General features: G+C 72.0%; 44 protein-coding genes and 2 pseudogenes (1 of these 46 running past the window's edge). 25 read left to right on the top strand and 21 right to left on the bottom strand.

All coding sequences use genetic code 11. From position 1 onward, the window contains the following. From AB0M08_RS10970 to AB0M08_RS10960, 3 genes are all read right to left on the bottom strand, one after another. Positions 1-2,463, bottom strand: the 5' portion of a protein-coding gene (locus AB0M08_RS10970) for a DNA topoisomerase IV subunit A (protein ID WP_364491479.1). The gene continues 57 nt to the left of window position 1, outside the view; the window shows 2,463 of its 2,520 coding nt (coding positions 1-2,463); its start codon is at positions 2,461-2,463; its stop codon lies off the left edge, out of view. A gap of 16 nt (positions 2,464-2,479) precedes the next feature. Beyond that, complete coding sequence (locus AB0M08_RS10965; RefSeq protein ID WP_364491477.1) at positions 2,480-4,576, bottom strand: DNA topoisomerase IV subunit B; 2,097 nt, start codon at positions 4,574-4,576, stop codon at positions 2,480-2,482. A 130-nt stretch (positions 4,577-4,706) separates the two neighbouring features. Beyond that, the gene (locus tag AB0M08_RS10960; RefSeq protein ID WP_364491475.1) at positions 4,707-5,315 is read right to left on the bottom strand and encodes an adenylate/guanylate cyclase domain-containing protein; all 609 of its coding nucleotides are present in this window, start codon (positions 5,313-5,315) and stop codon (positions 4,707-4,709) included. Between the two features lie 175 nt (positions 5,316-5,490). Here AB0M08_RS10960 and AB0M08_RS10955 point away from each other — a divergent pair, with 175 nt between their 5' ends. Both AB0M08_RS10955 and AB0M08_RS10950 read left to right on the top strand, forming a co-directional pair. After that, a complete protein-coding gene (locus tag AB0M08_RS10955) occupies positions 5,491-8,322 on the top strand; it encodes an AAA family ATPase (protein ID WP_364491474.1) in 2,832 nt (943 codons plus the stop codon). Positions 8,323-8,496: 174 nt separating this feature from the next. After that, the gene (locus AB0M08_RS10950; RefSeq protein WP_364491472.1) at positions 8,497-9,267 is read left to right on the top strand and encodes a DUF5995 family protein; all 771 of its coding nucleotides are present in this window, start codon (positions 8,497-8,499) and stop codon (positions 9,265-9,267) included. 39 nt (positions 9,268-9,306) lie between these two features. Here the strand turns inward: AB0M08_RS10950 and AB0M08_RS10945 are convergent, their stop codons facing one another. The 3 genes from AB0M08_RS10945 to AB0M08_RS10935 all read right to left on the bottom strand — a co-directional run bounded on the left by AB0M08_RS10945 (position 9,307) and on the right by AB0M08_RS10935 (position 12,872). Beyond that, on the bottom strand, positions 9,307-10,638 hold the full coding sequence (locus tag AB0M08_RS10945) for a HAMP domain-containing sensor histidine kinase (protein ID WP_364491470.1): 1,332 nt from the start codon (positions 10,636-10,638) through the stop codon (positions 9,307-9,309). Next, complete coding sequence (locus AB0M08_RS10940; protein WP_364491468.1) at positions 10,631-11,317, bottom strand: response regulator transcription factor; 687 nt, start codon at positions 11,315-11,317, stop codon at positions 10,631-10,633. The genes AB0M08_RS10945 and AB0M08_RS10940 overlap by 8 nt, the downstream gene beginning before the upstream one ends. Positions 11,318-11,657: 340 nt before the next feature. Further along, entirely contained in the window at positions 11,658-12,872 is a 1,215-nt protein-coding gene (locus tag AB0M08_RS10935; protein WP_364491466.1) for an exonuclease domain-containing protein, read from the bottom strand. Positions 12,873-13,179: 307 nt separating this feature from the next. On the opposite strand from AB0M08_RS10935, the gene AB0M08_RS10930 reads away from it, so the two are divergent. Then, complete coding sequence (locus tag AB0M08_RS10930) at positions 13,180-14,181, top strand: glutathione S-transferase C-terminal domain-containing protein (RefSeq protein WP_364491464.1); 1,002 nt, start codon at positions 13,180-13,182, stop codon at positions 14,179-14,181. Here the strand turns inward: AB0M08_RS10930 and AB0M08_RS10925 are convergent, their stop codons facing one another. Continuing rightward, the gene (locus AB0M08_RS10925; RefSeq protein ID WP_364491462.1) at positions 14,182-14,670 is read right to left on the bottom strand and encodes a MarR family transcriptional regulator; all 489 of its coding nucleotides are present in this window, start codon (positions 14,668-14,670) and stop codon (positions 14,182-14,184) included. 119 nt (positions 14,671-14,789) lie between these two features. Here AB0M08_RS10925 and AB0M08_RS10920 point away from each other — a divergent pair. Then, a pseudogene (locus tag AB0M08_RS10920) lies at positions 14,790-15,593 on the top strand (EamA family transporter); the annotation flags it as partial. A 21-nt stretch (positions 15,594-15,614) separates the two neighbouring features. Here the strand turns inward: AB0M08_RS10920 and AB0M08_RS10915 are convergent. After that, entirely contained in the window at positions 15,615-16,259 is a 645-nt protein-coding gene (locus AB0M08_RS10915) for an NAD-dependent epimerase/dehydratase family protein (protein ID WP_364491460.1), read from the bottom strand. Positions 16,260-16,306: 47 nt separating this feature from the next. Here AB0M08_RS10915 and AB0M08_RS10910 point away from each other — a divergent pair, with 47 nt between their 5' ends. From AB0M08_RS10910 to AB0M08_RS10880, 7 genes and pseudogenes are all read left to right on the top strand, one after another. Then, positions 16,307-19,042, top strand: coding sequence for an SWIM zinc finger family protein (locus AB0M08_RS10910; RefSeq protein ID WP_364491458.1), 2,736 nt, complete (start codon positions 16,307-16,309; stop codon positions 19,040-19,042). An 831-nt stretch (positions 19,043-19,873) separates the two neighbouring features. After that, positions 19,874-20,929, top strand: a complete 1,056-nt coding sequence (locus AB0M08_RS10905) for an AAA family ATPase (protein WP_364491456.1) — start codon at positions 19,874-19,876, stop codon at positions 20,927-20,929. Beyond that, positions 20,922-23,366: a DUF5682 family protein gene (locus AB0M08_RS10900; RefSeq protein ID WP_364491454.1), complete on the top strand. Its 2,445-nt coding sequence runs from the start codon at positions 20,922-20,924 to the stop codon at positions 23,364-23,366. Before AB0M08_RS10905 ends, AB0M08_RS10900 begins: the two co-directional genes overlap by 8 nt. Continuing rightward, positions 23,363-23,554, top strand: a complete 192-nt coding sequence (locus AB0M08_RS10895; protein WP_364491452.1) for a hypothetical protein — start codon at positions 23,363-23,365, stop codon at positions 23,552-23,554. Before AB0M08_RS10900 ends, AB0M08_RS10895 begins: the two co-directional genes overlap by 4 nt. Further along, positions 23,547-24,710, top strand: coding sequence for a VWA domain-containing protein (locus AB0M08_RS10890; RefSeq protein ID WP_364491450.1), 1,164 nt, complete (start codon positions 23,547-23,549; stop codon positions 24,708-24,710). Before AB0M08_RS10895 ends, AB0M08_RS10890 begins: the two co-directional genes overlap by 8 nt. Before the next feature lie 39 nt (positions 24,711-24,749). After that, entirely contained in the window at positions 24,750-25,508 is a 759-nt protein-coding gene (locus tag AB0M08_RS10885) for a class I SAM-dependent methyltransferase (protein WP_364491448.1), read from the top strand. A 67-nt stretch (positions 25,509-25,575) separates the two neighbouring features. After that, positions 25,576-25,905 (top strand): annotated as a pseudogene (locus tag AB0M08_RS10880) (MFS transporter); the annotation flags it as partial. A gap of 237 nt (positions 25,906-26,142) precedes the next feature. Here AB0M08_RS10880 and AB0M08_RS10875 read toward each other — a convergent pair. The 3 genes from AB0M08_RS10875 to AB0M08_RS10865 are packed head-to-tail and all read right to left on the bottom strand — an operon-like array spanning position 26,143 to position 27,608. Beyond that, positions 26,143-26,697, bottom strand: a complete 555-nt coding sequence (locus AB0M08_RS10875) for a DUF4142 domain-containing protein (RefSeq protein ID WP_364491446.1) — start codon at positions 26,695-26,697, stop codon at positions 26,143-26,145. Between the two features lie 57 nt (positions 26,698-26,754). Next, the gene (locus AB0M08_RS10870; protein WP_364491444.1) at positions 26,755-27,321 is read right to left on the bottom strand and encodes a GNAT family N-acetyltransferase; all 567 of its coding nucleotides are present in this window, start codon (positions 27,319-27,321) and stop codon (positions 26,755-26,757) included. Between the two features lie 50 nt (positions 27,322-27,371). Next, positions 27,372-27,608: a hypothetical protein gene (locus tag AB0M08_RS10865; RefSeq protein ID WP_364491442.1), complete on the bottom strand. Its 237-nt coding sequence runs from the start codon at positions 27,606-27,608 to the stop codon at positions 27,372-27,374. Positions 27,609-27,903: 295 nt separating this feature from the next. Here AB0M08_RS10865 and AB0M08_RS10860 point away from each other — a divergent pair, with 295 nt between their 5' ends. Further along, positions 27,904-28,656, top strand: a complete 753-nt coding sequence (locus tag AB0M08_RS10860; protein ID WP_364491440.1) for a hypothetical protein — start codon at positions 27,904-27,906, stop codon at positions 28,654-28,656. A 72-nt stretch (positions 28,657-28,728) separates the two neighbouring features. Here AB0M08_RS10860 and AB0M08_RS10855 read toward each other — a convergent pair whose 3' ends face one another. The 3 genes from AB0M08_RS10855 to AB0M08_RS10845 all read right to left on the bottom strand — a co-directional run bounded on the left by AB0M08_RS10855 (position 28,729) and on the right by AB0M08_RS10845 (position 33,902). Further along, positions 28,729-30,969, bottom strand: coding sequence for an IPT/TIG domain-containing protein (locus AB0M08_RS10855; protein WP_364491438.1), 2,241 nt, complete (start codon positions 30,967-30,969; stop codon positions 28,729-28,731). 136 nt (positions 30,970-31,105) lie between these two features. Next, entirely contained in the window at positions 31,106-32,524 is a 1,419-nt protein-coding gene (locus AB0M08_RS10850; protein WP_364491436.1) for a S8 family serine peptidase, read from the bottom strand. Positions 32,525-32,636: 112 nt separating this feature from the next. Continuing rightward, positions 32,637-33,902 carry an IPT/TIG domain-containing protein gene (locus AB0M08_RS10845; protein ID WP_364491434.1) on the bottom strand — a complete coding sequence of 422 codons (1,266 nt, stop codon included), beginning with the start codon at positions 33,900-33,902 and terminating at the stop codon, positions 32,637-32,639. Between the two features lie 224 nt (positions 33,903-34,126). On the opposite strand from AB0M08_RS10845, the gene AB0M08_RS10840 reads away from it, so the two are divergent. Next, positions 34,127-34,870, top strand: a complete 744-nt coding sequence (locus tag AB0M08_RS10840; protein ID WP_364491432.1) for a hypothetical protein — start codon at positions 34,127-34,129, stop codon at positions 34,868-34,870. An 80-nt stretch (positions 34,871-34,950) separates the two neighbouring features. Here the strand turns inward: AB0M08_RS10840 and AB0M08_RS10835 are convergent, their stop codons facing one another. Further along, positions 34,951-37,380, bottom strand: coding sequence for an IPT/TIG domain-containing protein (locus AB0M08_RS10835; protein ID WP_364491430.1), 2,430 nt, complete (start codon positions 37,378-37,380; stop codon positions 34,951-34,953). Positions 37,381-37,855: 475 nt separating this feature from the next. Here AB0M08_RS10835 and AB0M08_RS10830 point away from each other — a divergent pair, with 475 nt between their 5' ends. From AB0M08_RS10830 to AB0M08_RS10800, 7 genes are all read left to right on the top strand, one after another. Further along, positions 37,856-38,146, top strand: coding sequence for a DUF1540 domain-containing protein (locus AB0M08_RS10830; protein ID WP_364491428.1), 291 nt, complete (start codon positions 37,856-37,858; stop codon positions 38,144-38,146). A 143-nt stretch (positions 38,147-38,289) separates the two neighbouring features. After that, on the top strand, positions 38,290-39,042 hold the full coding sequence (locus AB0M08_RS10825) for an NUDIX domain-containing protein (RefSeq protein ID WP_364491426.1): 753 nt from the start codon (positions 38,290-38,292) through the stop codon (positions 39,040-39,042). Beyond that, a complete protein-coding gene (locus AB0M08_RS10820; protein ID WP_364491424.1) occupies positions 39,039-40,001 on the top strand; it encodes a molecular chaperone DnaJ in 963 nt (320 codons plus the stop codon). The genes AB0M08_RS10825 and AB0M08_RS10820 overlap by 4 nt, the downstream gene beginning before the upstream one ends. Positions 40,002-40,014: 13 nt before the next feature. Beyond that, positions 40,015-40,881 (top strand): hypothetical protein, encoded by an 867-nt coding sequence (locus AB0M08_RS10815; protein WP_364491422.1) that lies wholly within the window; start codon positions 40,015-40,017, stop codon positions 40,879-40,881. Continuing rightward, positions 40,881-42,110 (top strand): adenylosuccinate synthetase, encoded by a 1,230-nt coding sequence (locus tag AB0M08_RS10810; protein ID WP_364491420.1) that lies wholly within the window; start codon positions 40,881-40,883, stop codon positions 42,108-42,110. Before AB0M08_RS10815 ends, AB0M08_RS10810 begins: the two co-directional genes overlap by 1 nt. 56 nt (positions 42,111-42,166) lie before the next feature. Further along, the gene (locus AB0M08_RS10805) at positions 42,167-42,595 is read left to right on the top strand and encodes a hypothetical protein (RefSeq protein ID WP_364491418.1); all 429 of its coding nucleotides are present in this window, start codon (positions 42,167-42,169) and stop codon (positions 42,593-42,595) included. Beyond that, positions 42,595-43,968 (top strand): multicopper oxidase family protein, encoded by a 1,374-nt coding sequence (locus AB0M08_RS10800; protein WP_364491416.1) that lies wholly within the window; start codon positions 42,595-42,597, stop codon positions 43,966-43,968. Before AB0M08_RS10805 ends, AB0M08_RS10800 begins: the two co-directional genes overlap by 1 nt. Here AB0M08_RS10800 and AB0M08_RS10795 read toward each other — a convergent pair whose 3' ends face one another. Beyond that, entirely contained in the window at positions 43,969-45,114 is a 1,146-nt protein-coding gene (locus AB0M08_RS10795; protein ID WP_364491414.1) for a DUF5925 domain-containing protein, read from the bottom strand. Positions 45,115-45,359: 245 nt separating this feature from the next. On the opposite strand from AB0M08_RS10795, the gene AB0M08_RS10790 reads away from it, so the two are divergent. The 4 genes from AB0M08_RS10790 (at position 45,360) to AB0M08_RS10775 (ending at position 49,135) form a co-directional block, all read left to right on the top strand. Further along, positions 45,360-47,102 (top strand): S8 family peptidase, encoded by a 1,743-nt coding sequence (locus AB0M08_RS10790; protein ID WP_364491412.1) that lies wholly within the window; start codon positions 45,360-45,362, stop codon positions 47,100-47,102. Positions 47,103-47,148: 46 nt separating this feature from the next. Continuing rightward, complete coding sequence (locus tag AB0M08_RS10785) at positions 47,149-47,748, top strand: sulfite oxidase-like oxidoreductase (protein WP_364491410.1); 600 nt, start codon at positions 47,149-47,151, stop codon at positions 47,746-47,748. Beyond that, positions 47,718-48,464 carry a ferredoxin reductase gene (locus AB0M08_RS10780; RefSeq protein ID WP_364491408.1) on the top strand — a complete coding sequence of 249 codons (747 nt, stop codon included), beginning with the start codon at positions 47,718-47,720 and terminating at the stop codon, positions 48,462-48,464. Before AB0M08_RS10785 ends, AB0M08_RS10780 begins: the two co-directional genes overlap by 31 nt. Before the next feature lie 152 nt (positions 48,465-48,616). Next, positions 48,617-49,135 (top strand): hypothetical protein, encoded by a 519-nt coding sequence (locus AB0M08_RS10775; protein WP_364491406.1) that lies wholly within the window; start codon positions 48,617-48,619, stop codon positions 49,133-49,135. 57 nt (positions 49,136-49,192) lie between these two features. On the opposite strand, the gene AB0M08_RS10770 is transcribed toward AB0M08_RS10775, so the two are convergent. From AB0M08_RS10770 to AB0M08_RS10750, 5 genes are read right to left on the bottom strand one after another with little or no spacing between them, the layout of a single operon-like run. Further along, positions 49,193-51,277 (bottom strand): alpha-galactosidase, encoded by a 2,085-nt coding sequence (locus AB0M08_RS10770; RefSeq protein ID WP_364491404.1) that lies wholly within the window; start codon positions 51,275-51,277, stop codon positions 49,193-49,195. Further along, on the bottom strand, positions 51,274-52,614 hold the full coding sequence (locus AB0M08_RS10765; protein ID WP_364491402.1) for an extracellular solute-binding protein: 1,341 nt from the start codon (positions 52,612-52,614) through the stop codon (positions 51,274-51,276). Before AB0M08_RS10765 ends, AB0M08_RS10770 begins: the two co-directional genes overlap by 4 nt. A 48-nt stretch (positions 52,615-52,662) precedes the next feature. Beyond that, on the bottom strand, positions 52,663-53,502 hold the full coding sequence (locus AB0M08_RS10760; protein ID WP_364491400.1) for a carbohydrate ABC transporter permease: 840 nt from the start codon (positions 53,500-53,502) through the stop codon (positions 52,663-52,665). After that, positions 53,499-54,368, bottom strand: coding sequence for a sugar ABC transporter permease (locus AB0M08_RS10755; protein ID WP_364491398.1), 870 nt, complete (start codon positions 54,366-54,368; stop codon positions 53,499-53,501). The genes AB0M08_RS10760 and AB0M08_RS10755 overlap by 4 nt, the downstream gene beginning before the upstream one ends. Next, positions 54,365-56,365: a beta-galactosidase gene (locus AB0M08_RS10750; protein WP_364491396.1), complete on the bottom strand. Its 2,001-nt coding sequence runs from the start codon at positions 56,363-56,365 to the stop codon at positions 54,365-54,367. The genes AB0M08_RS10755 and AB0M08_RS10750 overlap by 4 nt, the downstream gene beginning before the upstream one ends. Before the next feature lie 136 nt (positions 56,366-56,501). On the opposite strand from AB0M08_RS10750, the gene AB0M08_RS10745 reads away from it, so the two are divergent. Then, positions 56,502-57,521 (top strand): LacI family DNA-binding transcriptional regulator, encoded by a 1,020-nt coding sequence (locus AB0M08_RS10745; protein WP_364491394.1) that lies wholly within the window; start codon positions 56,502-56,504, stop codon positions 57,519-57,521. The last annotated feature ends 150 nt before the right edge of the window (positions 57,522-57,671 follow it).

Genomic DNA, 57,671 nt, shown 5'->3' with positions numbered 1-57,671 from the left:
GGAGCCGTCGCGGCGGGCGTCCTGCTCCGGGAGCTCGACCGGGTCGCCGGTGTCGGTGGCACCCGCCGGGCGCGGGCCGACCCACGCCACCACCAGGGACGACTCGCCCTTGAGGAAACGCTGCACCCGGACGCCGCCGGTCGCCCGGCCCTTGGCGGGGTAGGACGCGAACGGCGACACCTTCACCTGGGTGCCGGTCGAGGTCACCACCATCGGCTCGCCGTGGGTGGTGTCGGCGGTGTTCACCACGTTGAAGGAGATCACCGCGGCCTCGGGCGCCAGGTTGATGCCGGCCATGCCGCCGCCCTTGAGGCCCTGCGGCCGGACCAGCTTGGCCGGGAAGCGCAGCAGGTTGGCGTCGGACGTGACGAAGACCAGGGACTCCGCGCCGTCGGCGAGCCAGGTGGCCTGGAGGACCTCGTCGCCCTCCTTGAGGGTGATCACCTCGAACTCGTCGGAGCGGACCGGCCACTCCGGGGCGCAGACCTTGATCACGCCGTGCCTGGTGCCCATCGCGAGGCCGGGCGCGTCGCCGGCGGTGAGCGGGGCCAGGCCGACGACCGTCTCGCCCGGTTCGAGCGGGATCAGCTCGGAGGCGGACATGCCGCCGCGCAGCGAGACCGTGCCGGACTGCTCGGGCAGGACCGGGAGCGGCAGCACGTCGGTCTTGAACGCCCGGCCCCGGTTGGTGATCAGCAGGATCCGGCCGCGCGCGGTGGCGTGGATGATCGCCCGGACCGCGTCGTGCTTGACCCTGCCGCTGCTGCTGCGGGCCTCGGTGGACTCCTCGCTCTCGGCCGCGGTGCGGGCGATCAGCCCGGTGGCCGAGAGGATCACCTGGCACGGGTCGTCGGCGACCTCGAGCGGACCGGCCGGTACCGAGGCCGCCAGCACCTCCTTGAGGTCACCGTCGATCAGCGTGGTGTGCCGCGGGCGGCCGAAGTCCTTGGCGACCTTGGCCAGCTCGTCGGAGACCACCTTCTTGAGCACGTTCTCGTCGTCGAGGATCCGGCTCAGCTCGGCGATCTCGGCGCGCAGCCGCTCCTGCTCGGTCTCCAGCTCGATCCGGTCGAACCGGGTGAGCCGCCGCAGCGGGGTGTCCAGGATGTACGTCGCCTGGATGTCGGAGAGCCCGAACTCGCTCATCAGCCCGGACTTGGCCGCGGCCGCGTCGTCGCTGGACCGGATCAGCGCCACCACCCGGTCGATGTCGATCAGGGCGATCAGCAGGCCGTCGACGAGGTGCAGGCGGTCCTCACGCTTGGTCCGCCGGTACGTCGTCCGCCGGGTGACCACCTCGTAGCGGTGCTGCACGAAGACCTCGAGCAGCGCCTTCAGCCCGAGGGTGCGCGGCTGGCCGTCGACCAGGACCAGGTTGTTGATGCCGAACGAGCTCTCCAGCGGGGTGAGCCGGTAGAGGTCGGCGAGCAGGGCCTGCGGGTTGACGCCGACCTTGCACTCGATGACCAGGCGGGTGCCGTGCTCCCGGTCGGTGAGGTCCTTGACGTCGGAGATGCCGGTCAGCCGGGCCGCCTGGCGCTGGCCGCGCCGCGGGCCGGAGGTGATCATCTTGCCCTTCACCTCGTCGGTGATCGCCTCGATGATCTTCTCGGCGCCGACGCCGTAGGGCAGCTCGGTCACGGTGATCGCCTGGCGGCCGCGGCCGCCCTCGATCAGGCCGGTCTGCGCGCGGGCCCGGATCCGGACCACGCCCCGGCCGGTCTCGTACGCCCGGCGCACCTCGTCCAGGCCGAGCAGCTGACCGCCGGTGGGCAGGTCGGGGCCGGGCACGATGCGCATCAGGTCGTCGAGGGTGGCCGCCGGCTTGCGGATCAGGTGCCGGGCGGCCGCCACCACCTCGCCGAGGTTGTGCGGGATCATGTTGGTCGCCATCCCGACCGCGATCCCGGACGTGCCGTTGACCAGCAGGTTGGGGAAGGCGGCGGGGAGGACCTTGGGCTCCTCCTCGGAGCCGTCGTAGGTCGGCTTGAAGTCGACGGTGCCCTCGCCGAGCTCGCCGACGAGCAGCATCGCCTCGGGCGACATCCGGGCCTCGGTGTACCGCGCGGCGGCCGGGCCGTCGTCCGGCGAGCCGAAGTTGCCGTGCCCGTCGATCAGCGGGGTGTTGAGCGAGAAGTCCTGGGCGAGCCGGACCAGGGCGTCGTAGATCGCCACGTCGCCGTGCGGGTGGTACTTACCCATCACGTCGCCGACCACGCGGGCGGACTTCACGTACGGCCGGTCCGGACGCTGGTTCTGCTCGGACATCGACCAGAGGATCCGGCGGTGCACCGGTTTCAGCCCGTCGCGCGCGTCCGGCAGCGCCCGGGAGTGGATCACCGAGTACGCGTACTCCAGGTAGGAGTCCTCGACCTCGGTGGTCAGGGGGTTGTCGATGACGCGGGCCCCGGCCTGATCGAAAGCGGACAGGTCGACGCGGTTCTCGGTCTTGCGGCGTGCCATTGGTGGCGAACCCCTCTCAGGCGTCGATCGTCTCTTGGTCGATCCGGCCCGCGGCCTCGATCAACCAGTTCTTCCGGGGCTCGACCCGCTCACCCATCAGCAGCTCGAGGGTGGCCTCGGCGCGCTCGGCGTCCTCGATGGTGATCCGCCGCACGGTGCGGGCGGCCGGGTTCATCGTGGTCTCCCAGAGCTCGTCGGCGTCCATCTCGCCGAGACCCTTGAACCGGGGCACCGGCTTCTGCACCTGGCGGCCGCCCCGCTCGATGCGCGCGACGGTGCTCTCCATCTCCTGCTGGGTGTACGTGTAGAGGGTCTCCGCACCGCGGCCCTTGGTGACCACCTTGTGCAGCGGCGGCATCGCGGCGTACAGCCGGCCGTGCTCGATCACCGGGCGCATGTACTTCGCGAAGAGCGTGATCAGCAGCGTCCGGATGTGCGAGCCGTCGACGTCCGCGTCCGCCATGATCATGACGCGGCCGTACCGCATCTGGCCGATCTCGAAGGTGCGGCCCGAGCCGGCCCCGAGCACCTGCACGATCGCCGAGCACTCGGCGTTGTCGAGCACCTGCTGCAGGCTGGCCTTCTGCACATTGAGGATCTTGCCGCGGATCGGCAGCAGCGCCTGGTACTCCGAGCTGCGCGCCATCCGGGCGGTGCCGAGCGCCGAGTCGCCCTCCACGATGAAGAGCTCGGACCGGTCGATGCCGATCGCCCGGCAGTCGACCAGCTTGGCCGGCATCGACGCGCCCTCCAGCGCGGTCTTGCGCCGGGCGGCGTCCTTCTGCTGCTTCTGGGTCAGCCGGACGCGTGCCGCGTCCACCACCTTCTGCAGGACCGTGCGGGCCTCGGCCTTGGTGCGCCGGCCGTCCACCCATTCCTTGAGGTACGCCTCCACGAGCGACTGCACCACGCGGGTGACGCCGGCCGTGGAGAGCTCGTCCTTGGTCTGCGAGGTGAACTGCGGCTCGGGCACCCGCACGTGGATGACCGCGGTCATGCCCTCCAGCAGGTCGTCCAGGACCGGCGGCTCCTCCTTGGGCTTGAGCAGGCCGCGGGTGTTCCGGATGGCGTCGGTGAGCGCGCGGACCAGGGCGCGCTCGAAGCCCTTGCGGTGGGTGCCGCCGTGCACGTTGCGGATCGTGTTGGTGAACGACTCGACGGTGCGCTCGTAGCCCGTACCCCAGCGGAAGGAGACCTCGATCTGGGCGTGCCGGACGACGTTCGACTGCATCACGCCGTTGGCGTCGGCGGCGTTCTCCTTGTACGTACCCTCGCCGGTGACCATCAGCGTCCCACAGACCGGCTTGTCGCTGGCCGGCGTGAGGAAGTCGACCATGTCGCCGAGGCCGTTGGGGTAGTGGAACGTCTCGGTGGCCGGCTCCTCCGCGGTCGCGTCGAAGAGCGAATACTGCACACCGGGGACGAGGAACGCGGTGTTGCGCAGCTTGGTGCGGACCGCGTCCACGTCGAGCCGGGCGCCGGTCTCGAAGTAGCGGGCGTCGTACCAGTACCGGATCGACGTGCCGCTGGGCTCGCCGCGCTTCATCCGCCGGCTCACCCGGAGCCCGTGCTCCCGGGTGAACGGCGCGTCCGGGCCGGGCCCGTCGAACGAGCCGGGCACGCCGCGCTGGAACGAGATCTCGTGCACCTTGCCGTCGCGCTTGACGGTCACGTCGAAGCGGTGCGACAGCGCGTTCACCGCCGAGGCGCCGACGCCGTGCAGGCCGCCGGAGGTCTTGTAGCCGGAACCGCCGAACTTGCCGCCCGCGTGCAGGCGGGTCAGCACCAGTTCGACGCCGCTGAGGCCGGACTTGGCGTGCACGTCGGTCGGGATGCCCCGGCCGTCGTCGTCGACCTGCACCGAGCCGTCACTGTGCAGAGTGATCGCGATCCGGGTGGCGTAACCGCCGACGCCCTCGTCGGTGCAGTTGTCGATGATCTCGTTGGCGAGGTGGTTGATGCCCCGGCTATCGGTGGACCCGATGTACATGCCTGGGCGTTTCCGGACAGCGTCCAGCCCCTCCAGGTGCGTGAGGTCGTCCGCACCGTACAAGCTATCCGGTTGTGCGGTCTCTGGTTGCGCGGTCACGAGGCGGCACTCCCGATCGGCCATGGGTGGTCAGGACGGCGCGAGCCTACCCGGAGCCCCCGACACTTCTGTCCCAGGCGAGCCAGGTCCCGGCCACCCGGCCGGAAAAATCCGGACCTGGCCGCAAAAATCGGGAAGAGCGTGCGAAATCCGTTTAGGCAGCGCCCACCAAGGATGCCACCTGCGGTTGCAGGGCTCGCCACAGGTCCAGCGGGTACGGCTTACCCGGGACCTGTACCGGAGGCATCTCCTGGTACGCGATGAGCGTGTCGGTCTCCTCACGGGTCGCCGAGCACACCACCACAGTGTCGTGCGGCGCGTACGCCTGCAACCGGGATGCGGTGCTCACCACACTTCCACTGATCATGCCGTACCCGCCGTCGAAGGTCTCCAGCGGATCGACGATCACCTCGCCGGTGGCCAGACCGACCCGGGTACGCACCCGGAACCTGCCGGCCAGGAGATGCCCCCTCAACGCCTCCTGGACCGACAGGCCCGCCCGGACCGCCGCCGCGGCCGCCGCCGGCCCGGACTCCCCCTCGCCCGCGCCGAACACCGCCATCACCGCGTCGCCCACGTATTTCTCGACCACCCCGCCACACTCCCGGACCACCGCGGAGACCCGGCCGAAGTAGTCACGTTGCAGGGCACGTACCTCCGCGCAGTCCAGCCGGTCCACCAGTGCGGTGAAGCCGACGATGTCGATGAACAGCACGGTCACGGTCTGCCGCCGCTCGGCGACGGCAATGGTGATGGTGGTCATGTCTCACGCTCCCCCAGATCACTGCGTTGACCGGGAGTACGGTGCCAGCCCCCGTCGTAGTCCGGATCCGCAGAACGACGTATCTCTGACAGCATCCACACCCGTCGTTTTTGTGACGCAGAACAGGCCGAAACGACGACAACGTGGTAGGTCGATTCCGATTAGGCTGCCGGGCATGGTCAGCCTGGGGGACGACGGGCCGCTTGTCGGGCGCACCGGCACGCTGGCCGACATACAGTCCAGCCTGCGTGACGTCGGCCCCGGCGGGACAGCCGCGGTGTTCGTGACCGGGGAGAGCGGTGTCGGCAAGAGCCGCCTGCTGCGCGAGACCGCCGACGCGCTGCGCGGGACGGACTTCGCGGTGCTCTTCGGTACGTGTCTCGACATCGGGGACGCGTCGCCGTTGCACCCGGTGCTGCAGGCGCTGCGCCGGCACGCCGCGGGCGACGGCGACAGTGGACCGGCCACCGGGGCCGACGACGCCGGCGCCCTGCTCGACCGGGTCTCCCGGGACCTGCGGGCGATCGCCGGCGACCAGCGGCTGCTGCTCGTCCTGGACGATCTCCAGTGGGCCGACCGGAGCACCCGCCAGCTGCTGCTCTACCTGCTCGCCGGCCTGGGCGAGGTGCGGATCTCGGTGCTCGCCGCGATCCGGGCCGAGGCGCTGCACGGCACCCACCCGCTGCGCCGGGTCCTCGCCGAGTTGCGCCGCCTGCGGTCGGTCCGGGTCGTCGACCTCGCCCCGCTCACCCAGGACCAGACCCTCGAGCTGGTCACCGGCATCGTCGGGCGCGAGGTCGCCCCGGAGGACGCCGACCGGGTCTTCAAGCGCAGCGGCGGCAACCCGTTCGTGGTCGAGGAACTGGCCCGGGACCTGCGGGACAGCCGGCACGAGCTCTCCGACACGCTCCGCGAGATCTTCCTGACCCGCATCGACGAGCTGCCGGCCCACGCCCACGCCGTGGTGCACGCGGTCGCCGCCGGTGTCGAGCCGGTCGAGCACGCCCTGCTGGCCCGGGTGGTCCGGATCGCCGAGGACCAGCTCCTCGACGCGATCAAGGCCGCGGTGGCGTACCGGTTCGTGGCCGGCGACGGCGACGGGTACCGGCTCCGCCACCGGCTGGTCTCCGAGGTGCTGGAGCAGGAGGTGCTGCCCGCCGAGGCCGCCGCCCTGCACCGCCGGTACGCCGAGGCGCTGGAGTCCGGCGAGGGCGACACCGACCACGCCCGGTTGGCCCACCACTGGCAGCGGGCCGGTGTGCCGGCCCGGGCGCTGCCCTCGGTGGTGGCCGCGGCCCGCTCCGCCGAGCGGCTCTACGGCTTCACCGAGGCCCACCGGTACTGGACCATCGCGCTGCGCCTGACCACCGAGGACGCGCCGGAGCGCACCGAGCTGCTCGGTCACGCCGCCGAGTCGGCCCACCAGTGCGGCGAGCACCTCCTCGCCCTGGCCCGGCTGGAGGAGCTGGCCGGCCGGCCGGACGCGCCCGGGCAGTGCGAGCTGCACCTGCGCCGGGCCCGCTACCTCGCCTCGGCCGGGCGTACGGAGACCGCCGAGCAGGAGTACGTCCGTGCCCTGGAGGCGCCGGACTGCACGCCCCGCCAGCGGGCCAGCGCCGCCGCCTTCCTCGCCGAACTGCTGCTGCACCTCGGCCGGTACGCCGACGCCAACCAGCACGCCCGTGACGCCCTGGAGCTCGCCGCGATCAACGGCTCCACCGCCGACCTGGTCCGGGCCAGCGCCGCGCTCGGCTTCAGCGCCGCGTTCCGCGAGGACCCGGACGCCGGCCTCGCGGTCATCCGGCACGCCGTGGAGATCGCCGAGCGCTCCGGTCACCCGGACGACCTGGGCGTGGCGTACCTGCACCTCGCCGAGCTGCTCACCGGGCCGCTGAACAGCATCGAGGAGGGCGTCCTGGTCGCCCGCCGCGGCGCCGAGGCGCTGGCCGAGCGGGGCGTCGGGCGTACGTATCAGCTGCGCCTGCTCGCGATCGCCGGCAACGGCCTGTTCCGGATCGGGCAGTGGGCCGAGGCGGACGCCATGCTGGAGGAGGCGATGCGGCACCGGCCGTCCGGCGCCGACGCGGTCGAGTTGCTGCTGGCCCGGTGCCGTCTCTGGGTCGGCTTCGGCGAGCTGGACAACGCCCGCCGGGACCTGGACGCGGTCGCCACCGTGCTGGCCGGCGGCGGTGGCGGGGCGCGGCACGTGATGCCGCTGCTGACGCTCCGCTCCGGACTGGCGATCTGGCAGGGCGAGTACGCCGAGGGCCGGGCCGCCGTGCAGCGCGGCCTCACCGAGACCCGCTCCGACGACCTGGTCCTGCTCGGCGTGCTGGCCTGGCACGGCCTGCGCGTCGAGGGCGCGGCGCACGCGGCCGGCGCCCCGGTCGACCCGGGCGCGATGCGGCGGCTGAAGACCGTGGTGGAGCGGATGTTCCAGGGTCTGGACAACGCCGGCCCCAAGGCCCGCTCGGTGATCACCGGATACCTGGACCTCTGCACCGCCGAGATCAGCCGGATCGAGGACCGCCTGGACCCGGAGCCGTGGCTGCGGGCGATCGCCATCTGGGACCGGCACGAGCAGCCCTATCCGGCGTCGTACGCGCGGCTGCGGTACGCCGAGGTGGCCCTGCAGCGGCGGACCCGCCGGGCGGCCGCGATCACCGGGCTGCGGCAGGCGTACGCCACGGTCATCGCGATGGGCGCCCGGCCGTTCGCGAACGAGATCAAGAGCGTCGCGCAGCGGTTCAAGGTCTCGCTCAGCGACGACGCGGACACCGTGCCGATGGCCCCGCCGGAGCCGGACGCCGGGGATGAGCTGTCGGTTCTCACCGGACGGGAGCGCGAGGTGCTCGCCGCGGTGGCCGAGGGCTTGACCAACCGGGAGATCGGTGAGTTGCTCTTCATCAGCGAACGCACCGTCGGGGTCCATCTCGGACATATCTTCGACAAGCTCCAGGTACGTACCCGCGTTCAGGCCAGTCGGGTGTATTTGACAGCGGCCTGACCAGGCGATCGTTACCTGGCCGTTATCTACGTACACGGAATACGTCGTTCTACGGATCCCCCGGTGCTCCCCCGGTGGAAAGGTGAGCTGCACGGGGGAGCACCGCCCGGTGGTCACCACCATCGGGCGGTGCTGGGGGCCCTCCGCCAATCTGCACGTTTCGTGGAGGATCCGATGACCCAGCCGATCTGGGGTCCCGTCCAGCAGGAGATTTCCAACATTCTGCAACGGCACCCCGACGACGTGCCCGGTGTGGTGGACCAGCTCACCAAGTTGCAAGAAGCTCTCTGCTGTGTTCCTCCGCTGCTGGCGGGCAACCCACTAGCCGACTTCAACAAGCTCTACCTGACCATCACCGAGAACGTGCTGGAGCGTCTCTACGCCGGCAAGTTCAAGGACCCGGCGTTCCTGTCCCGTCTGGACGTGGAGTTCGCCGCCCGCTACTTCGACGCGCTGCGGTACTGGACCGAGGGCAGCCCGGCCTGCCCCGGCGTCTGGGCGGGTCTGTTCCTGCGCATCCCCGGCCCGGACGCGAAGGCGCTGCCCTCCGCGGTCGCCGGGGTCAACGCGCACATCAACTTCGACCTGCCGTTCGCCCTGGTCACCACGTTCGACCACCTGGGCTCGGACCCGATCGACGGCAGCGACCAGCACCACGACTACCTGCAGGTCAACGACATCTTCGCCGAGGAGATCCCCGGTCTGCGCCGCGGCTACCTGGACAAGTGGCAGCTGCTCATCGACACGATGAACGGCGACCTGGACGACTGGTGGCAGGGCGAGATGGTGGAGTACACCCGCAACGTCGCCTGGCGCAACGCGCAGAAGATCTGGGCGGTCCGCCACGACCTGGCCCAGCTCGACCGCGAGCGGCGCCGGCTCGACAAGACCGCGACCGGACTCGGCAAGCTGCTCCTCTCGCCGTTCGCCGACTTCCTGCAGTGACGAGCGGGCTCACGGCCGCGGGAACAGCCGGGACGCGGGTCAGGCCTGGTAGGGAAGCTCGACGGTGAACATCGCTCCGCCCTCCGGAGCGTGCCCCGCCGCGATCGTCCCTCCCAGCCGCCCGACGAGGCGGGCCGCGAGCGCCAGCCCGAGCCCGCTGCCCACCTTCCGTACGCCGCGGTACCGCCGGTTCAGCTCACCGCGCTGGAAGGCCACCGCCAGATCGTCGTCGGTCAGCCCCGGCCCGCCGTCGCGGACCTCGACGATCCCGCCGCTCTCCCCGGACCGCGCCGCGAGCACCAGCGGCGCCCCCTCCGGCAGCACCCGCAGCGCGTTCTCGCAGAGGCCGTCCAGCACCTGACGGATCCGGCCGGGATCGGTCGTCACGGTCACCGGCCCGTCCGGCACCTCGACGGTCAGCCCCGGGAAGGAGAGCGCCCACGCCCGTCCCGTCTCGCCGACCAGCGCGGCCAGGTCCACACCGGTCACGTCCAGTGGCAGGTCACCGGCCTCCAGACGGGAGAGGACCAGCAGGTCGGAGACGAGCCGCTCCAGCCGTTCCGCCTCGGTCAGCATCACCTGCCCGGTGGCCACGGTGTCCTCCGCCTCGATCACCCCGTCGGTGAGCGCCTCCGCATAGCCGCGGAGCGTGGCCAGGGGCGTACGCAGATCGTGGGAGACGGAGAGCAGGAACTCGCGTTCCCGGGCCTCGCTCACCTGCAGGGCCGCGGCCAGCTGATTGATCGCGTCGGCGAGCCGGGCCGCCTCGGTCGGGCCCCGGGTGGGTATCCGCACCGAGCGATCACCGGCGGCCAGCCGGCCGGCCGCCGCCGCCGCGAACTCGATCGGCCGGGTGAGGAAGCGGGCCAGCAGCGCGCCCGCCAGCACCCCGCCGAGCAGCCCGGCCAGCAGCGCGAGCCAGATGCTGCCGAGCACCCGGACCGCGATCCCGGCACCGGCCGGCTGGACCAGGACCACGCCGCTGCCCGCCTCCGCGAAGGGCCGGCCGGCGATGAACGAGGAGTGCCCGCCGATCAGCCCGCGAGTGTCCACCTCGGTGCCCGCCGCCACCCGGTCGACCACCCGCGGAGGTAGGCCGGATCGGTCAGCGGCGCCCTGCCGGATCAGGTAGATCTCGATCTCGTCCTGGCGTAGCCCGGCGGCGATCCGCTCCCGGACGGCCGGTTCCTCGGTGGCCAGCAGTTCCACCGCCAGGGCGGACTTCTCGACCAGCTCGGCGCGCGCCCGCAGGTTCACCGAGCGAACCGTGACCGGCACCGCGACGAGCGCCGTGACGATCACCGCGATCACCGCCGTCGCGGCCGTGACCAGCACCGCGCGGCCGGTCAGCCCGCGCAGGAACTCACGCATCGGCGGTGTATCCGACGCCGCGCACGGTCCGGATCACCCGGGACGCCTCGCCCAGCTTGGCGCGGACCTGCGCCACGTGCACGTCGACGGTCCGGGTGCCGCCGTGCGAGGTGTACCCCCAGACCGTGGCCAGCAGCTCCTCCCGGGTGAAGACCCGCCCGGGGCGGCTCAGCAGATGGGCGAGCAGATCAAATTCAGTCGCGGTCAGCGTCAGGGGGCGGTCCCACACGGTCACCGCGCGCCGGGCGGGGTCGAGGGTCACCGGGCCCGCCGCGCGTACCCGGGAAGCCTCCTCATGAACGGCGGCGCGCCGCAGCAGCGCCTTGACCCGGGTCACCAGCTCGCGGGGGCTGAACGGCTTGGTGATGTAGTCGTCGCCGCCCAGCTCCAGCCCGAGGATGCGGTCTATCTCGTCGTCCCGCGCGGTCAGGAAGATCACCGGGGTCCAGTCCCCGTCCGCACGCAGCCGCCGGCAGAGCTCGGTACCCTCGAGACCGGGCAGCGCGATGTCCAGCACGCAGGCGACCGGCCGCAGCCGCCGGGCCGCGTCGAGACCGGCGAGCCCGTCCCGCTCGACCTGCACGCCGAAACCCTCCCGACTGAGGTACAGGCGCAGCAGATCGGCGATCGGGCGCTCGTCCTCGACCACCAGGACCAGCCCTTTCGACACATCGCTCACGGCAACATCATGCCTGCGCCGAGCCACCGCGAACGTTCGGGGAACGTAAGGCCGGCCACCCGGCCGATGTGGGCCCCTTGTCCGGTTCGGCGCCGGGAGTCCCGTGTGGGCGCGCTCCCAAAATCCCCTGAACAGGGAGGAAAGCGCTCTCCTTCATGCTATAAAAGGCGGCGGCGCCGCCGCCCTGCCGGCCAGGAGCGACGTCACCGAGGGCGAGGCGTCACCACGGGGGGATGCCTCGCCCTTCTTCGCACGTACGCCCGACCGCGCTCCCGCCGCGCTCAAAAGGCGACCGCCCGTGTGCCCGGTCGCCCGCTCCGTCACCTCTGGCTCGTCTCGCTCACCGGCCGGCCAGCAGCGCCTCGAGCATCGCCCGGTAGGCCGTCGGGTGCACGATCGGGATGTCGTACTCCCGGGCCTTCTTCGCCTTGCCGGACATCGAGTCGGGATCGCTGGAGACCAGCAGGCGGGTGCGCCGGGTGACGTTCGAGCCGACGGTCAGCCCGTGGGTGACCGCGCCGACCTCCCAGATGTCCCGCGGCGGCGTCATCTGCCCGGTGAAGACCACCACGTCCCCCGGCTCGAGCTGCCACCGCGGGCGGGCCGCCACCGGGGTGTCCCGCGCCTCGCCGAGCGCCCGGTCCACGTCCGCCGCCGCCAGCCCGAGCAGCGCCGCCACGCTCTCCAGGTCCCGGCGCTCCCCGTCGGTCAGGATCCGGTCCTCCAGCGCGATCGTCGCCAGGTTGACCAGGTACCGCGCGTGCAGCCGCTCCACGTCCGCCCGGCTCAGCCCGAGCCGGTCCGCGGTCGCCACCAGCTGATCCGCCTCGCTCGCCGAGATGTGCCGGTCCAGCAGCGCCCGGTCCAGCAGGTTCAGGTACGCGTCCACCACCGGATCCCGCTGCCGGGGCATCCGCTCCACCAGCCGGGTGAGGAAGTGCGGCTCCCGCTCCTCCGGGCTGCGGCGCGGTACCGGCACCGGCCCGGCGCTCTCCAGCGGCGGCCAGACCGCGCGCCGCGCCTCGTCCGCCAGCGCGCCCCACGGCGGCGGATCCCCGGCCCGCCGCAGGTAGTACGCCAGCAGCCCGGCCGCCGCCCGCGCGCCGTGCAGCGCGGAGTGCGCCCGGTGCTCCGGCAGCCCGGCCGCGGTCCGGCAGGCCTGCAGACTCCGCCCGGCCCCCGGCAGGAAGTGCTCCGCCAGCCGCATCGTGCAGAGCCCCCGCCCGTCCGCGATCGGCACCCGGAACCCCAGCTTCCCGAACTCCGCGACCAGGAACCCCGCGTCGAACATCAGGTTGTGCGCCACCACGACCCGCCCGGCGAGCCGCTCCACGACATCCCCGGCCACGTCGGCGAAGCGGGGCGCCCGCCGCGCCTCGGCCCCGGTGATCCCGTGCATCTCCCGCGGCCCGAGATCCCGATCCGGATTGACCAGCGTGCACCACTCGCCGACGATCCGCCCACCTTCATCCACCCACACCACCGCGATCTCCACGATCCGGTCATGCCAGCTGGTCTTGGTCCCGGTGGTCTCAAGATCCACAACGGCGTACACGTTCCGGCCCTCCCCGCCGAGCCACGCAGGCTCTTTCCACGCCCCAGCCCACCCGGGACGGCCACGTTAACAGCGCGCGCCGGTTCAGGGCCTCACCGCAGTTGCGACGGGCCCGGGCGAGGCGCGGCGCCTCGTGCCGGTCGAGGTAGCCGGAACGGTCCGCGAAGTGAAGCAGGAACCACGGCTCCGGACAGGGACGGGAGACCCCGAGCTCGGTACCGCGTCTCCCGGCGAGGGCCCGCGCAGCGCCCAGGCCCGGCGTACCGGAAAAGGTTTGGGGTGGGGGTCGGGCAGAAAGAATGAGGGGATGGCGTATGTGGAGAAGAGCGGAGAGTACACCCGGGATCAGCGGTACATCGCCACCCGGATCACGGCGGACGGGCGGGACGGGTACCCCGTGGAGGCCGGGCGGTACCGGCTCGTCGTGAGCCGGGCGTGCCCGTGGGCGAATCGGGCGATCATCGTGCGGCGGCTGCTGGGGCTCGAGGGGGCGCTGTCGATGGGGGTGTGCGGGCCGACGCACGATCAACGGAGCTGGACGTTCGATCTCGATCCCGGGGGACGGGATCCGGTGCTGGGCATCGAGCGGCTGCGGGAGGCGTTCGTCAAGCGGGTGCCGGAGTACGACAAGGGCATCACGGTGCCGGCGATCGTGGACGTACCGAGCGGATGGGTGGTGACCAACGACTTCGCGCGGATCACGCTGGATCTGTCGCTGGAGTGGGGGGCGTTCCACCGGGACGGGGCCCCGGAGCTCTACCCGGAGAAGCTGCGGGCGGAGATCGACGAGGTCGCCGATCTGGTGTTCCGGGACGTGAACAACGGCGTGTACCGGGCCGGGTTCGCGGGGACGCAGGAGGCGTACGAGACGGCGTACCACCGGCTCTTCGACCGGCTGGACTGGCTATCGGACCGGCTGGGGAGCCAGCGCTACCTGGTCGGGGAGACGATCACCGAGGCGGACGTCCGGCTCTTCACCACGCTGGTCCGGTTCGACGCGGTGTACCACGGGCACTTCAAGTGCAACCGGCGGAAGCTGAGCGAGATGCCGGTGCTCTGGGCGTACGCGCGAGATCTCTTCCAGACACCCGGGTTCGGGGACACCGTCGACTTCACGCACATCAAGCGGCACTACTACGAGGTGCACCGGGACATCAACCCGACCGGGATCGTGCCCGCCGGGCCGGACTCCGGCGGGTGGCTGGCCCCGCACGGGCGGGCGGAGCTGGGCGGGCGGCCGTTCGGGGACGGCACTCCCCCGCCGCCGCCCTTGCCGGCCGAGGTGGTCCCGGCCGGGCACGGCGCCTGATCAGCGGCCGTCGAGCACCTCGCGCAGCAGCGCGGCGAGCTCGGCCTGCCGCGCCGGGGAGAGGTGGGCGAGCAGGGCGCGCTGCTCGGTCAGGCCGGCCGCGACCGCCTGGTCGGCGACCTGCAGCCCCCGGTCGGTGAGGCGGACCAGCACGCCACGGCGGTCGTCCGGGTCGGGGGAACGGACCACCAGGCCGGCCTTCTCCAGGCGGTCCAGGCGGGCCGTGGTGCCGCCGCTGCTCAGCATCATCGACGCGGCCAGCGCGCCGGGCGAGAGCCGGTACGGCTTCCCGGCCCGCCGCAGCGTCGCGATCACGTCGAACTCGGGGCGGCCGATGCCGTACGCGGCGTACGCCCGCTCGGTGGCCGCCTCGCCCAGCCGGGCCAGCCGGTGGATACGCCCGAAGACGCCCATGGCGCGGGTCTCCAGGTCGGGGCGCTCCGCCGACCACTGGTCCAGGATCCGGTCGACGCCGTCGTGTGCGGTCATCCCTCCATTCTCTTGATGACGAACTTCTCGACAAGAGTTATCTTGACATAAAGATACTTGCCGCCAAGATATATTGTGTCGAGATACATTGCGTCGAGAGATGTGAGAGGTACGGGGTCATGCGTGCGCTACTGATCACGGCGATCACCCCGGTCGTCTGGGGCACCACCTACGCGGTCACCACCGAGCTCCTGCCGGCGGACCGGCCCCTGCTCAGCGGGGTACTGCGGGCCCTGCCGGCCGGGCTGCTGCTCCTGGCCGTCACCCGGCGGCTGCCCCGCGGCGAGTGGTGGTGGCGGTCGGCGGTGCTCGGGGCGCTGAACATCGGGGCGTTCTTCCCCCTGCTCTTCCTCAGCGCGTACCGGCTGCCGGGCGGGATGGCCGCCGTCCTCGGTGCTCTCCAGCCGCTGGCGGTCGCGGGACTCGGGGTCGTCCTGCTGGGTGAGCGGGTCTCCGGTCGTACCGTGAAAGCGGTCTTGATCGGAGCCGTCGGTGTCGCGCTCGCGGTGCTGACGGCGGCCGTGCGACTCGACCCGATCGGGGTGCTCGCCGGACTGGGCGGCGGGGTGTCGATGGCGCTCGGCCTGGTGCTGACCAAGCGCTGGGGACGTCCGGGCGTGTCGCTGCTGACCGCGACCGGCTGGCAGCTCACCGCCGGCGGGCTGATGCTGGTCCCGGTGATGCTGCTCACCGAGGGGCTGCCCCGCACGCTGACCGGGGGCAACCTCGCCGGGTACGCCTGGCTCTCCCTGGTGGGTACGGCCCTCGCCTACACGCTGTGGTTCCGGGGACTGGACCTGCTGCCCGCCTCCCGGGTCAGCATGCTGAGCCTGCTCTCCCCGCTGACCGCGGCCGTGCTGGGCTGGGCCGTGCTCGGCCAGTCGCTGACGCCGGTGCAGGTGGCCGGGATGATCGTCGCGTTCGGAGCGATCGTCTGGGGACAGTCAGCCCAGATCCGCGTTGGTCACCACGTGGCGCGGGAAGCCCTCGCGAGCCGCGCGCAGCATGCCCCGGCCGATCGCGTCGGTGGTGGTGACGTAGCCGGGCGCGAGCCGGCGCAGGCCCGGGACCAGCGGCGCGGTCAGCGCGTAGACGGTGTTGTACCAGCCGGTCCGGGAACGGGCGCCGCGCGTCGGCTGGATGAAGCCGGGGCGGAACGCGTACCCGTTCGGGAATAGCCGGAGGATGTCGTTCTCGGTCCGCGCCTTGACCCGTGCCCACATCAGACGGCTGTCCGCACCGGTGCCGGAGCCGGAGACGTACACGAAGGTCATCGTCGGGGTGAGCGGGGCGAGCGCGCGGGCGGCGGCCATCGGGAAGTCGTAGGAGACCCGGGTGTACGCCTCCTCGTCCAGGCCGACCGAGGAGACGCCGAGGCAGTAGAAACAGGCGTCGTACCCGTCCAGCCGGTCGGCGATCGGGCCCAGGTCGGCGAAGTCGCCGTGGGTGATCTCGCGGAGCTTCGGATGCCGGACCCGGGTCGGCGTCCGGGTCACCACCAGAACCTCGGTCACGTCCGGCGCGAGCAGGCATTCCCGCAGCACGCCCTGGCCCACCATCCCGGTCGCGCCGAAGACGATCACCCGCACTTGTTGTCCTCCGAAAAAACGTCGTACCCGGGTCCTAGGGTTTCATCGTGCCCGATGAACGCTGGTCCCTCGCCCAGGCCGAAGCCCTCGCGCCCGACGCCGCGGCCTTGAAACGAGCGCGCGACGTCTCGGGTCGGTTCGGGTCCGCCGGACGGCACGACGAGATCATCTGGGGGCACTGCCGAGGCTATCTGGTCGCGGTCGACGTGTCCGCTCCGGCGTTCAAGTGTTCCTGTCCGAGCTTCAAAATCCCCTGTAAGCATGCCGTCGGCCTGGTCCTGCTCTGGGCGGCGTCCGGCCTGCCCGACGGTCCGCTGCCGGACTTCGCGGTCTTCCCCACTCCCCTGCCCCGGTCGGCACCCGGTCCGGCCGCCGCCGCGAAACGCGCCGAGAAGGTCGCCGGCGGGATGACCGAGCTGCGCCGCTGGCTCGACGACCAGGTGACGCAGGGCCTGGCCGGCGCGCGCTCGTTCGAGCCGATGGCCGCCCGGCTGATCGACGCGCAGGCACCGGGCGCCGCCGCGACCGTCCGCCGCCTCACCGGCATCGCCGGGATCGGCCCGCACTGGGCCGACCGCCTGCTCGGCGAACTCGCCATGCTGCGCCTGCTGGTCACCGCGCACTCCCGGCTCGACACGCTCGACCCCGCGCTGGCCGCCTCGGTCCGCTCCCGGATCGGCTTCCCGGTCCCCGCCGAGCAGGTGCTGGCCGGCCCGCGCGTCACCGATCACTGGCAGGTGCTCGGGAGCCACGACGCCGACGAGGGCCCGCTCACCACCCGCCGCACATGGCTGCACGGCGTCGCCACCGGCCGGTTCGCGCTGGTCCTGGAGTTCGCCGGGCCCGGGCAGCCACTCACCGGCGATCTCCTGCCGGGCACCGGATTCCGCGGCGACCTCTGCTTCCATCCGGGCGCGGGTGCGCTGCGGGCACTCGTCGCCGGCCGCGCGAGCGCGTCCGAGCCGTTCGGCTCCCCGGCCGGTGGCGGGTCGATCCGGGCCGGTCTCTCCCGCTGGGCGTCGCTGCTGTCGGTCGATCCTTTCGCGTACGACGGACCGCTGCTGCTGGAGTCGGCCACCCCGACCGGCGACGGGTTCCTGGTCGACGCGGCCGGTGACGCGCTGCCGCTGGCGGCCGGGTGGCGGGAGCCCTGGTGGCTGCTCGCGGCGGCCGGTGGTCGCCCGGCGACGGTCGCGGCGCAGTGGTCACCCGACGGGGTCCGGCCGCTGGGGGCCTGGGTGGACGGACGGTTCGTGGAGCCGGGGACGGCCACGGCCGGCCAGGCTGGGGCGCGCGGTGCGGAGCTGCCCCGGGAACTCCTGGCGGCGGCCCTGGTGGGTACGGCCCGGCGACCCTGGGCGGGCACTGCGGTACGCGTCGGGGAGGTGGGGATCGCGCTCTCCCCCGCGGGTGATCTCCTGGACACGGCCGCGGTGGCGCTGATCGCCCGGCGGGCCGGGTTCGTGGCCGATACCGATCGGGTCCCGGTCGAGGCGGCACCGGAGGAGAACCGGCCGCCGCTACCCGTGGCGGCCGGCGAGCGGCTCGCCCGGATCCTGCGCGGTGGCGTGCCCGGCGGCGCCCACGTGGAGCAGGAACTGCTCGCCCAGTGGCTGGCGGCGGCCGCCGACCGGGGCGGGGTCGTGCCGCCGGTGACGCTGCCCGCACTGCTGGACGCCGGGCGGCGCAACACCACGGTGCGCGCCGAGATCGCCCGGGTCGCCGGACGGCGGGGATCCTGGCTGGCCGGGCGGCGGGCCGACTGGCGCTGGCTGCTCGACGAGGCCGCGCCCGCGCCGGGCACCGACTGGCCGACGGCGTCCGGCGCGGAACGCCTCGGCCACCTCACCGCCCTGCGCCGCACCGACCCCGCCCGGGGCCGCGAGCTGCTGACCGGCACCTGGGCGGAGGAGTCCTCGGAGGACCGGGCCCGCTTCCTCGGCACGTTCGCCGACGGGCTCTCGCTCGCCGACGAGCCGCTGCTGGAGAGTGCCCTGGACGACCGGCGCCGAGAGGTCCGGGAGACCGCTTCCGGGCTGCTCCGGCAGTTGCCCGGCGCGGCACTCGGCCGGCGGATGGCGGAGCGGGCGCACACGGCGGTGACGCTCACGCCCTCGGGCCGGCTGGTGGTGCGCCCACCCGGGGAACTGGACGCCGGACTCCGGCGGGACGGCGTCGGCGCCTCGCCGTCGCAGGGCGCAGGGATCGGGGCGTGGCTCCTCGAGGAGGTCGTGGCGGGCACTCCCCCGGAGTCGTGGGACGCGCTGGAGCCCGCGTCCTATGTGGCGCTGGCGCGCTCGGGCGACTGGTCGGCGCCGCTGCTGCACGGCTGGGCGAAGGCCGCGATCGTCCGGGGCGACGCGCGCTGGGCCACCGCGCTGCTCGACCGGGACGCCGGTTCGCTGCGCGAGGCGGTCCGCTGGGACCTGCACCTGGTCCTGCCACCGGACGCGCTGGCCCGGCAGGCCGAGGAGGCGCTGCGTACCGGGGAGGGCACCGCACAGCGCCTGCTCACCCTGCACCCCGGTCCGTGGCCGGACACGCTGAGCGCCGCGGTGCTGGCGACGATCGAGCAGCGTGCCCGCGGCGACCGGCACACCTGGCAGCTCGGCGAGCTGTGCCGCACGGCGGCGGTGGCGATGCCCCCGGCCTACGACTCCCACACGGCCCGTCTGGCGGCACAGCTCACCGACGAGACGGACCCGATCCGGGTACGCCCGATCGCCGACCTGACCCGCACCCTCACGTTCCGCCGCTCGATGCTCGCCGAACTCGCCGCCTGATCCCGTTCTCCCACCGTCGTGGCCGGCGCTGCGGGACGTCGCGCCGGCCACGACACCGCGCGACCACCCGTTTCCGGATGCCGGCGCCCCCGTCCGAGCAGTCGACACTCGCACCCTACGAACGAATGCGCCGGCCCAGCGCCCAGCACGCCAGCACGCCTGCGCTCCGGGCAGTCCAGTGCTGCGGGCAGTCCAGCGCTCCGGGCAGTCCAGTGCTGCGGGCACTCCGGCGGCAACAGTGATCTTGACGCGGCGCGCGGCGCACACGAACGGCGCCGGCCGGGCGGCAGGTGAGCACGATCAAGCGGTTGCAGGGGCGGCGGGCGCACACCAACGATGATCGTGTGCGTGCACAGCCGCCATAGGGGCGCCGGAAGAACGCGGGCGCCGTTCGTGGATCCCGGCCGCCCTCCACAGAGCATGATCGTGAACTCGAACCGCCCGCGCCCCGCACGACCCCGATCGAAGATCACGAATCGATTTGGATCTTGGTGGAGCGAACCTCCGGAGAGGGGGCCCACCCCATACCGGGGGAGTCCCCCATCCCAACGGGAATCCTGCCGGACATTGGGTGATCTTGGCGGGGCGCCTGTGGATAACTTCGTGTCGGGCGAGGGCGGGAGCGCGGATGGACGCGAGCGCGGTGCGGGAGCTGACCGGAATTGACCAGTGGGTCGGGCATCGGCGCCCGGCGCGGACGCGGTAGGTGCAGTGGGCGGAGATGCGGCATGTGCAGCGGGTGGGATGGGCCGGGTGCGGGCGGCGCGGGAAGTGTCGGACCCGGGGGATAGCGTGCGGGTGAGAGATCGATGATCGGGGGGACTCGTGAGCGTGTTGCGACCGCACGCCGAGGGGCAATACGCCGAGGAGCTGGCGCTGCTGAGCGCGACCGACGAGCGGGTCCGGCCGCCGGGGTGGCGGTTGTCGCCGCAGGCGGTGGTCACCTATCTGCTCGGGGACGGCGCCAAGATCACCCCGAAGTACGTGGGGCCACGGCGGCTGATGGAGGTGGCCGTCGCGACGCTCGCCACCGATCGGGCGCTGCTGCTGCTCGGGGTGCCGGGCACGGCGAAGACCTGGGTCTCCGAGCACCTCGCGGCGGCGATCTCCGGGGACTCCACGCTGCTGGTGCAGGGGACGGCGGGCACGGCCGAGGAGGCGATTCGGTACGGGTGGAACTACGCCCGTCTGCTCTCCGACGGGCCGACCGACGCGGCCCTGGTGCCCAGCCCGGTGATGCGGGCCATGCGGGGCGGGTCGATCGCCCGGCTGGAGGAGCTGACCCGGATGCCGTCCGATGTGCAGGACGCGCTGATCACCATCCTGTCGGAGAAGACGCTGCCGGTGCCGGAGCTGCGCACCGAGGTGCAGGCGGAGCGCGGGTTCAACCTGATCGCCACCGCCAACGACCGGGACCGCGGGGTCAACGAGCTCTCCAGCGCGCTGCGGCGGCGATTCAACACCGTCGTGCTGCCGGTGCCGGCCAGCGCGGAGGACGAGGTGGAGATCGTCGCTCGGCGGGTCGCCCAGCTCGGGCGGTCGCTGGACCTGCCCGAGGTGCCGGCCGCGCTGGAGGAGATCCGGCGGGTGGTGACCGTCTTCCGCGAGCTGCGCTCCGGGATGACCGAGGACGGGCGGACCCGGCTCAAGTCGCCGACCGGCACGCTCTCCACGGCCGAGGCGATCTCGGTGATCACCAACGGGATGGCGCTGGCGGCGCACTTCGGGGACGGCACGCTGCACCCGGGTGACGTGGCGGCCGGGATCTCCGGTGCGGTGATCAAGGATCCGGCGTCGGACACGGTCGTCTGGCGGGAGTATCTGGAGACCGTGGTCCGCGAGCGCCCCGGCTGGCTGGACTTCTACCGCGCCGCCCGCGATGTCTGAGACCGGGCCGCCGGAGACCGGGCCGCCCGGGAGCGGGGACGGGAGCGGGGACGGGAGCGGGGACGGGAACAGGGACGGGAACAGGAACGGCCAGGACAACGAGAACGCGAAGGGCAGCGGGAACGAGAACGGGCTGTCGGCGGAGGCGAGGCGGGAGCGGTTCTACGGGATTCGGCATCACGGGCCCGGGTCGGCGCGGGCGGTGCTGCGGGCGCTCGACGCGGAACCGCCGGAGATCCTGCTGGTGGAGGGGCCGCCCGAGGCCGACGAACTGGTGCGCTGGGTGGCCGACGAAGGGCTGGAGCCGCCGGTCGCGCTGCTCGGGTACGCGACCGACGATCCCCGGCTCGCCGCGTTCTGGCCGTTCGCCGTCTTCTCCCCGGAGTGGCAGGCGATCGGCTGGGCGGTGGCCCGCGGGATCCCGGTCCGCTTCTTCGACCTCCCGTTCGCCTACCGAGCGGGCGCAGAGACGACCCGGGCCGAGGACGCCGGCGTGGGGGAAGCGGGCGGAGAGACCCGGGCTGAGGTCGTACGGGAGACGACAGAGGGCGGCGAACCGCCTGGGGTGACCGGCGATGAGCGGGCCGGAGGACCGCGACGGCCGGTGGACCCGATCGGGGAGCTCGCGGCGGCGGCCGGGTACGACGACCCGGAACGCTGGTGGGAGGACGTCGTCGAGCATCGTGGCGTGCCGGCGTTCCCGGCGATCGCGGAGGCGATGACGGCGATCCGGGAGGACGCGCCGGAGGATCCCGGCGATCTCCTGCGCGAGGCGTACATGCGGACCGTGCTGCGCGAGGCCCGGCGGGAGCACCGGCACATCGCGGTGGTCTGCGGTGCCTGGCACGTGCCGGCGCTGACCCGGAGGGTGACCGCCAAGGACGACGCGGCGCTGCTGCGGGGGCGGCGGAAGGGGAAGGTCGCGTTCACCTGGGTGCCGTGGACGTACGGGCGGCTGGCGTCCTGGTCCGGATACGGCGCGGGCGTGAGCTCGCCGGGGTGGTACCACCACCTCTTCGCCAGCGCGGACGCCGTCGTGCCGCGGTGGCTGGTCTCGGCGGCCGGCGTGCTGCGGGAGGAGGGCGTGCCGACCTCGTCCGCGCACGTCATCGAGGCGACCCGGCTGGCGGAGGCGCTGGCCGCGATGCGCGGGCGGCCGCTGGCGGGACTGGCCGAGGTGACCGAGGCGGCCGAGGCGGTGATGTGCGACGGGGAGCCGCTGCGGAGCGAGCTGATCTCGCGGCGGCTGGTGGTCGGCGAGCGACTCGGCACGGTGCCGGACGCGATGCCCGCGTTGCCGCTGGCCCGGGACCTGGCGGCGCAGCAGCGGGCGCTCCGTCTCAAGCCGGAGGCGGCCGAGCGGGCGCTCGACCTGGACCTGCGCCGGGAGACCGACCTCCGGCGGAGCCGGCTGCTGCACCGGCTGCGCACGCTGGACGTGCCGTGGGGCGAGCCGGTGCGCGGGCATCGGGGCACCGGCACGTTCCGGGAGGAGTGGCGGCTGCGCTGGCAGCCCGAGTTCGCGGTACGCCTGGTCGAGGGCAGCATGTGGGGCACCACCGTGGTCGCGGCGGCCACCGCCCGGGTGGTCCGGCACGCGGCGGACGCGGCGTCGCTCGCCGAGGTCACCGCGCTGGTCGAGACGTGCCTGCTCGCGGATCTCGATGCGGCGTACCCGCGGGTGCTGGCGGCGCTGGACACCCGGGCGGCGCTCGACGCGGACGTGCACCACCTGATGGCGGCGCTGCCGGCGCTCGCCCGGACCCTGCGGTACGGGGACGTCCGGCGTACCGGCGTGGCCGGGCTGGTGACGGTCACCGCCGGCCTGCTGAAGCGGATCTGCGCCGGGCTCCCGTCGGCGGCCGGGTCGCTCGCCGACGACGCGGCGAAACGGCTGCGGGACGGGATGGACGGCGTGCACGCGGCGGTCGCCCTGCTCGCCGGCGACGAGCCGCGCGAGCTCTGGCTGACCACGATCGAGGGGCTGGCGCGCCGGCCGGACCTGCACGGGCTGCCGGCCGGGCGGCTCACCCGGCTGCTGCTGGACGCGGGTCGGCTCGACGCGGCCGAGGTGCGGCGGCGACTGCGGCTGCCGCTGACCGTGGGCACCCCGCCGGCGCACGGGGCGGCCTGGGTGGAGGGGTTCCTGGCCGGCGGCGGGCTGCTGCTGGTGCACGACGAGGCGCTGCTCGATCTGGTCGGCGGCTGGCTGGCGGACATCCCGGCCGAGGCTTTCGACGGTGTGCTGCCGCTGCTGCGGCGGACGTTCGGGAGCTTCGACCCGGGTGAGCGGCGGGCCATCGGGGAGCGGGTGGCCGGACCCCGGTCGGCGGATCCGGCGCATGAGATCCCGGTGGACGGGGAACGAGCGGCGGGCGTGCTGCCGGTGCTGGCGGCACTGCTCGGACGTGACCTACGAGTCGAGGAGGACGAATGAGTGACATCACGGCGATGTTTTCCGAGGTGACGGCGGTGGCGCCGGGGGTGGTGACGGGCGGTGCGCCGCCGGTGGTGGCGTTCTCGCACCCGGGTGCGGGGGCGGACCGGCCGGTTCCGGGCGCGGTGGAGCGCGCGGTCCCCGGGGTGGCGTTCCACCCGGCGGGCCGGGCGGAGAGCGATGGCTGATCCCGGCGAGGAGGAACGGGAGCGGCACCGGCGCTGGCGACTGGTGCTCGGCGCCGCGGCCGAGGACCCGCTCGGCCCCACCGAAGGGCGTGATCAGGCCATGGACGCCGCGATGGCCGCGCTCTACGACACCTCCTCCGGGCGGGCGGAGAGCCGGTCCGCCGGGCTGGGCGGCTCGGCGCCGAGGGTGGCGCGCTGGCTCGGGGACATCCGGCAGTACTTCCCCGGCACCGTCGTGCAGGTGATGCAGGCCGACGCGATCGAACGCCTCGACCTCACCCGGCTGCTGCTGGAACCGGAGATGCTCGCCGCGGTGGAGCCGGACGTGCACCTGGTCGGCACGCTGCTCTCGCTGAACCGGGTGATGCCGGACGCCGCCCGGGACGCCGCCCGCCAGGTGGTCCGTACGGTCGTCGCCGAGCTGGAGCGCCGGATCGAGCAGCGGACCCGGGCCGCGGTGACCGGCGCGCTGAACCGGGCGGCCCGGATCGGCCGGCCCCGGCACGCCGACATCGACTGGGACCGCACCATCCGCGCCAACCTCCGGCACTACCGGAGCGAGCACCGGACGGTGATCCCCGAGCGGCTGATCGGATACGGGCGGCGGAGCAGCGCCGTGCAGCGGGACGTGGTGCTCTGTGTGGACCAGTCCGGCTCGATGGCGGCGTCGGTGGTCTTCGCCGGGGTGTTCGCCTCGGTGCTCGCCTCGATCCGGTCGCTGCGCACGTCGCTGGTCGTCTTCGACACCGCGGTGGTGGACCTGACCGAGCGGCTCGGCGATCCGGTGGACGTGCTCTTCGGGACGCAGCTGGGCGGCGGGACGGACGTCAACCGCGCGCTCGGGTACGCCCGGCAGCTCATCCGACGGCCCCGGGACAGCGTGTTCGTGCTGATCAGCGACCTGTACGAGGGCGGGGACCGGGAGCAGATGCTGCGGCGGGTCGCCGAGATGACCGCCGCCGGGGTGCGGGTGGTGGTGCTGCTGGCGCTCTCCGACGAGGGTGCCCCGGCGTACGACCACGAGAACGCGGCGGCGCTGGCCGCGCTCGGCGTCCCGGCCTTCGCCTGCACCCCGGACGCGTTCCCGGACCTGATGGCCGCCGCGATCCAGGGCCGCGATGTAAGGACCGCAATCGGGATCGGTGATGACATGTAAGGGGTGACGGGAGCCCTCGATGTAACTAGCATCAGCGGCATGACTACTTACCTGAAGAACGCCGCGATCTGGCAGGAGTCCTGGGACGCGCAGCAGGAGGCGTTCATGCCGGACCGCGAGCACCGGTTCGCGGCGATGCTGACCGCCGTCGCCGCGGTCACCGACGGGAGGGCGCCGCGGCTGCTCGACCTGGCCGGCGGCACCGGCACCATCTCGCTGCGCACGCTGGCCCGCTTCCCCGGCGCCGAGGTGACCGTTCTCGACCAGGACCCGGTGCTGCTGACCATCGCCGAGGGCTCGCTGCACGACCGGGCCGTCATCGTCGGCGCCGACCTGGGCGACCCGGGCTGGCGGGCGAAGCTGCCGCACGAGGGCTTCGACGCGGTGCTCACCGCGACCGCGCTGCACTGGCTGCCGGCCGAGCGGACCGCCGCGCTCTACGCCGAGGTCCGCGAGGTCCTCCGGCCGGGCGGCGTCTTCGTCAACGCCGACCACATGGCCGACGAGGGGCTGTCCGAGCTCTCCGGGCTGCTCCAGGACCGGGCGCGGGTGGAGCGCGAGGCCCGGTACGCCTCCGGCGCGGCCACCTCCTGGGCGGACTGGTGGGCGCGGGCCGCCGCGGACGAGCAGTTGGCCGCGAAGGCGGTGGAGCGGCAGCAGATCTACCCGACCGGGCACAGCGAGGACTTCAACCCGCCGGTGGGCTGGCACGTCGAGGCGCTGCGGGCCGCCGGTTTCCGGGAGAGCGGCGTGCTCTGGCGGGGCGGCACCGACGCGGCAGTCATCGGCCTGCGCTGAAGACCTGAACGAAAACGGCCAGCGAATCCCATCGCACCTATAGGCTTTATATAGATAACGTCAGGCGGTGACACGCCGCGACAGGATCACGCTCGCCGCCTGCCTGGCCGCCGCCTTCACCACGCTGCTCGACCAGTCCAGCCTCGACACCGCCGTGCCGGCCCTGCGCACCGCCCTCGGCGCGAGCGCAGCGACCACACAGTGGATCACCGCGGGGTACTCGCTCGCCTTCGGGCTTGCCCTGGTGCCCGCGGGCCGCCGGGGTGACGCGTACGGGCGGAAACGGCTCTTCGCCGGTGGCATCGCGCTCTTCTCCGCGGCGAGCGTGGTGGCCGGGACCGCCGGTGAACCGTGGGTGGTCGCGGTGGCGCGACTCGTTCAGGGCATCGGGGCGGGAACGGTCGACCCGCAGGTGTACGGGCTCATCCAGGAGCTCTTCACCGGACGCGAGCGGCCCGGGCGTGCTGACCGCGATGTTCCAGTTCGGCGCGTCGCTCTCCGGCACCCTGGTGATCACCCTGTACCTGCCGGAGGGCCTCGGCTGGTCCCCGCTGCACGCCGCGCTCACCGTGCTGCCCAGCGCCCTCGGTTTCGCGCTCGCCTCCGCGCAGAGCTGGCGCATGGTCGGCCGGTCTCACTGCCGGCGGCCGCCCGGCGTGGCGTACCCCGGAAGCTTCTCGGCGCCCGCGGCCAGGCGCAGCATCAGGCGGTGGCGCTCGATGACCGGGGTGGCCTGCTCGGCGATCTCCGTCGCCGGCGCGAGGCGGCCGTTCTCGACCTGGTCCGCGGCGAGGTGCAGGGCGTCCCGGTGACCGGCGAGCTGCGTGGTGATGAAGTACTCGTCGAAGGTGTCGGCGCCCGCGACCCGGTAGCGCTCGGCCAGCGCCTGCTGCGCCTCGGTCGGCTCGACCGGCAGGAAGACGCTCAGTTCGCGGGCGGTCTTGTAGAGGTCGGCGTCCAGGTGGATGTGGTCCCGCATCAGGGCCGCGGCCAGCGTCTTGACCTGCGGATCCTTGGTCCTCGTGAAGGCGATCCGGCCGACCTCGATCTCCGCGAGGTTCGTCTGGTGGGCGGCCTGCAGAAACGCGGCGTCCCGGGCCGGCGGCGGGGCGGCCTGGGCGGCGGTGGCGGCGGGCAGCAGGGCCAGGCCGGCGGCGGCGATCGCGACCGATATGTAGCGCGAAATCATCAATTATCTCCTCACATAGGCAATCGCAGACTAGCCGCCCTACGTGAGCGCTTCTCCCTATTCGCCAGAACCCCGGGGACCCCCGCCGAGCGTCCACATCGCGCGGGTGATCTCGTACTCCACCTCGCCCTCCTCGGCGCCAGGCAGCGGGTCCGGCCACTCTTCGTGGAAGGTGCGCACGTATCGCAGGCCGACCGCGTCCATCACCGCGCGCGAGCCCACGTTCACCGCCATGGTCTGGGCGTACACCCGCTCGAGCCCGACCGTCGCGAAGCCGTGCCGCAGCAGCGCGCGCGACGCCTCGCTCGCGATCCCCCGCCGCCACCGCCGCCGGGGGATCCGGTAGCCCAGCTCGGCGGTCCCCGGATCCCGGCCGGGCGGCAGCATCATCAGCCCGGCGAACACGCCCTCCTCGACGGCCACCCAGTAGCCGAGCCCGTCGACCCGCCGCCCCAGCGCCATCCGCTCGGCGTGCGAGGCGATCACGTCGTCCCGGGTGCGGGGCCGCCCGTAGAGGAACCGGGTCACCTCCGGGTCCGCGTCCAGGGCGATCAGGTCCTCCAGGTGCTCGTCCCCCAGGGGGACGAGCCGGAGGCGGTCGGTGGTCAGGCCGGGTTGTCCCATCCGGCCACGATCACATCCGCGGTACGCGCGAAGCCACCCGTTTCCGCCGTTCACTCGGTCCAGCGCAGGAACCGGTCGAACAGCTCGGAGGCCGGCGCGTGCGGCATGTCCCGCGCCGCCTCCTCGAGGTGGTTCCACATCACGACGGCCAGATCGACCCGGCTGTGCGAGTGGATCAGCAGCTCACGGGCCGGGTCACAGGGCCATGGGCGCCCGCAGGCACGGCAGTCCCAGGAGGGCCGGGCCGCGAGATGCTCCTCGGCACCGGTCGTCTCCACACCGCGCATGGGGCCTCCCTCCCTGGACCCGGGCACGGCGGAGCGGTTCCGGGTCCGTCCGCCATCGCACCCGTGTGCAGCAAACGATGCGCGTACCCGAATCCGAGGTCAACCGCCGAAGCCTCAGGTTCCCTTTCCGGGTGACGCCGGTGACCAGAACCCGACGCTCACCTATGCGTACGGCGGCGTCGTGCGTACACCCATGACCTAATGCCCGTCTCGCGGATTCTGGCCACATATGTCCCTGTCTTTGGGAGCATGGGGGTTCACGACGCCCGCTGCCCAGATCCGTGAGGACGGTGACATGACCGACGACGAACAGCACGGCCCCGTACCCGAAGGGCGCCTGTACGCCTCGGCCACGGCCATCACCGCCACGTCGGAACGACGGAACCGGCGCCGCAAACAGGCCCTCGTCGCGGTGACCGGGGCGGCGGCGGTGCTGGCCGGGGCGGGCTTCCTGGTCACCCAGCTGATGAACGCCGAGCAGCCGACCCTGCCGGAGCCGGCCGCACTCGCGCCGCTGACCCGGGACACCACCGCACCGGCGGTACCGGCCCGGGCGCGCGAATCGGGCGTACGGGAGGTGGCGCCCACGTCACGGGGCACCCGGCGGGCCGTACCCGCCAAGCGGAGCCCGATCCCGGCGCCCAGCGAGTCCCTCGATCCCCTGCAGGCGCTCGCGTCCGCCGCCGCCGGGGCGGAGGCGGACCTGCCACGCGGCAAGATCGCGCAGGCACCCGGCGCGGAGGTCGCCAGCGGTCCGGTCTACCAGCGGATCGTGCACAGCGGCAGCACCACCGTCCGGCTCTCCAGCGCCCGGTACGACCTGACCGGCCACGCCGACATGATGCTCGCGGACGACGCCGGGGAGGACGTGGGCAGCGGCGTGACCTGCACCCGCCGGCTCCGCCCGGGCACCGGCGGACCGGGGCTGCTCTGCTGGCGCACCTCGGCGAACCGCAGCGTGGTGGCGCTGGCCACCGACCCGGCCCGCGATCCGGATCTGACCGAGAACATCCGCGTCGTCGTCCGCGAGTGGTCCCGCCTGAACTGACCCGCTCCGAGGTACGGAACGGCCCGGAACCCGAGGTAAGCGGTTCCGGGCCGTTCCGTCGAGCCGGGCCGGTCAGAACGGTGCCACGGTGAACACCGAACTGCTGGAGAGCACGCTCTGGTTGTAGTCCTGATCGGATCCGGACGCGTCGGCCCTGCCGTTGCTGACGTACGTCATCTGGTAGACGCCGTTCGGCACCGGCAGGTAGGTGAGCGGCTGGTACACCTGCACCGTCGCGGTCGTCTCGGTGATGGTGACCGGATCGTGCAGGGTCGCGACGCCGGTCGACGCGCTCACGCTGTCCACGGTGGTGCTGACCGTCGACGAGGAGGAGTAGTCGGTGAAGACCACCGTCGCGCCGACGTCGGCCGAGGTCAGGCCGGTCGCGCTGGTCGAGCCGGAGGTCAGCCCGGTGAGCGTGGTGGACCGGCTGGAGCTCGCCGGGACGAGCGTCGCGTACATGTCCACCCCGTTGATCGTCGGGGCCGCCGAGAGCAGCGCGGTGGTGCCGTTCCAGACGTCCACGATCACGGTGTTCGGCGGCACCCAGCTGCTGACCACGGAGGTGCCGATGTCGAGCCGGCTGACGCCGTTGAGGAAGTTGACCACCCGGCTGCCGCTCGTGGTGGTCAGCTGGGTGGTCCGGGCGGCCGGCGAGAGGACCCCGGTACCCGCGCCGTTGAACCGCCGGTTCAGCTGCAGGCTGCAGACCGCCTGGGTGTCGGAGAGCGGCAGGACGGCGGTGCACTCCTGGACCGGCGGGTTGGCCCGGCCCTGCGCGCCGTACTTGTTGGTGCCGACGCCGGCGCCGTTGTAGGTGCCCTCGACCAGGTAGAGGTGTGCGCCGCCGAGGCTGCCGGAGTTCCAGGTGGCGCTCTGGAAACCGGATCCGTCGATCACCACGTCCACGGTGGCCGCGGTGTTCGGCGCGGTGTTCGGCGAACTGGTCACCGAGGCGAGGAACGAGTACGCGCTCTGCAGCGTGGCCTGGCCGGCCGTGGTGGTCACCACCAGCGCGACGTTGCCGCCCGGCGCGCGGCCCGGCACGATCGCGGTGAAGGCGGTCCTGCTCACCGGCGTCACGGTCAGCGGCACGCCGCCGAGGGTCGCCGTGATCGAGCCCGCCGTGGTCGGGAAGCCGGTGCCGGTCACCGTCACCTGGTTGCCACCGGCGGCCGGGCCGGCGCTCGGCGTCACCGCGCTCAGCGTCTGCACCGTGGTGGTGCTGTACAGCGTGCTGGCGATCAGCGCGGCGCCGGTGGTGCCGTCACCGGTGTTGCCGTTGTAGACGCAGAGCTGGTACGTGCTGTCGTTGGTGGCCAGCGACGGCGGGGTCACCGCGATCCTGGTGTTGCTCATCCGCCGGGCGGCCGTCGCGGGCACGTTGGTCTGCGAGGCCGGCGCCGTGCTGACCGCGTTGTAGACCGCGCCGCAGGAGCCACCGAGCGAGAAGGACGCTCCGACGCTGCTCAGGCCGGTGAAGATCGGGGAGCTCGCGGTCACCAGGATCCCGGGCGCCGACGCGGTGCCGGCCGGGCCGCTCGCCGGGCTGGGCACCGCCACCGAGACGGTGTAGGTGGCCAGCGACAGCAGCGCGCTGGTGGCGGTCGTCCCGCCGTAGAGGCAGATGTTGTACGGGGTCATACCGCCCGAGGAGGTCGCCCCGGTGGGCACCGTGAGGCTCGCGGAATTGTCCGAGATCCGGGTCACCGGGGCGGCGAGGGCCGGGGTGGAGCCGTACGCGGACGGGCAGGCCGTGGTGCTCAGCAGCGCTCCGGGCGCGGTCACACCGGTGAAGATCGTGTTGTTGGCGCCGCCGGTCACGGTCACCGTGTTCCCGCCGCCGGACGGGCCGAAGATCGGGCTCGCGGTGGCCGCGACACCGACGTTGACCGTGCTGGTGCTCAGCTGGGCGCTGGTGCTGGTGCTCCCGGCGTAGGCGCAGACCAGGTAGCTGCGGATGACGCCACCGGTGCCCGCCACCACGGCACTGGGCAGGGTGAACGTGATGGCGCCGCCGGACGGGGCGCCCTGGGTCGTGGCCGGCCACGGGCTGGCGCCGTTCGCCCCCGCCGTCGGGTAGGTGTTGGGGCAGCTGGCGGCCGTCGCGAGCACGATGGTCGTGGTGGCGGTGAGCGCGCTGTCGGCCAGTTTGGCGGTCCCGCCCGGCGCGACCAGTGACGGCGTCACCGTGCCGGCACCGGCGAGCGCGAGCTGCGGCGCGACCAGCACGGCGGCGGTGGCGAGCCCGGCGACGAGGCCGGCGCTCCGGAGTTTTCGCTTGTTCTTCTTCGCTCCGCTGAATTCAGGCATGGGGCGGCCCTCCCACGGTCCTCCGACCGTTCTCGAACACGGGTGTGGGTGGGGGTCCCGGACGGAGCCTAGCGCCCGATGAGCGGCGGAAATTCGAAATGCGGCGGGGCCGGGACCCCGCCGCATCGGCGCGCTATTAGTCAGACGTAGTGGTGGCCGGAATCGGGGTGACCGTCGCGCTCGGAGTGGCCGGGACGGCGGCCGGAACCGTGGTCGCCGGGACACTGCTCGGCGCCCTGGTCGGGGCCTTGGCCGGGGCCTTCGTGGTGACCGGGGCCTTGGTGGTGGCCGGAGCCTTGGTCGGAGCCTTCGTGGTGACCGGGGCCTTGGTGACCGGGGCCTTGGTGGCCGGGGTGACGGCGGCCAGCGCGGCGGCCGCGTCGATCCGGCCGTACCCGTAGTCGTCGTCCCGTCCGGCCGGGCCCAGGTCGGCCGCGGTGCCGGTGATCGCCCGCTCCACCTGGTCCGGGGTGAGCGCCGGCCGGTACGCCTTGAGCAGCGCGGCGAGCGCCGCGACCTGCGGGGACGCCATCGAGGTGCCGCTCATCGACACGAAGCTGGCACCCAGCGCGGACGGGTAGGTGCTCATGATCCGGGCGCCCGGCGCGGCGACGTCCACGTACGGGCCCGCGTTGGAGAAGGGCGCGACGTGGTCGGCCGGGTCGGTGGCGGCGACCGCGATGACGCCCGGGTCGGCGGCCGGCCAGCTGGTCGGGCTGCCGTCGGCGCGCTCGTTCCCGGCGGCGGCCACGACCACGACACCCCGGCCCCGGGCGTACGCGATGGCGTTGGTGACCGCGGCGGTCCGGCCCGGCGAGCCCATCGACATGTTGATCACCTGGGCGCCGTGGTCGGTGGCCCAGACGATGCCCTCGGCGGTGTTCGACATGTAGCCGCTGCCGTCCTTCTCCAGGACGCGGACCGGCAGGATCCGGGCGTTCGGCGCGAACCCGGAGACCCCGATGGTGTTGCCGGTGTTCGCGGCGATGGTCCCGGCGACGTGGGTGCCGTGGCCGTGCGGGTCGATGGTGCCGCCCGGCTTGTCGGCGACGGCGTCCCAGCCGGGCAGCACCTTGCCGAACAGGTCGATCTGGTGCGCGTCCACGCCGGTGTCGAGCACCGCGACGATGACGCCCGCGCCGGTCGACCGCTGCCAGGCCTGCGGGGCGTGCGTCTTCGCCAGGCCCCACTGCTGGGCGCGGTACAGGTCGTTGCCGGCCGGCGCGTCCAGCACGTGCGTCCGCGCGTCGATCTCGACGCCGACCGCGCGGTCGGCGTTCTGCGCGGCCTCGACCAGCTTCTCGGCGGCGCCCCGGTCGGTCGCCTCGGTGACCGTGACGACCGGGCGGCCGTGCTGGTCGAGGGTGGTGCCGACGACCCGGGCCGGCTTCTGCGCCGAGACCGTGGCCGGCACGATCGCGGCCGGGCTCTCGGTCAGGCCGTAGGTGACCGGCGCCCAGTCGGCGTCACCGAACGGCAGCGCGAACGCGGCCACCGCGGCCAGTGCACCCGTCGCGACGACTCCGGCGGCATACCTGCGCAGCTGAACCTTCATCCTCGACCTGCCCTCCCCGTTGGTGGTCGAGGACCAAGCTCCGGGAAGGGAGGTTCGAGGGCGGTTCGCCTACGGTTGCGTCACGGTGGCGATCTCGAGAAAAACCTCGTCTCTAGTACGGGCCGACGGTGAAGGTCGCGCCGCTGCTCAGGATGGTGGCGTTCACCGCGTCGGTGGTGGCCGAGCTGTCCCCGGTCGCCACCACGGTCATCGTGTACGTCCCGTCCGGCACCAGGGCGCTGCCGGCCGAGCTGTCCGAGGGGTTCAGCGCGTTCGCCGTGAGGTCCAGCGTGCAGACCACCTCGTTGTTGCTGATGATCAGGATCTTCTTGCACTCGGCGACACCCCGGTTGCTCGCCGCCACGTAGGCGTCCTTCACCAGGAAGATGTGTGCCTTGGTGTCGGTGGGCGTACCGGAATCGCCGCTGTTGAAGGTCAGTGAGGAGAACCCGACGCCCTTCACGTCGATGTCCACCTTGGTGTTGGAGACGCCGGTGCTCGGCTGGATCGTGATGCCGTTGCTGTAGGTGAAGAGGATCGGCGCGTCCACGGTGCTGTCGTCGCTGTCCTGCACCAGGCCGTTGTTGTCCGGATCGCTGCTGGTCACCTGGCCGCCGGGGGTGTTCACGGTCAGCACCAGCCCGGTGCCCGCGGCCCGGGCGCCGGTCACGCCGGTGAAGCTGGTGCCGGTGCTCGCCACCTTGATGCCGGTGAGCGAGACGCCCCCGATGTTCGCGGTGGTCGCGCTGGTCCCGGTCCCGGTGCCGAAGCCCACCCCGTTGACGGTGACGCTCTGGCCACCGGCGGCCGGGCTGCTCGCCGGGAGGATGGCGGTGATCTTGGGGCGTACCGCGATGGTGTACGTGGTGGACGCGATCAGCGCGCTCGACGTGGTGGAGGCGCTGTCGTACACGCAGACGCTCCACTTCGCCGTCGTCTGCGTGCCCATCAGGACCAGGCCGGTGGTGTTGACGGTGCTGGTCGACCCGTCCACGGTCGCCGGATACGAGCTCGACGGCACCACGAAAGCGATCTTCGTGGTGGAGATCCGCTTCACGGTGTCCGGGTCCACGGTGAGCACGCCGGCCGAGGTGGTGGTGCCGCTGACCGCGATCTGGGTGACCGCCTTCGCCATCGCCCCGCACGAGGTGCCCGCCTGGAACTGCACGGTCGGGGTGGTGCCGGCGGCGAACGGGCTGGACACGTTCGCGGTCGCGGTGACCGTCCCGATGACCGAGTTGCCGCCGCCGCTGGGCCCGTTGGTGCTGCTCAGCGTCATGGAGAGCGGTGCCGCCGCGGCGGGCGCGGCGGCACCGGCCATGACCAGGACGGTCGCCGTCACCGAGGCGAGCCCGGCACGCGTTCGGAAGCCCTGCACGCTGTGTCTCATCGTTGATGCCCTCCCGGCCGTATCGCTCCCCGGGCAGCCTAAGTCCGTTTCAGACCCTTTCTCCCGAAAACCCGAAATCCTCTTCTCGGGAAACTCACAGGTCCGTCTTGGTGGTTTTAGAGCGCTATGTCCGAAGGGTTGCGAGCATGGGCCTTTGAAGCGGCCCACCGCCGGGAGCGGTGTGCCGGAAGCCGACCACTGAGGAAGTAGCCATGTCCCACGATGACGATCGGCCCGGCGACGACGGCGTCTACGACGAGCCGCCGGTCGATCCCCACCCCTCGGTCCTGGCGAGACGGGCCCGGCTGGCCGCGGGCGCCGTCGGACTCGCCGCGGTCCTCGGCGCCGGCGCCTACACCGTCACCACCTGGTACCTCCAGCGCACCGGCACCACCATCGAGGAACCGGCCGCGGTCGCCCCGCTCGTCCGGCACTCGCCGTCGGCCTCGGCCTCGGCCGTCTCGTCCCCGTCCCCGTCCTCAAACGAGGGCGCGAAGGCCGGAAAGGTCCAGGCGGTCGAGCCCACCCCGTCGAGGACCAAGTCGGTCGAGGAACAGATTCGCGAGGCCCGCGAGAAGGCCGCGAAGGAGGGCTATCCGCCGGCCGGCCCGCTGGTTCCGAAGCAGGGACTGCCCACCGGGAAGGTCGAGACGACGGACGAGGGCTCTCTCGACGAGGGTCGCACGGTCCGTTACGTGACCGCCGATCATGACCTGACCGGACAGCGGGAGCTCCTCTGGGCAGCGGACCGCGGAGAGAAGGTCGGTGACGGGCACTGCACCCAGAACTTCCATTTCAGCAACAACAGGGAGCCGAAGATCCGGCCCACGATGATGATGTGCTGGCGAACCTCCGCGACGAAGAGCGTCGTCGCCATCGCAGTGGTCAAGGAGGGCCGGCCGAAGGCTGCGGAAACGATCGAGCTTCTCGACCGGAAGTGGGCCCAGCTTCGATAGCGCCCCGCCCCCCATGCGAACGGCCCGGAGCCGAGGCTCCGGGCCGTTCTCCTAATCGTCCGTCCAGTGGCGAGGCCGGGTCAGAAGGCCGACACCGTGAAGGTGGAGCCGCTCGACACGACACTGCTCGTGCCGGTGCCGGTGGGCACCGCGTTGCTGACGAGCACGACGTTGTAGGCACCCGGCGGTACCGCGTTGCTCGACGTGATGTCGACCGCGGCCACGCCGTCGGTGAGGACGGCCTGCGACAGCGTCGCCGTGGTACCCGTGCTGTTGACACCCGTGATGTAGGTGCCGGACGGGATGTCGTTGTCCGTCGTGTTGTCGTCGGTCACGACGCGCCCGACATCCGCCGACGTGAACGTGCCGGTCGCCGCGGTCAGTGTCATGGCACCGGTGACGCCGGCCGCCGTGACGGCGTCACGGATGACGCCGATGTCGACCGCGGTGACGCCGTCGGCGGTGACGGCGTCGGAGAGGACCGCCGTGTTACCCGTGACGGCGATGATGGTCGCCCCGGTCGGGATGTCCTCGTCCGTGCTGTTGTAGTCGGACACGGCCTTGCCGATGTCCGCCGACGTGAACGCGGTGGTGCTGGTCGCGACGAGGACCGTGCTCGACGCGGCGCCGACAGCGGCGACGTTGGTGCGGGCGGCGTCGCTGTAGGCGGCCTGGGTGCCGTCGGCGTTCAGAGCCCGGGTGAGATCCAGCGTGCAGATGAGTTCGGTGTCGTCGACGACCAGCACGCTGGCGCAGTCGGCGGCGGCGTTGACGTTGTTCCGGAGACTGGTCGAGGCACCGCCGCCGTTCCAGTCACCCTTGACCAGGTAGACGTGCGACTTGGTGAGCGCCGTCGGGCTGGTGAAGGTGTAGTCGGTGGAGAAGTTGGTGCCGAAGATGTCCAGCGTTACCGTGCCGGTGTTCGGCGCGGTGTTCGGCGTGACCGTCAGGCTGTTGACGTAGGTGTACGCGCCGACCAGCGTGTCACTGCCGTTCGTACTGGTGAGCACGATGTTCGCCGAGCCCATGGCGTGTGCCGGCACCTTCACCGAGATACTGCTCGTGCTGGTGAGCGTGATGCTCGCCGTCGGCACCGCGACACCACCGATGGTGATCGAGGTTCCGGTCATGCTCTCCGGCAGGCTGGTGCCGGTCAGGACGACGACGTTGCCGCCACCGGGCGGGCCGGAGACCGGCGAGACCCCGGTGAGGTCCGGCACGTCGACGACGGTGTAGGTCGCGGCGGCCAGCAGCTTCCCGTCCGTGGTGCTGCTGGAGCTGTAGACGCAGACCGTGTAGGCCGGGCCGTTCGCCTTGGTGACGGTAGCGGCCGGCAGCGAGACCGAGGCCTTGGTGCTGGTCAGCTTGCGCGTGTCACCCGCCGCCGTCGCGCCCGTGGTCGTGTAGACGGCCGGGCAGGTCAGCGCCGTGGTGGTCTGCGGGACGAAGGTCGCGGCCGGGCTGGTGGCGGTCGTGAAGGCGCTTGAGTTCGCCGACGTGATCGTCAGGACCGTGCCGGAGTTGGCACCGGCACCGCTGGTCATGTTCAGCGTGGCCGTGGAGAGCGTCACGCTGTACGCGCTCGCGGCGCTGGCGGCCACCAGCGTGGTACCCGCGGTGTCGTAGAGGCAGAACTGGAAGGTGGAACCGTTCGGTCCACCGACGCCGGTCGGAATCGTCACCGTGCCGGTCGTGTTGGCCGTGGTGGCCGTCGTCCTGGTCACGGTCGTCTGCCGCGTCGCGTCGAGGCTCGCCCAGGCCGTCGGGCAACCGGTCGCCGACGGGGCGAACCCGGCCTTGGCCATCGTCGCGCTCGTGATCACCGGGCTGGTCGTCGGGACGGTGATGTTGATGGTGTTGCCACCACCGGAGACACCACTGGTGGTGCCCAGCGTGACCAGCGGCGCGAGGGTGTACGTACCGTTGGTGATCAGAGCACTGGTCCCCGCGGTCGTGCCACCGTACGTGCAGACGTAGTACAACCGCGACGCGTTGCTGTTCAGCGTGATCGTGCTGGGGATCGTCAGGGTCGCCGTGTCGGCGTCCTTACGGGTCGTCGCCGCGGCGGCCACGTTGGTCGTCGAGTACGTGGAGCCACATGACGACGTCGAGAAGTAGGTGCCCAGGGTGGTGGCACCGGTGAACGACCCGGTCGTCGTCAGTGTCATGGTGCCGGTGGCCGGACCCGCGAGCGGCGTCACCGGGTTGACGATCGTCAGGGAGGCCGATGTCAGCGACGAGCCGGTGGCAGCGGCGTAGACGCACGCGTACCAGGAGCCCGCGGTGATCGCCGGCGGAACGGTCACCGACACGATGGAGGTGCTCGACGCCGAGCCGCTCACGGCGATGTTGCCGCTGGTGCTGTAGGTCGTGCAGGCGGACTGGCTGAAGAGCAGTTGCACCGTGCCGACCGTGTAGGGCGCGGTCGAGTCGGTGATGGTGATCGGCGCACCGGGTGTCAGGGAGCCGGTGGGCGATACGGTGACTGCCGCGAAGGCGGGCGTGGCCACGCCCACTGCCGCTGCGGCGGCCGCGACCACCGACGCAGCTCCGGCGTGGAACAACCTCCGCCGGAATCTTGACTGGGACTTACGCATGCGAGGTCCTCCTACGGGCCCCAGAGGGCCACGTCTCGGGATAGGTAGGGGCCCAAGCGGACTTCGCCTGCCGGGCCGTCTCGCAAGGGAGCGTAACGCCGAGTATGCGGCTAATTGCCTAGAGTGAACAACTTGAGTGAAAAGCCAGGTGTGCCCGAGCTTGAGGGACCCCCGCAGCGCGAACCGGGGCGAAACAGCGGGCGTACCCCGATAATGGCGCGGCAAACACATTCTTTTCACTGAGGCTTGCCTTACCTAAATAGATGGAGGCAAGGCTTCCCTAAACATTCCTGATTTCTGAGAACAACCGGGCCGGAATTGTGTATACGGCCGCAACAATGGTTACATTCGAATCGGCCGAGAAACCGGGATGCCAGAGGAGAGCGCCATGACCCAGATGATGAACATGCCCCGGGTCCAGACCTGCACGGTCACGGACTGTGGCTACAACCACGACGGATGCACCGCTTTCGCGATCACGATCGGGGACGTGAACGCGGAGTGTGACACGTTCGTCGGGTCCGGACTGAGCGGCGGCATGGGGGTGGCGACCGCTCAGGTGGGCGCCTGCAAGCGTGCCGACTGCACGTACAACAAGAACCTGGAATGTCAGGCGCCGGCCATTACCGTGGGCGCTTCGGCCGATCGCGCCGACTGCCTCACGTACCAGAACGCCTGACCGATTCCGACCATAAAGCCCGTCGCCTCCCGGTGAGGCGGCGGGCTTTTCCGTGCCCGGCCGCGTTGACATCGGGCCGACCCCGGCGCTAGGTTGTTCTCACATCGAGTCTTACTCAGTTTGAGAACAACGGAGGTGTACGGATGGACGAGGCGAACTTCCTGGCCGGTTACGACCCGCGGGACTACCCCGCCGTCGCGGTGACGGTCGACGTGGTCGCTCTGACCATCCGGGACAACCGGCTCTGCGTGCTGCTGGTCGAACGGGGCGCGCCGCCCTTCGCCGGGCACCGCGCGCTGCCCGGCGGGTTCGTCAAAGAGGAGTCGCTGGAGACCGCGGCCCTGCGCGAGCTCGCCGAGGAGACCGGACTGACACCCGGCGACGAGGGACCCCTCGAACGCGTCCACCTGGAACAGCTCAAGACGTACGGCGACCCGGGCCGGGACCCGCGGATGCGCATCGTCTCGGTCGCCTACCTGGCCTTCGCACCGCACCTGCCGGAGCCGGTCGCCGGCTCGGACGCCGCACGGGCGTACTGGGTGGCCGTCGACGAGGCGAAGGACCTGGCCTTCGACCACGATCTCATCCTCGCCGAGGGTCTGGAGCGGGCTCGCGCCAAGCTGGAGTACACCCCGCTGGCCACCGCGTTCGTCGGCGCCGAGTTCACCGTCGGCGAGCTGCGCCAGGTGTACGCCGCGGTCTGGAACGAGGACCTGCACGCCGGCAACTTCCACCGCAAGGTGCTCTCGGTGCCCGGTTTCGTGGAGAGCACGGGCGCCACCGCGGCGCGCGGCGGCGAGCGCGGCGGGCCGCGGGCCAAGCTCTACCGCGCCGGTGACGCGGTCTCGCTGCACCCCGCGCTGCTGCGGCCGACCAGGGAGGACACCGTCAGATGAGACAGTCGTCCGCGTCCACCGGAGTCACCTTCGAGGAGGCGGCCGCCCGGATCGCCGCCGCGAGCAGCTTCGCCGAGCTGACCATCGAGGGCACGCCGGGGCGCGCCGGTAGCGCGTACCGTACGTGGGCGAAACTGGTCCACCCCGACACGGTGACCGACGCGCAGAGAGACAGCGCCACCCAGGCCATGGCCCGCCTGGCCGAGCTCTACCAGCGGCGCGGCGCCGAACCGGCGGTGAGCACACCGGACCGCGCGCGACGGGTCCGTCGCTACCGGCGCGGGCCGCTCGTCGCCCGCGGCGACCTGGCCGACCTGTACGAGTCCGGCGACGTGCTGCTCAAGGTGGCCCGCGACGCGGGCGACAACGACCTGATGGCGGCCGAGGCGAACGCGCTGCGCCGGCTCCGCTCGCACGGCGACCCACGCTACCGGGCCTACGCGCCGCGGCTGGTCGAGTCCTTCCAGGACGAGCGGCGGCACGCGGTGAACGTGCTCGCCCGCCAGCGCGGCTTCCGCAGCCTGGCGGAGGAGGGCACGCCGCGCGACCCGGTCACCGCGGTCGGCGTGTGGCGGCGGTTGCTGACCGGGCTGGGCTGGGCGCACGCGGCCGGCGTGGTGCACGGCGCGGTCTTCGAGGAGCACGTGCTGATCCACCCCGGGCACCGCGGCCTGGTCCTGGTCGACTGGTGCTACTCCGGCCGGCGACCGAAGGCGATCATCGCGGCGCGCGAGGCGGAGTACCCGCCGGAGGTGCTGGAGGAGCGGGTGGCGACCCCGGCCACCGACATCTACCTGGCGACGAACCTGATGCTCCGCCTGTTCGGCGCGAACCTGCCGGCGCCGCTGCGCCGGTTCGCGGACGGCTGCGCCTACCCGGCCCGGCGGATGCGGCCCCAGGACGCCTGGCGGTTGCTGGCCGAGCTCGACGAGTTGATCCCCCAGCGGTACCGGAACTGAGGAGGCACACACCATGGGAAGCGGACGCTGGTCCACCGACGTCTACACCGCCGCGGAGAGCTACCGCGCGGCGACCGGGCAGAGCGCCTTCGCGTACAGCGACGCCGGAGCCCGCCGGGTGCACCCGGACCTCGACCCGAAGGGCGTGTTCATGCGGGAGTCGCGGGACAGCGACGAGCACCCGTTCAGTACGCCGATCGCGGTCCTCTTCGACGTCACCGGCTCGATGAACACCGTGCCCCGGGTGCTGCAGTCCCAGCTGCCGCAGCTGCTGGGCCTGCTCACCCGCAAGGGCTACGCGATCGACCCGCAGATCCTGTTCGGCGCGATCGGCGACGCCACCTGCGACCGGGCGCCGCTGCAGATCGGCCAGTTCGAGTCGGACAACCGGATGGACGAGGACCTGGCGAGGTTCGTGCTGGAGGGCGGGGGCGGCGGGCAGAAGCGGGAGTCGTACGAGCTCGCGATGTACTTCATGGCCCGGCACACGGTGCTCGACTCGGCGGTGAACCGGCAGCGCAAGGGCTACCTGTTCATCATCGGTGACGAGCTGCCGTACGCGCGGGTCAAGCCCGCCGAGGTCCGCGCGGTGATCGGCGACGAGATCACCGAGGCGATCCCGGTCGAGACGATCCTGGCGGAGCTGAAGCGCAGGTACGAGGTCTACTTCATCCTCCCGACCGCGGCCGGCTGGGGTGGCGACCGGGAGGTGCTGACCCGGTGGCGCCAGCTGCTCGGTCAGAACGTCCTGGAGCTGGACGACCTGGAGGCGGTCTGCGACACGATCGCCCTGGCCGTGGGGCTCGGCGAGGACGCGATCGACGTGGACGCCGACCCGTTCCCCGCCCAGCGGGCGCTCAGCGGCAACCGGCGGCTCTGATGACCGAGCATGTCGCGGTCGTCGATCTCGGGTACGGCGACGCGGGCAAGGGCTCCGTGGTGGACGCGCTCTGTGCCACCCGGCCGGTCCGGGCGGTCCTGCGTTTCAACGGGGGAGCGCAGGCCGCCCACAACGTGCTCACCAGCGACGGCCGGCACCACACGTTCGCGCAGTTCGGCGCGGGGACGCTGCGCGGGGTGCCGACCCACCTGACCCGGTTCATGATGGTCGACCCCCTCGCGCTGGCGGCCGAGGCTGCGGCGCTGGGCAACCCGTACGAGCTGCTGACGATCGACGGCGGCGCGCTGCTGACCACGCCCTGGCACCGGGCCGCCAACCGGCGCCGGGAGCGGTCCGACCGGCACGGGTCCTGCGGGATGGGGGTGGGCGAGACGGCCGCCTACGCGCTGCGGTGCGAGAGCGCCCCGCGGGTCGCCGACGTCCTCTCCCCCACCCGGCTCCGCCGCCGGCTCGCCGAGGTGCAGGACTTCTACGGCTTCGCCGACACACCCCTCGACGACGTGGTGGCGGCGTTCACCGCGTTCGGGCGGGCGGTCCGGATCGTCGGCGACAACTGGACCCGGCGACTGCTCGCCGAGGGCATGTGCGTCTTCGAGGGCGCGCAGGGCGTGCTGCTCGACGAGTGGCGCGGCTGGCACCCGCACACCACGTGGTCGACCACCACGTACGACAACGTGGCCGCGCTCTGCCCGTCGTTCCGGCGGATCGGGGTGGTACGGGCGTACACCACCCGGCACGGGCCCGGCCCGCTCGTCACCGAGGACGCCACGCTGGACCTGCCCGAGCGGCACAACGGCACCGGCGAGTGGCAGGGCCCGTTCCGGGTCGGCCACTTCGACGCTGTCGCCCACCGGTACGCCGTCGAGGTGGCCGGCGGCGTGGACGAGCTCGCCGTCACCCACCTGGACGCCCCACCGAGGTGCCCGGGCCTGCGGATCTGCACGGCGTACGAGGTGGACGGCACCCTCTGGACCCGGATCCGCCCCGGCCCGCCCCGGGACCTCGCCCACCAGGAGAGCCTGACCGCCCGGCTGTCCCGGGCCCGCCCCGCGCTGACCCACCGCCCGTCCGACTGGCCCACCGAGATCGGCGCCCTCCTCGGCGCCCCGGTCACCCTGCAGTCGTACGGCCCGCGCTCCTCGGAGAAGCGCTTCGTCCCCCGGGGAGTACGCCGACCGGCACGGATACGACTCCCGGCGTATTGCTGAGGGTGACGGGCGGCACGAAGCTGAAGTGGTCGATATCCACCTAGGGGGGTGGCCCCATGCGGGCTCTGTATCGAGCACTTTCCGGACTCATCGCGCTGAGCGTGGCCGTGCAGGCAGCGGTTCTCGCGGCGGCCTGGTTCCTGGTTCTCAAGGACACCGATTCCGGTGCCGTCTTCGACAAGAACTCCGGTGCGAACTGGGGGCACGCCGCGCACTCGGTCATCGGTATGGGTGTCGTACCGCTGCTCGCGCTCCTGCTCCTGCTCGTCTCGTTCTTCGCCCGGGTACCCGGTGGGGTCACCTGGGCGCTGATCACGCTCGGCGTGGTCGTCCTGCAGATCGTCCTCGCGTTCGTCAGTTACAGCGCGCCGGTGACCGGGCTGCTGCACGGGCTCAACGCGTTCGCGGTGGCCGGGGTCGCCTCGGTCGCCATGCGCCGGGCCGGTGACGCCGCCGCGCCGGCCGGCCCGGTCGCCGTCTCCTGATGCGTACCCCGATCCGGGCCGCCGTCGCCGTGGTGGCGGCCCTCGCGGTGCTGGTCCCGCTCGTCTGGTTCTGGTACGCCAGCCTGGTGCCCGCCACCTACGACATGGCCGCGATGGGCTACCCGGACTACGGCGGCGGTCCGGCCGTGACCCACGAGCACGGTGGCCCGCGGGTGGCCGACCTGACCGGGCCGAGCGGCGAACCGGACGTCGCGGTCACCCTGGTGGCCCGCGCCGACGGGTCCCGCTACACGCTGAACGGCACCTCGCCCGGCCCGGTGATCCGGGCGGTGCAGGGGCAGCTGGTCGAGGTGACGCTGGTCAACGAGTCGATCCCGGACGGGGTGACCCTGCACTGGCACGGTGTGGACGTCCCGAACGCGGAGGACGGCGTCGCCGGGATCACCCAGGACGCGGTGGCCCGGGGAGGGCGGCACGTCTACCGGTTCGTGGTCACCGACGCCGGGACGTACTGGTACCACTCGCACCAGGTCTCGCACGAGCAGGTCCGGCGTGGCCTGTTCGGCGCCCTGGTGGTCACGCCGCCGGGCTCGTCCGCGAATGATCAGGTCGTCGCGGTGCACACCTACGACGGGCGGCGGACGGTCAACGGCGTCCCGGGCGTCTCGGCGCTCACCGGCCGGCGGATCCGTGTGATCAACACCGATGCCGGCCCGATCCGGGTCTGGGTCAGCGGCACCCCGTTCCGCGTCCTCGCGATCGACGGCCACGACGTGCACGAGCCGGCGGCGATCACCGGCGAGGCGGTTCTGGTGACCGCCGGCGGACGGGCCGATCTCCAGCTGGAGACGGCCGGGCGGGTGGACGTCGGCGGAGGGGCCGCCATCGGGACCGGTTCCCCCATCCCGGCCCCGAAGATCAACGTCGATTTCCTCGCGTACGGCTCCCCGAGCGGACTCGGCTTCGACCCCGCCGCGGCGAACCGGCGCTTCGCGTACACGATCGGTCGCCGGATCGGCTTCCTGGACGGCCGGCCCGGCATGTGGTGGACCGTCGACGGCCACCTCTTCCCGGACGTCCCGATGTTCATGGTCGTCACCGGCGACGTCGTCCGGATGACGATCACGAACGACAGCGGCGAGGTGCACCCGATGCACCTGCACGGCCACCACGCGGTGGTGCTCAGCCGCGACGGCGTGGCCGCGACCGGCAGCCCGTGGTGGATCGACTCGCTCGACGTCGCGGACGGGGCGACCTACGAGATCGCGTTCGTCGCCGACAACCCGGGCATCTGGGCCGACCACTGCCACAACCTGGAGCACGTCCCGGAGGGTCTGGTCGCCCACCTGGCGTACGCCGGGGTGGCGAGCTCCTTCCAGGTCGGCGGCGCCGCCGGCAACGTCCCGGAATGATCAGAGATACATGCCGGTCGGCGGTGCCTGCCGCGGGACGGTGACCGGCTTCGCACCGGTCTTCAGCGCGTAGAGCTCGGCCAGGGTCGCGCCGTCCGGGCCGATGCCGGTCGGCCCGCCCAGCCAGGAGACCGCCTCCTGGTACGGCAGACGGCCCACCTCGATGCTGGCCAGGCAGCGGCCGGGCCGGATCACCGCCGGGTGCAGCGCCGAGAGGTCCTCGTTCGTGGTGATCGCGATGAGCGCGTTCCGCCCCTGGCCGAGCAGGCCGTCGGTGAGGTTGAGCAGCCGGGAGAGCGACTGGCCGGCGCTCGCCTTGGCGTCCCCGCTGATCAGCTCGTCGCAGTCCTCCAGCATCAGCAGCCGCCACTTCGGCTCGTCGTCGTCGCCGGAGCCGAGCGCCACGTTCATCAGGTAGGCCGGGTCGCCGAAGAGGCGCTCCGGGTCGAGCACGCAGTCGACCTGGCACCAGGCCCGCCACTGCTGGGCGAGGGCGCGCAGCGCGGTGGTCTTGCCGGTGCCGGGCTCGCCGTGCAGCAGCAGGAGCCGTCCGGTGACGGTGGCCGCGTCGATCGCCATCAGGCGTTCCAGGGTCTCGGCGACCGGACGGGCGTAGTTGGCGCGGATCTTGTCCCAGGGCGCGGCGTCGATCTCGCGCTGGGTGCGGCGCGGGCCGTGCGGGCCGTAGTGCCAGAAGCCGACCGGCACGCTGTCGTCGGCCGGGGCCGGCTCCTCGACGGCGCCGGCGGTGGCGGTGGCCAGCACCGCCTCGGCCAGCTCGGCGGTGACCGCGGTGACGGTGACCCGGGCGCGGCGGCTCTGCTTCCAGCGCATCACGTGCAGGGTCCAGCCGTCGCCGATGCTGAGCCGGCCGTGCCCGTCGTCCTCGACGGCGTCCCGGATCACCTCGGCCTCCGGGGTGGTCAGCGCGGCGTCGGCGCGCAGGTTCTCCAGCCAGGTGGTGCGGCCGAAGGGCTCCCGGCCGGTGGTGAAGCCGTCCAGCGCGAGCAGGTCGACCAGGTCCACCAGGCGATCGCCGTCGTCGACGGCACCGGTGAGCGGCAGGGTGGCGCGGGGCGACGGGATCCCCGCCGGCTCCGGCTGGTGCCCGTTGGCCCGGTCCACGGACTGGTGGGGGGTTCGCATCCCACCATGATCCCGGTCGGCCGCCCGTCGGGCATCCGCTTTATCTCCCGCACCACCGGTGGCCCCGGCCAGGCGGTCCGGTCCATGCGGCATGTCACCCAGCTTACGACGGATCGATCTCGCCGCCAGTCCCGTCACCCGCACCCCGATCGCAACCGGCGTGTCCCCGGACCGCTCTCACCGCACCCGACTCTGACGTATCCCGGGTCGCGGTGGCACGGGCGGACCGGACGGGAGTGGGTCGGATGAGGTTGCCTGGACGGCGCCGGTACTTCGCGGGACCGCTGGCGGTGGCCGCCATCGCCGGGCTGGGCGCCCTGGTGGTCCCGGCCGGAACCACCGTGGCGTGGACGCCGGTCTCGTACGGCCTGACGGCGAGCGCCGAGCAGATGGTGCCGGCGACCGTCTCCGCCGCGAAGCCGGCCCGGGTGGTCACCACCACACTGGACCGCGACCGCCGTCCGGTGATCAGCGTCCGCGAGGCCACCGACCGGGCGTCCGCGCTCCGGCTGATCGCCGAGGGCCGTCGGGCCGAGAACGTCGTCGGCGTCGCGATCGACACCCGGGTCCGGGCGCTGGGCGTGCCCTCCGGCACTGATCCGTACCGGTCACAGCAGTGGGACTTCAGCACGCTGCACGTGGCCGACGCGTGGAAGGTGTCGACCGGCGCGGACGTCACCGTCGCGGTCATCGACACCGGGGTGGACGCGACCCACCCGGACCTCGAGGGTCAGGTGCTCACCGGGTACGACGAGATCGACGACGTGGCGGGCGGGAACACCGACCCGAACGGGCACGGCACCCACGTGGCGGGCACCATCGCCGCGCTCACCGGTAACGGGACCGGTGTCTCGGCGATCGCCCCGGGCGTCGAGATCCTGCCGGTCCGGGTGCTGGACGCGACGGGCGGCGGGGACACCTCGGCGACCGCCGCCGGGGTGATCTGGGCTGCCGACCACGGCGCCGACGTGATCAACATGTCGATCGGCGGCACCGAGCAGGACACCACCCTCGACAACGCCATCACGTACGCCCGGAGCAAGGGTGTGGTGGTCGTGGCGGCCGCCGGCAACGAGCGGGCCGAGGGCAGCCCGACCGAGTACCCGGGCGCCTCCCCCGGGGTCATCGCGGTCGCCGCCACCGACTGGTCCGACACCGTGGCGAGCTACTCCAACCAGGGCGACTACGTCGACGTCGCGGCGCCCGGCAGCGGGATCATCAGCACCTACCCGCCCGCGCTGGGCAAGGGCTCCTACGTGACCATGAACGGGACGTCGATGGCGACACCGCACGTCGCCGCGGTGGCCGCGCTGCTCAAGGCGTACGACCCGGACCTCACCCCGGACGAGGTGGAGACCGCGCTGGAGAGCTCCGCCGTCGACCTCGGCACCGCCGGGCGGGACGACGACTACGGGTACGGCCGGATCGACGCGGCCGCCGCGCTCGCCACCGTCGCGCCGGCGGTGCGGCCCACGGTCACCCCGAGCGTCACCACGAAGCAGGTCGGCTACGGCACCAGGACCAGGACCACCTTCACGGTGGCCGGGAACGGGTCGCGGTGGGCGGGCGAGCCGGTCTCGGTCTGCGTCTCGGTCGCCGGCGGCAGCTGGTCCTGCACCTCCGGCACGGCCGGCACGACCGGCACGTACACCCTGGCCCGGACCGCGACCGCCTCGTTCCGCGCCCGGCTCACCGTGGCCGCGACCAGCACGAGCACCGCGGCCTCGGCGACCGTGTCGTACACCGTCAAGGCCGGGGTGAAGCTGGCCCGGACCGCCAAGCGGACGCTGACCGTGACGGTGACCGGCGCCACCGGGCAGACCGCCACGGTGCAGCGCCGGACCGGCGGCACGTGGCGTACCGTGTCCACCTTCAAGGCCGTGAGCAGCAAGAAGCTGACCGGCCTGGTGAGCGGCGGCAGCTACCGCGTGGTGCTGGCCTCCACCGCCCGGATCCAGGGGGTGACGAGCGCAACGGTCAAGGCCTGAGGCACCGACCCGCATCGGTAACGATCGTGCGGTTTACTCGACTCCCATGGGCATCATCTCCCGGGGATTCGGCGGGCGCCGGCGTGAGCCGGCGCCCGAACTGCCGCCCGGTCAATACCTCGCGCACGACTTCCCCGTGCTCTCCGCCGGCCCGACGCCGCGGATCCCGACGGACCGGTGGCACTTGCGCATCGTCACCGAGATCGGCGAGAAGCACACCTGGGACTGGGCGGAGTTCACCGCCCTGCCGGCCGAGGAGATCACCAAGGACATCCACTGCGTCACCAAGTGGTCCAAGCTCGGCACCGGCTGGAAGGGCGTCTCGCTGGACACGCTCTTCGAGGAGGTGGAGACCGCCGCGGACTACGTGATGGCGCACAGCTACGGCGGTTACACCACCAACGTCCCGCTCGAGGACCTCCTCGACGGGCAGGCCTGGATCGCGTACGAGTACGACGGCGAGCCGCTGCACCCGGAGCACGGCGGCCCGGCCCGGCTGCTCATCCCGCACCTGTACTTCTGGAAGTCGGCCAAGTGGGTCGACGGCCTGCAGATGATGCACGAGGACGAGCCGGGCTTCTGGGAGGCCGCCGGCTACCACATGTACGGAGACCCATGGCGCGAGCAGCGGTATCACGGAGATTGACCTGGCGGGCCGCCACCGTCGACGGGGTGGTGCGGGAGACCTCGACCGCACGGACGCTCCGGCTGCGGGTCCCCGGGTGGGACGGCCACCTGCCCGGCCAGCATCTCGACGTCCGGCTGACCGCCGAGGACGGCTACTCCGCCCAGCGCAGCTACTCGATCGCCTCGGCGTGGGCGGGTGACGACGACACGGTCGACGTCACGGTCCAGCGACTCGAGGACGGGGAGGTGTCGCCGTACCTGACCGACGAGGTCCGGGAGGGTGACCTGATCGAGGTGCGCGGGCCGATCGGCGGCTGGTTCGTCTGGCGGGAGACGCAGCCGGCGCCGGTGCTGCTGATCGCCGGCGGCTCCGGGGTCGTCCCGCTGATGGCGATGATCCGGGAGCGCCGCCGGGTGAACGGCCGCCAGCCGTTCCGCCTGATCTACTCGGTCCGCACCCCGGCCGACGTGATCTACGCCGAGGAGCTGGCCGGGCACCACCGGACCGACCCGGGGCTGGACGTCCGCCTCGTCTACACGCGGGAGACGCCGCAGGGCTGGCCCGCGCCGCCGAAGCGGATCGACGTGGCGACGCTGAACACGTACGGCTGGCCGCCCGGCTTCCAGCCGGACGTCTTCGTCTGCGGCCCGAACGCGTTCGTCGAGACGGCCGCCGACATCCTGATCGCTCTCGGTCACGACTCGAAGAAGATCCGGACCGAACGCTTCGGTTGACCCCGAAAGTAGGCACCGGTCCGCCCCCGGGAACGACTACCCGCTGGTCACCATTGACGCCGCGTGACCGGCGGGGTGAACGTCGGCGCACCGACGCTCTCTTCCCGGGAGGAACCGTGCTCGCACACCGTTCGCCGCGTGTCATCGTCTCCATGATCACGACGCTGGTCCTGATGCTCTCGACGGCCGATCCGGCGGCCGCCTCGCCACCCCGCTCGGGCGACTTCGGGTCCTCGGCCGTCTCCTACACCGCGCAGGAGTGGACCGAGGCCGCGATCGAGATCCTCATGATCAACCGGAAGGCCGTCGCCTGGTGCCTCGGCAACCTGGGCTTCCTCAGCTACGGCGTGCTCCGGGCGATGCGGGCGATCACCCTGAAGGACCGGATCCTGGACATCGCGGGACTGGCCACCGGGCTGACGCCGGAGCCCTGCGTCGCCACCTTCCGGGCCGCCCAGGCCGCCTACCGGGTGTGGGCGATCGGCGCCCGGGACGGCGGGGACCTCACCGTCCAGGACGACAGCTACGTGGTGGTCCACCCGGGGCCGTTCGCCAACGAGTGCCACCTGGACATCACCGTGAGCGACGCCGACGGCCAGACCTGGAACTACGCGAAGGTGTACGAGATCTGCAGTAAGAACACCTACTACGGCCGGTACACCTACGCGTAGGACCCAGCCCGTGTTTCGGCGTCCGACCGGGGCTGCGGCCGGATGCCGAAACGCGGGCTACTCCGCGTCGATCGAGAAGAGCGCGGCCTGCTCCGGCATCAGCAGCGGAGCCGGCAGGCCCGCCTCGGCGAGCACCCGGCCCGGCAGCGTGATCGAGCCCTCCGCCAGCCACGCGGGCGGCGCGTCCTCGACCACCCGGGGCGGGTGACCGATCGGGCGGACCGTGTAGAGCCGGTCCGGGTCCAGGCCCGGGAAGCGGATCGGCGGTGGCAGCGCGGCGGCCGGGTGCGCGAGTGCGACCAGGGCGAACACCGCCGCCGAGCGGTCCTGGGCCACCACGCCGTGCAGCAGGTGGGCCGGGTCCGCGGTGTCGGCGCGGACCACCCGCCCGGTGTGCAGCAGCGGGCGCAGGCGCTTGTACTCGGCCGTCCAGGAGGCGATCGTCGCGCGGTCCTCGGCCGAGGCACGCGAGACGTCCCACTCGATGCCCGCGTGACCGAAGAGCGCGGTGGCCAGGCGGAAGCCGAGCGCCGACGTACGGCCGGTGAAGTGCGCCCGCCCGGCACCGAGGTGGCCGCCGAGGTACTCCGGCGGGATCAGCACCCCGGTCCAGCGCTGGATGTTCTGCCGGTCCAGCGGATCGTTGGTGTCCGATGTCCAGAATCGGTCGGCGTACTCGATGATCCCCAGGTCGATCCGGCCACCGCCGGCGGCGCAGGCCTCGATCTCCACGTCCGGGTGGGCGGCGCGGAGCGCGGCCAGCAGGCGGTAGAGCGCGGTGGTCTGCCGGTGCGACGCGCCCGGCACCAGCAGGCCCCGGTTGTGGTCCCACTTGAGGAACGCGATCGGGTACTCGTCGAGCAGGGCGGTCAGACGGGCGAGCACGTAGGCGTACGCATCCGGGTTGCCCAGGTCGAGGATCCGCTGCCAGCGCCAGGTCACCGCGTCCGCCGGGCCGAGGATCCACTCCGGGTGGGCGCGGGCCAGGTCCGAGTCCGGGCTGATCATCTCGGGCTCGACCCAGAGGCCGAACTCCATACCGGCGCCGTGCACCCGGGCGATCAGCGGGTGCAGGCCGTCCGGCCAGATCTCCCGGTCGACGTACCAGTCGCCCAGCGCACGGCGGTCGTCGCGGCGGCCCTTGAACCAGCCGTCGTCCAGCACGAAACGCTCGGCGCCGACCTCGGCGGCCGCGTCGACCAGGGCGGAGAGGCGCTCCAGGCTCTGATCGAAGTAGACCGCCTCCCAGGTGTTCAGCACCACCGGGCGGGGACGGTCGCCGGTCGTGCGGAACGTCGCGCGGATCCACGGGTGCAACCGGTCGGAGAGCCCGTCGATACCGGAGTCCGAGAAGACCGCGACCGTCCACGGGGTGGCGTACCTCTCCCCCGGTGCCAGCCGGATCTCGCCGGCCTCCAGGAGCTCGCCCGCGCCGACCTGGCCGTGGCCGAGCGCCGAGCGCTCCGCCCAGAGCCGCTTGTCGCCGCTCCAGGCCAGGTGCACCGCCCAGACCCGGCCGCGCCGGAACCCGAAGCCGGGCTCGCCGGCCATCAGCAGGAACGCGTCGTCGTGCCCGGGGCGGCCGATCCGGCTCTCCCGGCTCCACACGCCGTGCCGGAGCGGGGTCCGCTGCGGTGTGCGCTCGTGCAGCCAGAGGCCGGTGAAGTCGAGCAGTTCGGCGGCCTCGTCCGGGATCGGCAGCAGGACGTCGAGCGCGGCGAGCTGGAAGTCGCCGGGACCGCGGTTCTCCACCTCGTGCCGGAGCCGGAGGACGCCCTCGGGGCTCAGCTCGATGTGCGTGGTGACGAGCAGCCCGCCGTCACTCGGCTCCGTGCGTACCGTAAGCCGGTTTTGATCGTGCTGTTGCGCGTCGAGAAGGCGCAGCTCACCGACGGGCACGCCGTCGCGGTGACCGGACAGGGCGGGACGGCCGCTCCAGCCGTCGGCCAGGGTGGGCAGCAGCCCGGTCCGCAGCGGCACGTCGATGGAGTTCGGGCCCACCGCCGGGGTGCGGCTCGCCGCGAACGACGCGGACCGGGAGCCCAGATCACCCAGGTCGGCGCCCCAGTGCAGAACGGCGGACGCGCCGCGGGCGTCCAGCACGAAGCTGGTGCCCGCGGCGCGGAGGTGGAACACGGTCACTCGGCGACCGGGATGCTCTGCGACTTGAGGTTCTCGATGGTCGAGCTCTGCGCCGACTTGAGCGCGTCGAGCAGCGTGCCCTTGCCGGAGACGGCGGACTTGAAGCCGTCCGAGGCGGAGGAGTACGTCGAGGTCATCGTCGGGCCCCAGGTGAAGTCGGGCGAGACCTGCGTGGCGGCCTTCGCGAAGACATCGTAGATCTTGTCGCCGCCGTAGAAGTCGACACCCTTGGAGAAGACGTCGAGCGAGCCGCCGGTCTTGGTGGCCGGGTACAGGTTGGCCTTCTCGGCCAGCATGGTGAGCGCCTCGTCCGAGGTGTTCAGCCAGGTGGCGAACTCGGCGGCCTCGTACGGGTGCTTCGAGCCCTTGAAGACGGCGGTGGAGGAACCGCCCCAGTTACCGGCCGTGGTGCCGCCGGAGGTCCACTGCGGCATCTCGACGACGCCCCAGTCACCGGAGGTGTCCGGCGCGCCGGAGGAGATCGAGTTGGCGCCCCAGACCGCGGAGACCCAGGTCCACGCGTCACCCTTGTTGTACGCGTTGTCCCACTCGGTGGTCCACGCCGGCACGGTGGAGACGAGCTTCTTGTCGATCAGGCCCTGCCAGTAGTCCGCGACCTTGGTGGAGGCCTCGTCCTGCAGGTTGACGGTCCACTTGCTGCCGTCGTTGCTGAACCAGTTGCCACCGGCCTGCCAGACGAAGCCGGCGAACTGGTTGATGTCGCTCTGCGAGAAGTTGGTGATGTAACCGCCCGCGGCCTTCACCTTGACGGCCGCCGCCGCGTACTCGTCCCAGGTGGTCGGCACCGCGATGCCGGCCTTCTCGAAGAGGTCCTTGCGGTAGAAGAGCGCCATCGGGCCGGTGTCCTGCGGGACGGCGTAGGCGGCGTCGGACTCACCGAAGCTGACCTGGTTCCAGGTCCAGTCGATGAACTTGTCCTTGGCCTCGGTGACCGGCGCGCAGCTCGCGATGTTCTCCAGGCCGTCCTGGACGCGGAAGCTGGGCAGCGCGTCGTACTCGATCTGGCCGAGGTCGGGGGCGTTGCCGGCCTTCAGCTGGTTGAAGAAGTTCTGGTACGTGCCGCTGTTGCCGTTCGGGCCGGTCTGCACCGTGACCTGGATGTCCGGGTGCGCGGCGTTCCAGACCTTGACGACGTCCTCGATGCCGGGGATCCAGGAGGTGTAGGTCAGGTTGACGGTGCCGGAGGAGGCGGGCTGGCAGCTGCTGGCGCCGGCCGTGCTGCTCGAGTCGTCGTCGCTGCCGGAGGAGCACGCCGCCGCGGTCAAGGCGAGCGTCGAAGTCAGCGCGATGCTGAGCGAACGCATAGCGAATCGCATCTTCGGTCTTCTTTCTCTCATCAATTATTTGGAGCGGAGTATTTCGGTTTACTTGATCGCGCCCGCGCCGAGGCCGTTGCGCCAGAAGCGCTGGAGCAGCAGGAAGGCGATCACCAAGGGGATGATCGAGATGAGCGCGCCGGTGATGACCAGCATGCGCAGCTCGGGAAGCTGGTTGACCTGGCTGTTCCAGGTGTAGAGGCCGAGCGTCACCGGGAAGAGCCGCTCGTTGCCGAGCATGATCAGCGGCAACAGGAAGTTATTCCAGACGGCCACGAAATGGAAGAGGAAAATGGTGATGAAAGCGGGGAACATCAGCTTGCTGGAAACGGTGAAGAAGGTCCGCACCTCACCGGAGCCGTCCAGGCGGGCAGCCTCCAGCAACTCGTCCGGAACACTCGCGGTGGCGTAGATCCGGGCCAGGTACACCCCGAACGGGTTGACCAGGCTGGGCAGGAACACCGACCAGAAGGTGTTGGTCGCGTTCAGCTGCGAGAAGATCAGGAAGAGCGGCAGGGCCAGCGCGGTGGCCGGCACCAGGACGCCGCCGAGCACGATGTTGAAGATCGTCTCCCGGCCGGGGAACGAGTACTTGGCCAGCGCGTACCCGCACATCGCGGCGAGCAGCGTGCCGAGCAGGGCGGCGCCGCCGGTGTACAGGACGCTGTTCAGCATCCAGCGCAGGAAGACCCCGTCGCGGTACGTGAACAGGTCGTGCAGGTTGTCGCCGAGGTGGAAGTCGGCGAACCAGAGGCCCGCGGTGTTGGAGAAGTCGCCGCGATCCTTGGTCGCCCCGACGAAGAGCCACCAGATCGGCACCAGGAAGTACAGCGTGCAGATGCCCATGATGCCCATGGCGACGGTCTTGGAAAGACGCGCGTCCTTCACTTGTCGTCTCCCTTCTGGGTGACCTTGAGGAACGCGAAGGAGAGAACGCACGTCGCCAGCGCCAGGACCACGGAGAACGCGGCGGCCAGGTTGAAGTTCGGGATCGACGAGGTCGAGTACACCGTCAGGTTCGGCGTGTACGTGCTGGAGACCGCCGAGCTGAAGGTCCGGAAGACCTGCGGTTCGGCGAGCAGCTGCAGGGTTCCGATGATCGAGAAGACCGTGGTCAGCACGATCGCCGGCATCACCAGCGGGATCTTGATGGACCAGGCGGTACGCCACGGCCCGGCGCCGTCCATCCGCGCCGCCTCGTAGACCTCCTGCGGGATGGAGAGCAGCGAGGAGTAGATGATCAGCATGTTGTAGCCGACGTAGACCCAGGTCACCACGTTCGCCATGGCCCAGAGCACCAGGTCCGCGGAGAGCAGGTCCCACTTGCTGGTGACCGCGGTGAACGGGGAGAGGTTCGGCGAGTAGAGGAAGCCCCACATGATCGCGGCGATGACACCCGGGATCGCGTACGGCACGAAGAACGCCAGCCGGAAGAAGCTGCGCCCCTTGACCAGCCCGGAGTCGAGCAGCAGGGCCAGCAGCAGGGCCAGGCCGAGCATCACCGGCACCTGGACCACCCCGAAGAGCAGCACCCGGCCGATCGACTCCCAGAACGGGCCGTTCTGGAAGACGCGCTGGTACTGCTCGAGACCGCCGAAGACCTCGGTGGCCGGGCCGAAGGTGCCGGTGCGCTGCACCTTGTAGAGCGACTGCTTGATCGCGTACCCGATCGGCGCCAGGTAGAACGCGGTGAAGAGGAGCCCGAAGGGCAGGACGAAGAAAAGGATGGCCCTCGCGGGGCGTTTGCTGCTCATGCTCGTTCCTCCCGCACCACGCTGACGCCCCCGCCCTCGACGCGGAGCAGACTCTCGACGGGCTCGCCGGTGACCAGGTCGAATCCGGTGACGGGATACTCGACGGCTTCCGTTCCGTGATTGATCACGAAGAGGTAGCTACCGTTCTCCCCCGAGCGCCGGACCGCCTCGACCGAGCCGTTGGACTCGGGCCCTGTTCGCGAAATGTCTGCATTTACAGTGACATTACGCATGATCTCCCGCATGCTGCGCGGATCCGGCGAGGTAGCTAGATACCAGGCCACACCCCCACCGAACTCGTTGCGGGTCAGCGCCGCGGTACCCGGCAGCGGGCCGTCGACGTAGCTCACCACCGGCGACGCGGTGGTGGTCCGCAGCCGTTCGCTCCAGAGCGACCCGGTGCCGCCGTTGGTCATGTTCAGGAGATCGCCGGGCTTCAGCGGCACGAACTCCTCGGCCGTCACCCCCAGCACGTCCCGGAACGCCCCCGGGTAGCCGCCGAGCCGGATCCGGTCCCGCTCGTCGACGATCCCGCTGAAGAAGGTGACCAGCAGGTGCCCGCCGCCCTGCACGTAGTCGGCGATCCGGACCGCGGCCAGGTCACCCACCATGTAGAGGCAGGGGACGACGACCAGCCTGTATCCGCTGAGGTCGGCCTCGGGCGACACCACGTCGACGGTCACGCCGAGCTCGCGCAGCGCCCGGTGGGCCGCGTGCACCTGGTCGAGGTACTCCACCGCCTGGGACGGCCGGGCCTCACCCTCCGCCGACCACCAGGACTCCCAGCTGAAGAGCAGCGCGACGTCGGACTCGACGGTCGTACCGGCGACCTCCTCGATCCGGTCCAGGGTCGCGGAGAGCTTCAGCACCTCGCGCCAGGCCACCGTGTCGGTACCGGCGTGCGGCAGCAGCGCGGAGTGGAACTTCTCGGCACCCTGGGCCGACGCCCGCCACTGGAAGAAGCAGATCGAGTCGGCGCCGCGGGCCACGTGGGTCAGCGTGTTCCGGATCAGCTCGCCGGGCGCCTTGGTCACGTTGTGCGGCTGCCAGTTGACCGCGCCGGCCGCCTGCTCCATCAGCATCCAGGGCCGCCCCTGGGCCAGGCCGCGGGTCAGGTCGGCGGCGAAGGAGAGCTCCGCGACCGGGTCGCCGAGGCGGTGGTCGAGGTAGTGGTCGTTCGCGATCAGGTCCATCTCCGGCGCCCAGGACCAGTAGTCCAGGTTCCGGATGTGCGCGGTGACCATGAAGTTCGTGGTCACCGGGACGGTCGAGTGCCCCCGCAGGATCTCGGCCTCGCCGCGGTAGTAGTCCAGCAGCTCGTCGGAGCTGAACCGGTGGAAGTCGACGATCTGCGCCGGGTTGCGCAGCGACAGCGCCAGCCGGGGCGGGTTCACCTCGGCCCAGTCGCCGTAGCGCTGGCTCCAGAAGGACGTGCCCCACGCCTCGTTCAGCGTCTCGATCTTGCCGTACCGGCGGCGCAGCCACGAGCGGAACGCCTCGGCGCTCTCCTCGCAGTAGCAGAGCGCGTTGTGGCAGCCCAGCTCGTTGGAGACGTGCCAGAGCGCGACCGCGGGGTGGTCACCGTAGCGCTCGGCGACCTGCCGGACCAGCGCGTACGCGCGGTCCCGGAAGACCGCGGAACTCGGGCACCAGGCCTGGCGGCCGCCCGGGTAGCGCAGTGTGCCGTCGGCGGCGGCGGGCAGCACCTCGGGGTGCAGCGTGGTCAGCCACGGCGGCGGCGACGAGGTACCGGTGCCGAGGTTGACACGGATACCATTGGCATGCATCAATTCAACGACCTCGTCGAGATCGTCGAAGTGATACTGCCCCGGGGCCGGCTCCAGGTTCGACCAGCCGAAGATGTTCACGGCCACCAGGTCGACGCCGGCCTCACGCATGAGCGCCGCGTCCTCGCGCCAGACGTCGGGCGACCACTGCTCGGGGTTGTAGTCGCACCCCAGGCTCAGGCCCGGCGTCGGCATGCGGTTGGTCTTCATAAAACTCCTGGTCACGGGTCTGTGCACGTGCACACATTTCCGTATGCCTAAACAGCGGTTACGGATGTGTGAACGTGCACACAGTAGGTCTGGGCTGGCGCAAGGTCAATAGCGTCATCAGAGCTATCGTGATCCAATGACCCGGCCGAAACCCCAGAAACGCGCGACTGTGCACGACATCGCGGCCGCCGCCGGCGTGTCCCGGGGCACCGTCAGCCGGGTGCTCAACGGTGGCTACGTCTCCGCCGAGGCCCGCGCGGCCATCGAGGCGGCCATCACCGAGGTGGGCTACGTACCCAACACGGCCGCCCGCACACTGAAGATGCGCAGGTCACAGGCGGTCGGCTTCGTCGCCCTCGAACCGCACTCGCTCTTCCTCGACGACCCCAACATCGGGTCGATCATGCTCGGCGCCAACGCGGCCCTCTCCCTCGCCGACCACCAGATGGTCAGCCTGGTGGTCGAGTCGGCCCGCGACACCGAGCGGGTGGGCCGCTACCTGAGCGGCGGTTTCGTCGACGGCGCCATCATCGTGTCGGCCCGCACCCACGACCCGATCATCCAGGTGATCAGCACCCTCGGCCTGCCCGCCGTCTTCGTCGGTCATCCGCCGGACCTGGACCGGAACATACCGTTCGTCGGAATAGACAACCAGGGATCGGCGCGCGCCATCACCGAACGCCTGGTCGCCACCGGCCGCCGCCGGATCGGGATGATCGCCGCCGCCCTGGACCGCGACTCGGGCATCGACCGACTCAGCGGTTTCCGCGACGCGCTCGGCGCGGCGTACTCGTCCGAGCTCGTCGCCGAGGTGCCGCTCTACGACTACGGCTCCGGTGTCAAGGGGATGCGCCTGCTCCTGGAACGCGATCCGTCGATCGACGGGGTGTTCGCGGCGTCGGACGCGATCGCCGCGGGCGCACTGGAGGCGCTGCGTGAGGCGGGGCGCAGCGTGCCCGGCGACATCGGTCTGGTCGGATTCGACGACAGCACGTGGGCGGTCCGCTGCCAGCCCCAGCTGTCGACGGTGCACCAGCCGGCCAAGGAGATCGGCTCGGTGGCGGCCCAGCTGGTCCTGCGCCAGATCGGCGGCGAACACCTGACCCCGGCGGGACAGTTGCTCCCGACCCCGATCGTCTGGCGCGACTCCGCGTAGGCGCCCCGCCGCATCACGGCCGCCACATCACGCTCACCGCATCACGCTCGCCACATCACGCTCGCCACATCACGCTCGCCACATCACGCTCGCCACATCACGCTCGCCACATCACGCTCGCCACATCACGCTCGCCACATCACGCTCGCC

Source organism: Actinoplanes sp. NPDC051851 (genome assembly GCF_040681165.1).
Lineage (GTDB): Bacteria > Actinomycetota > Actinomycetes > Mycobacteriales > Micromonosporaceae > Actinoplanes.
Note: the sequence above shows the minus strand (reverse complement) of the source record. Positions and strands in the feature narration are given on the sequence as shown.

Coding starts and splice junctions, on each gene's coding strand:
- AB0M08_RS10965 (WP_364491477.1), bottom strand. CDS start 4,576: ATGGCCGATCGGGAGTGCCGCCTCGTGACCGCGCAACCAGAGACCGCA.
- AB0M08_RS10960 (WP_364491475.1), bottom strand. CDS start 5,315: ATGACCACCATCACCATTGCCGTCGCCGAGCGGCGGCAGACCGTGACC.
- AB0M08_RS10955 (WP_364491474.1), top strand. CDS start 5,491: ATGGTCAGCCTGGGGGACGACGGGCCGCTTGTCGGGCGCACCGGCACG.
- AB0M08_RS10950 (WP_364491472.1), top strand. CDS start 8,497: ATGACCCAGCCGATCTGGGGTCCCGTCCAGCAGGAGATTTCCAACATT.
- AB0M08_RS10945 (WP_364491470.1), bottom strand. CDS start 10,638: ATGCGTGAGTTCCTGCGCGGGCTGACCGGCCGCGCGGTGCTGGTCACG.
- AB0M08_RS10930 (WP_364491464.1), top strand. CDS start 13,180: ATGGCGTATGTGGAGAAGAGCGGAGAGTACACCCGGGATCAGCGGTAC.
- AB0M08_RS10925 (WP_364491462.1), bottom strand. CDS start 14,670: ATGACCGCACACGACGGCGTCGACCGGATCCTGGACCAGTGGTCGGCG.
- AB0M08_RS10900 (WP_364491454.1), top strand. CDS start 20,922: ATGTCTGAGACCGGGCCGCCGGAGACCGGGCCGCCCGGGAGCGGGGAC.
- AB0M08_RS10895 (WP_364491452.1), top strand. CDS start 23,363: ATGAGTGACATCACGGCGATGTTTTCCGAGGTGACGGCGGTGGCGCCG.
- AB0M08_RS10890 (WP_364491450.1), top strand. CDS start 23,547: ATGGCTGATCCCGGCGAGGAGGAACGGGAGCGGCACCGGCGCTGGCGA.
- AB0M08_RS10885 (WP_364491448.1), top strand. CDS start 24,750: ATGACTACTTACCTGAAGAACGCCGCGATCTGGCAGGAGTCCTGGGAC.
- AB0M08_RS10875 (WP_364491446.1), bottom strand. CDS start 26,697: ATGATTTCGCGCTACATATCGGTCGCGATCGCCGCCGCCGGCCTGGCC.
- AB0M08_RS10870 (WP_364491444.1), bottom strand. CDS start 27,321: ATGGGACAACCCGGCCTGACCACCGACCGCCTCCGGCTCGTCCCCCTG.
- AB0M08_RS10865 (WP_364491442.1), bottom strand. CDS start 27,608: ATGCGCGGTGTGGAGACGACCGGTGCCGAGGAGCATCTCGCGGCCCGG.
- AB0M08_RS10860 (WP_364491440.1), top strand. CDS start 27,904: ATGACCGACGACGAACAGCACGGCCCCGTACCCGAAGGGCGCCTGTAC.
- AB0M08_RS10855 (WP_364491438.1), bottom strand. CDS start 30,969: ATGCCTGAATTCAGCGGAGCGAAGAAGAACAAGCGAAAACTCCGGAGC.
- AB0M08_RS10850 (WP_364491436.1), bottom strand. CDS start 32,524: ATGAAGGTTCAGCTGCGCAGGTATGCCGCCGGAGTCGTCGCGACGGGT.
- AB0M08_RS10840 (WP_364491432.1), top strand. CDS start 34,127: ATGTCCCACGATGACGATCGGCCCGGCGACGACGGCGTCTACGACGAG.
- AB0M08_RS10830 (WP_364491428.1), top strand. CDS start 37,856: ATGACCCAGATGATGAACATGCCCCGGGTCCAGACCTGCACGGTCACG.
- AB0M08_RS10825 (WP_364491426.1), top strand. CDS start 38,290: ATGGACGAGGCGAACTTCCTGGCCGGTTACGACCCGCGGGACTACCCC.
- AB0M08_RS10820 (WP_364491424.1), top strand. CDS start 39,039: ATGAGACAGTCGTCCGCGTCCACCGGAGTCACCTTCGAGGAGGCGGCC.
- AB0M08_RS10815 (WP_364491422.1), top strand. CDS start 40,015: ATGGGAAGCGGACGCTGGTCCACCGACGTCTACACCGCCGCGGAGAGC.
- AB0M08_RS10810 (WP_364491420.1), top strand. CDS start 40,881: ATGACCGAGCATGTCGCGGTCGTCGATCTCGGGTACGGCGACGCGGGC.
- AB0M08_RS10805 (WP_364491418.1), top strand. CDS start 42,167: ATGCGGGCTCTGTATCGAGCACTTTCCGGACTCATCGCGCTGAGCGTG.
- AB0M08_RS10800 (WP_364491416.1), top strand. CDS start 42,595: ATGCGTACCCCGATCCGGGCCGCCGTCGCCGTGGTGGCGGCCCTCGCG.
- AB0M08_RS10795 (WP_364491414.1), bottom strand. CDS start 45,114: ATGCGAACCCCCCACCAGTCCGTGGACCGGGCCAACGGGCACCAGCCG.
- AB0M08_RS10790 (WP_364491412.1), top strand. CDS start 45,360: ATGAGGTTGCCTGGACGGCGCCGGTACTTCGCGGGACCGCTGGCGGTG.
- AB0M08_RS10785 (WP_364491410.1), top strand. CDS start 47,149: ATGGGCATCATCTCCCGGGGATTCGGCGGGCGCCGGCGTGAGCCGGCG.
- AB0M08_RS10780 (WP_364491408.1), top strand. CDS start 47,718: ATGGCGCGAGCAGCGGTATCACGGAGATTGACCTGGCGGGCCGCCACC.
- AB0M08_RS10775 (WP_364491406.1), top strand. CDS start 48,617: ATGATCACGACGCTGGTCCTGATGCTCTCGACGGCCGATCCGGCGGCC.
- AB0M08_RS10765 (WP_364491402.1), bottom strand. CDS start 52,614: ATGCGATTCGCTATGCGTTCGCTCAGCATCGCGCTGACTTCGACGCTC.
- AB0M08_RS10755 (WP_364491398.1), bottom strand. CDS start 54,368: ATGAGCAGCAAACGCCCCGCGAGGGCCATCCTTTTCTTCGTCCTGCCC.
- AB0M08_RS10750 (WP_364491396.1), bottom strand. CDS start 56,365: ATGAAGACCAACCGCATGCCGACGCCGGGCCTGAGCCTGGGGTGCGAC.
- AB0M08_RS10745 (WP_364491394.1), top strand. CDS start 56,502: ATGACCCGGCCGAAACCCCAGAAACGCGCGACTGTGCACGACATCGCG.